At 64.1% G+C, this 55,683-nt stretch carries 52 protein-coding genes, 1 tRNA gene and 1 pseudogene (1 of these 54 only partly in view); 16 read left to right on the forward strand and 38 right to left on the reverse strand.

Features of this window, described 5'->3' with window-relative positions; all coding sequences use genetic code 11:
- Positions 1-70 precede the first annotated feature (70 nt).
- On the reverse strand, positions 71-952 hold the full coding sequence (locus ABAC460_RS30790) for an alpha/beta hydrolase (protein ID WP_023452469.1): 882 nt from the start codon (positions 950-952) through the stop codon (positions 71-73).
- Positions 953-1,032: 80 nt separating this feature from the next.
- On the opposite strand from ABAC460_RS30790, the gene ABAC460_RS30795 reads away from it, so the two are divergent.
- On the forward strand, positions 1,033-1,926 hold the full coding sequence (locus ABAC460_RS30795; RefSeq protein WP_023452470.1) for a LysR family transcriptional regulator: 894 nt from the start codon (positions 1,033-1,035) through the stop codon (positions 1,924-1,926).
- Here the strand turns inward: ABAC460_RS30795 and ABAC460_RS30800 are convergent.
- Positions 1,923-3,872: a DNA/RNA helicase domain-containing protein gene (locus tag ABAC460_RS30800; protein ID WP_023452471.1), complete on the reverse strand. Its 1,950-nt coding sequence runs from the start codon at positions 3,870-3,872 to the stop codon at positions 1,923-1,925. The genes ABAC460_RS30795 and ABAC460_RS30800 overlap by 4 nt on opposite strands.
- 87 nt (positions 3,873-3,959) lie before the next feature.
- Between ABAC460_RS30800 and ABAC460_RS48165 the strand changes: the two genes are divergently transcribed.
- On the forward strand, positions 3,960-4,844 hold the full coding sequence (locus tag ABAC460_RS48165; RefSeq protein WP_023452472.1) for a CmcJ/NvfI family oxidoreductase: 885 nt from the start codon (positions 3,960-3,962) through the stop codon (positions 4,842-4,844).
- 163 nt (positions 4,845-5,007) lie between these two features.
- The gene (locus ABAC460_RS30810; RefSeq protein WP_023452473.1) at positions 5,008-5,886 is read left to right on the forward strand and encodes a bifunctional helix-turn-helix transcriptional regulator/GNAT family N-acetyltransferase; all 879 of its coding nucleotides are present in this window, start codon (positions 5,008-5,010) and stop codon (positions 5,884-5,886) included.
- Positions 5,887-5,890: 4 nt separating this feature from the next.
- Here the strand turns inward: ABAC460_RS30810 and ABAC460_RS48170 are convergent, their stop codons facing one another.
- On the reverse strand, positions 5,891-6,478 hold the full coding sequence (locus ABAC460_RS48170; RefSeq protein WP_023452474.1) for a YfbM family protein: 588 nt from the start codon (positions 6,476-6,478) through the stop codon (positions 5,891-5,893).
- Between the two features lie 174 nt (positions 6,479-6,652).
- Here ABAC460_RS48170 and fliI point away from each other — a divergent pair, with 174 nt between their 5' ends.
- The 4 genes from fliI (at position 6,653) to ABAC460_RS0124275 (ending at position 10,269) form a co-directional block, all read left to right on the forward strand.
- The gene (gene fliI, locus ABAC460_RS30815; RefSeq protein WP_023452475.1) at positions 6,653-7,978 is read left to right on the forward strand and encodes a flagellar protein export ATPase FliI; all 1,326 of its coding nucleotides are present in this window, start codon (positions 6,653-6,655) and stop codon (positions 7,976-7,978) included.
- 65 nt (positions 7,979-8,043) lie between these two features.
- Positions 8,044-8,454, forward strand: a complete 411-nt coding sequence (locus ABAC460_RS30820) for a flagellar export protein FliJ (RefSeq protein WP_023452476.1) — start codon at positions 8,044-8,046, stop codon at positions 8,452-8,454.
- 101 nt (positions 8,455-8,555) lie between these two features.
- A complete protein-coding gene (locus ABAC460_RS30825; RefSeq protein WP_023452477.1) occupies positions 8,556-9,599 on the forward strand; it encodes an endo-1,4-beta-xylanase in 1,044 nt (347 codons plus the stop codon).
- Between the two features lie 67 nt (positions 9,600-9,666).
- A complete protein-coding gene (locus ABAC460_RS0124275) occupies positions 9,667-10,269 on the forward strand; it encodes a TlpA family protein disulfide reductase (protein ID WP_081716461.1) in 603 nt (200 codons plus the stop codon).
- A 14-nt stretch (positions 10,270-10,283) separates the two neighbouring features.
- On the opposite strand, the gene ABAC460_RS30830 is transcribed toward ABAC460_RS0124275, so the two are convergent.
- The 13 genes from ABAC460_RS30830 to ABAC460_RS30890 all read right to left on the reverse strand — a co-directional run bounded on the left by ABAC460_RS30830 (position 10,284) and on the right by ABAC460_RS30890 (position 23,805).
- Positions 10,284-10,826 (reverse strand): DUF4282 domain-containing protein, encoded by a 543-nt coding sequence (locus tag ABAC460_RS30830; RefSeq protein WP_023452479.1) that lies wholly within the window; start codon positions 10,824-10,826, stop codon positions 10,284-10,286.
- A gap of 66 nt (positions 10,827-10,892) precedes the next feature.
- Positions 10,893-12,104 (reverse strand): type II toxin-antitoxin system HipA family toxin, encoded by a 1,212-nt coding sequence (locus tag ABAC460_RS30835; RefSeq protein ID WP_023452480.1) that lies wholly within the window; start codon positions 12,102-12,104, stop codon positions 10,893-10,895.
- Entirely contained in the window at positions 12,101-12,406 is a 306-nt protein-coding gene (locus ABAC460_RS30840; RefSeq protein ID WP_023452481.1) for a helix-turn-helix domain-containing protein, read from the reverse strand. The genes ABAC460_RS30835 and ABAC460_RS30840 overlap by 4 nt, the downstream gene beginning before the upstream one ends.
- Positions 12,407-12,492: 86 nt before the next feature.
- A complete protein-coding gene (locus tag ABAC460_RS30845; RefSeq protein WP_023452482.1) occupies positions 12,493-12,744 on the reverse strand; it encodes a hypothetical protein in 252 nt (83 codons plus the stop codon).
- A 43-nt stretch (positions 12,745-12,787) separates the two neighbouring features.
- On the reverse strand, positions 12,788-14,857 hold the full coding sequence (gene flhA, locus ABAC460_RS30850) for a flagellar biosynthesis protein FlhA (protein ID WP_369794083.1): 2,070 nt from the start codon (positions 14,855-14,857) through the stop codon (positions 12,788-12,790).
- Between the two features lie 128 nt (positions 14,858-14,985).
- A complete protein-coding gene (locus ABAC460_RS30855; protein WP_023452484.1) occupies positions 14,986-15,246 on the reverse strand; it encodes a hypothetical protein in 261 nt (86 codons plus the stop codon).
- A gap of 113 nt (positions 15,247-15,359) precedes the next feature.
- Entirely contained in the window at positions 15,360-16,730 is a 1,371-nt protein-coding gene (flbD, locus tag ABAC460_RS30860; RefSeq protein WP_023452485.1) for a sigma-54-dependent transcriptional regulator FlbD, read from the reverse strand.
- Positions 16,727-17,053 carry a flagellar motor switch protein FliN gene (gene fliN, locus ABAC460_RS30865; protein ID WP_023452486.1) on the reverse strand — a complete coding sequence of 109 codons (327 nt, stop codon included), beginning with the start codon at positions 17,051-17,053 and terminating at the stop codon, positions 16,727-16,729. The genes flbD and fliN overlap by 4 nt, the downstream gene beginning before the upstream one ends.
- Positions 17,054-17,066: 13 nt before the next feature.
- Entirely contained in the window at positions 17,067-17,720 is a 654-nt protein-coding gene (locus ABAC460_RS30870; protein WP_023452487.1) for a flagellar assembly protein FliH, read from the reverse strand.
- 206 nt (positions 17,721-17,926) lie between these two features.
- A complete protein-coding gene (gene fliG / locus ABAC460_RS30875; protein ID WP_023452489.1) occupies positions 17,927-18,946 on the reverse strand; it encodes a flagellar motor switch protein FliG in 1,020 nt (339 codons plus the stop codon).
- 3 nt (positions 18,947-18,949) lie between these two features.
- Positions 18,950-20,614: a flagellar basal-body MS-ring/collar protein FliF gene (fliF, locus tag ABAC460_RS30880; protein ID WP_023452490.1), complete on the reverse strand. Its 1,665-nt coding sequence runs from the start codon at positions 20,612-20,614 to the stop codon at positions 18,950-18,952.
- A 210-nt stretch (positions 20,615-20,824) separates the two neighbouring features.
- Complete coding sequence (locus tag ABAC460_RS30885; RefSeq protein ID WP_023452491.1) at positions 20,825-21,853, reverse strand: LacI family DNA-binding transcriptional regulator; 1,029 nt, start codon at positions 21,851-21,853, stop codon at positions 20,825-20,827.
- Between the two features lie 95 nt (positions 21,854-21,948).
- Positions 21,949-23,805: a carboxylesterase/lipase family protein gene (locus ABAC460_RS30890; RefSeq protein ID WP_031236489.1), complete on the reverse strand. Its 1,857-nt coding sequence runs from the start codon at positions 23,803-23,805 to the stop codon at positions 21,949-21,951.
- A 464-nt stretch (positions 23,806-24,269) separates the two neighbouring features.
- On the opposite strand from ABAC460_RS30890, the gene ABAC460_RS30895 reads away from it, so the two are divergent.
- Entirely contained in the window at positions 24,270-26,486 is a 2,217-nt protein-coding gene (locus tag ABAC460_RS30895; protein ID WP_023452493.1) for a glycoside hydrolase family 3 protein, read from the forward strand.
- Positions 26,487-26,540: 54 nt separating this feature from the next.
- Here ABAC460_RS30895 and ABAC460_RS30900 read toward each other — a convergent pair whose 3' ends face one another.
- The 6 genes from ABAC460_RS30900 to ABAC460_RS48905 form a co-directional block, all read right to left on the reverse strand.
- Positions 26,541-27,515: a helix-turn-helix transcriptional regulator gene (locus ABAC460_RS30900; RefSeq protein ID WP_023452494.1), complete on the reverse strand. Its 975-nt coding sequence runs from the start codon at positions 27,513-27,515 to the stop codon at positions 26,541-26,543.
- Positions 27,516-27,859: 344 nt separating this feature from the next.
- The gene (gene sciP, locus ABAC460_RS30905) at positions 27,860-28,141 is read right to left on the reverse strand and encodes a CtrA inhibitor SciP (protein WP_023452495.1); all 282 of its coding nucleotides are present in this window, start codon (positions 28,139-28,141) and stop codon (positions 27,860-27,862) included.
- A gap of 188 nt (positions 28,142-28,329) precedes the next feature.
- Positions 28,330-29,763, reverse strand: a complete 1,434-nt coding sequence (locus ABAC460_RS30910) for a flagellar hook protein FlgE (protein WP_023452496.1) — start codon at positions 29,761-29,763, stop codon at positions 28,330-28,332.
- A 15-nt stretch (positions 29,764-29,778) separates the two neighbouring features.
- A complete protein-coding gene (locus ABAC460_RS30915) occupies positions 29,779-30,435 on the reverse strand; it encodes a flagellar hook assembly protein FlgD (RefSeq protein ID WP_023452497.1) in 657 nt (218 codons plus the stop codon).
- A gap of 9 nt (positions 30,436-30,444) precedes the next feature.
- Positions 30,445-32,151, reverse strand: a complete 1,707-nt coding sequence (locus ABAC460_RS30920; protein WP_023452498.1) for a flagellar hook-length control protein FliK — start codon at positions 32,149-32,151, stop codon at positions 30,445-30,447.
- 309 nt (positions 32,152-32,460) lie between these two features.
- A complete protein-coding gene (locus ABAC460_RS48905; protein WP_081716462.1) occupies positions 32,461-32,814 on the reverse strand; it encodes an endonuclease domain-containing protein in 354 nt (117 codons plus the stop codon).
- A gap of 306 nt (positions 32,815-33,120) precedes the next feature.
- Here ABAC460_RS48905 and flgK point away from each other — a divergent pair, with 306 nt between their 5' ends.
- Both flgK and ABAC460_RS30935 read left to right on the forward strand, forming a co-directional pair.
- Positions 33,121-35,262 (forward strand): flagellar hook-associated protein FlgK, encoded by a 2,142-nt coding sequence (gene flgK / locus ABAC460_RS30930; RefSeq protein ID WP_023452500.1) that lies wholly within the window; start codon positions 33,121-33,123, stop codon positions 35,260-35,262.
- An 11-nt stretch (positions 35,263-35,273) separates the two neighbouring features.
- Positions 35,274-36,194 (forward strand): flagellin, encoded by a 921-nt coding sequence (locus ABAC460_RS30935; protein ID WP_023452501.1) that lies wholly within the window; start codon positions 35,274-35,276, stop codon positions 36,192-36,194.
- A gap of 113 nt (positions 36,195-36,307) precedes the next feature.
- Here ABAC460_RS30935 and ABAC460_RS30940 read toward each other — a convergent pair whose 3' ends face one another.
- Positions 36,308-36,940, reverse strand: coding sequence for an exopolysaccharide biosynthesis protein (locus ABAC460_RS30940; RefSeq protein ID WP_023452502.1), 633 nt, complete (start codon positions 36,938-36,940; stop codon positions 36,308-36,310).
- Positions 36,941-37,051: 111 nt separating this feature from the next.
- Between ABAC460_RS30940 and ABAC460_RS30945 the strand changes: the two genes are divergently transcribed.
- Together ABAC460_RS30945 and mnmA are read left to right on the forward strand one after the other, a co-directional pair.
- Positions 37,052-38,251 (forward strand): esterase-like activity of phytase family protein, encoded by a 1,200-nt coding sequence (locus tag ABAC460_RS30945; RefSeq protein ID WP_023452503.1) that lies wholly within the window; start codon positions 37,052-37,054, stop codon positions 38,249-38,251.
- A gap of 52 nt (positions 38,252-38,303) precedes the next feature.
- Complete coding sequence (gene mnmA, locus ABAC460_RS30950; RefSeq protein ID WP_023452504.1) at positions 38,304-39,491, forward strand: tRNA 2-thiouridine(34) synthase MnmA; 1,188 nt, start codon at positions 38,304-38,306, stop codon at positions 39,489-39,491.
- Here mnmA and ABAC460_RS30955 read toward each other — a convergent pair.
- From ABAC460_RS30955 to ABAC460_RS30970, 5 genes are all read right to left on the reverse strand, one after another.
- Positions 39,488-39,985, reverse strand: coding sequence for a winged helix-turn-helix transcriptional regulator (locus tag ABAC460_RS30955; protein ID WP_031236492.1), 498 nt, complete (start codon positions 39,983-39,985; stop codon positions 39,488-39,490). The two genes, mnmA and ABAC460_RS30955, sit on opposite strands and share 4 nt — an antisense overlap.
- Positions 39,986-40,145: 160 nt before the next feature.
- Positions 40,146-40,634: a hypothetical protein gene (locus tag ABAC460_RS30960; RefSeq protein ID WP_023452506.1), complete on the reverse strand. Its 489-nt coding sequence runs from the start codon at positions 40,632-40,634 to the stop codon at positions 40,146-40,148.
- Positions 40,635-40,768: 134 nt separating this feature from the next.
- Complete coding sequence (locus ABAC460_RS49570) at positions 40,769-40,936, reverse strand: hypothetical protein (RefSeq protein WP_155914596.1); 168 nt, start codon at positions 40,934-40,936, stop codon at positions 40,769-40,771.
- A gap of 403 nt (positions 40,937-41,339) precedes the next feature.
- Positions 41,340-42,593: a YncE family protein gene (locus ABAC460_RS30965; RefSeq protein WP_023452508.1), complete on the reverse strand. Its 1,254-nt coding sequence runs from the start codon at positions 42,591-42,593 to the stop codon at positions 41,340-41,342.
- Positions 42,594-42,610: 17 nt separating this feature from the next.
- Entirely contained in the window at positions 42,611-43,138 is a 528-nt protein-coding gene (locus tag ABAC460_RS30970) for an Lrp/AsnC family transcriptional regulator (RefSeq protein ID WP_023452509.1), read from the reverse strand.
- Between the two features lie 199 nt (positions 43,139-43,337).
- Here ABAC460_RS30970 and ABAC460_RS30975 point away from each other — a divergent pair.
- Positions 43,338-43,414: transfer RNA gene (locus ABAC460_RS30975), tRNA-Met, on the forward strand.
- A 166-nt stretch (positions 43,415-43,580) separates the two neighbouring features.
- On the opposite strand, the gene ABAC460_RS30980 is transcribed toward ABAC460_RS30975, so the two are convergent.
- The 5 genes from ABAC460_RS30980 to ABAC460_RS31000 form a co-directional block, all read right to left on the reverse strand.
- Positions 43,581-46,226: a beta-mannosidase gene (locus tag ABAC460_RS30980; protein WP_023452510.1), complete on the reverse strand. Its 2,646-nt coding sequence runs from the start codon at positions 46,224-46,226 to the stop codon at positions 43,581-43,583.
- A gap of 76 nt (positions 46,227-46,302) precedes the next feature.
- Complete coding sequence (locus ABAC460_RS30985) at positions 46,303-47,511, reverse strand: MFS transporter (protein WP_023452511.1); 1,209 nt, start codon at positions 47,509-47,511, stop codon at positions 46,303-46,305.
- A gap of 61 nt (positions 47,512-47,572) precedes the next feature.
- Positions 47,573-48,349 (reverse strand): tetratricopeptide repeat protein, encoded by a 777-nt coding sequence (locus ABAC460_RS30990; RefSeq protein ID WP_023452512.1) that lies wholly within the window; start codon positions 48,347-48,349, stop codon positions 47,573-47,575.
- A 75-nt stretch (positions 48,350-48,424) separates the two neighbouring features.
- Positions 48,425-49,789: a GGDEF domain-containing protein gene (locus ABAC460_RS30995; protein ID WP_081716464.1), complete on the reverse strand. Its 1,365-nt coding sequence runs from the start codon at positions 49,787-49,789 to the stop codon at positions 48,425-48,427.
- Positions 49,790-49,862: 73 nt separating this feature from the next.
- A complete protein-coding gene (locus tag ABAC460_RS31000) occupies positions 49,863-50,342 on the reverse strand; it encodes an Lrp/AsnC family transcriptional regulator (protein WP_023452514.1) in 480 nt (159 codons plus the stop codon).
- An 85-nt stretch (positions 50,343-50,427) separates the two neighbouring features.
- Here ABAC460_RS31000 and ABAC460_RS31005 point away from each other — a divergent pair, with 85 nt between their 5' ends.
- Complete coding sequence (locus ABAC460_RS31005) at positions 50,428-51,339, forward strand: EamA family transporter (RefSeq protein WP_081716469.1); 912 nt, start codon at positions 50,428-50,430, stop codon at positions 51,337-51,339.
- Between the two features lie 4 nt (positions 51,340-51,343).
- Here the strand turns inward: ABAC460_RS31005 and ABAC460_RS31010 are convergent, their stop codons facing one another.
- The 3 genes and pseudogenes from ABAC460_RS31010 to ABAC460_RS51175 all read right to left on the reverse strand — a co-directional run.
- Positions 51,344-51,760 (reverse strand): DUF2752 domain-containing protein, encoded by a 417-nt coding sequence (locus ABAC460_RS31010; protein WP_023452516.1) that lies wholly within the window; start codon positions 51,758-51,760, stop codon positions 51,344-51,346.
- 5 nt (positions 51,761-51,765) lie between these two features.
- Entirely contained in the window at positions 51,766-52,083 is a 318-nt protein-coding gene (locus ABAC460_RS31015; RefSeq protein ID WP_023452517.1) for a CD225/dispanin family protein, read from the reverse strand.
- Between the two features lie 3 nt (positions 52,084-52,086).
- Positions 52,087-52,152, reverse strand: a pseudogene (locus tag ABAC460_RS51175) (zinc-ribbon domain-containing protein); the annotation flags it as partial.
- Between the two features lie 304 nt (positions 52,153-52,456).
- Between ABAC460_RS51175 and ABAC460_RS31020 the strand changes: the two are divergent.
- Positions 52,457-52,882: an HD domain-containing protein gene (locus tag ABAC460_RS31020; RefSeq protein ID WP_023452518.1), complete on the forward strand. Its 426-nt coding sequence runs from the start codon at positions 52,457-52,459 to the stop codon at positions 52,880-52,882.
- Here the strand turns inward: ABAC460_RS31020 and ABAC460_RS31025 are convergent.
- Entirely contained in the window at positions 52,877-53,563 is a 687-nt protein-coding gene (locus ABAC460_RS31025; RefSeq protein WP_023452519.1) for a DNA alkylation repair protein, read from the reverse strand. The two genes, ABAC460_RS31020 and ABAC460_RS31025, sit on opposite strands and share 6 nt — an antisense overlap.
- 123 nt (positions 53,564-53,686) lie before the next feature.
- Here ABAC460_RS31025 and ABAC460_RS31030 point away from each other — a divergent pair, with 123 nt between their 5' ends.
- Complete coding sequence (locus tag ABAC460_RS31030) at positions 53,687-54,460, forward strand: hypothetical protein (protein ID WP_023452520.1); 774 nt, start codon at positions 53,687-53,689, stop codon at positions 54,458-54,460.
- Here ABAC460_RS31030 and ABAC460_RS48175 read toward each other — a convergent pair.
- Positions 54,450-55,683 carry the 3' portion of a DUF885 family protein gene (locus ABAC460_RS48175; RefSeq protein WP_023452521.1) on the reverse strand. The gene runs 284 nt beyond the window's last position, so the window shows 1,234 of its 1,518 coding nt (coding positions 285-1,518); the start codon falls outside the window, past its right edge — the gene reads right to left on this strand; the stop codon is at positions 54,450-54,452. The two genes, ABAC460_RS31030 and ABAC460_RS48175, sit on opposite strands and share 11 nt — an antisense overlap.

Consider the following 55,683-nt stretch of genomic DNA (forward strand, 5'->3'; position numbering starts at 1 on the left):
TTCGTAGGGAGGAGGGAGCTTGGCACTCCCAAATGCTATAACCCTGGTACAACGGAGTGGGAGATCACAGTTAGACCCGTTTTGTACCAAAGAAGGCGTCGATGGCGTCGGTGGCCGCGTTGATCAGGCGCGGGTCGTCGTAAAAATCGATCTGGCCCTGGGACTCCAGCCACAGCTGTTGCTTGTCACAGGTCAGGCGGGCGAAGAAGGCTTCGGCCAAAGCCGGCGCCAGGGCGTTGCGCGAATGGACGATCAGGGTTGGCACCCGGATATCGGCCGCCAGGGTCTGGACGTCGAAGTCCAGGGTATAGAGCCGCGACTGGACGGCGAAAGCGTTGACATAGTTGGGCACCTTGCCGCGCGGGGTGCCGTAGTAGTCATAGGCCTCCTTCAGCGGCATGGCGACATCACCGAGGTCTTCGGCGACGGCCGGGATGGTTTCGGCCTGACCCGTGGCGTCGAAGCGGGCCTGGGCGGTCTGGGCGCGGGTCTTGGCGGCGTCATAGCTCTCCCCCATCCAGGCGCGGGTCTTGTCGCGGTCGCTGTAGACCCCGGCGACGCCGGCAAAGCCGGTGAAGCGCGGGTCGTGGGCTACGGCATGGGCCATGTAGCCGCCGCCGGCGCAGACACCGACGCCATAGACCTTTTGGCCCGCCAGTTCGGGCCGCGCCAGCAGGGCGGTGACGGCCGCGGAGACGTCTTCGGCCTTGGCATAGGGGTTTTCGAGCTGGCGCGGGACGCCGCCGCTTTCGCCGAAGGTGCGGTGGTCGAACGCCAGGGCTGTGTAGCCCCGCTCCGCCATCGCCCGGGCATAGACGCCCGCGGCCTGCTCCTTGACAGAGGTCAGGGGACCGGTGGTGACGACGATGCCTTTGGAGGCCGTGTCGGGCACATACAGGTCGCCGACCAGTTCGATATCGTGGCTGGTAAAGGTGAAACGGGTTTTCGGCATGGTCATCCTCCGGTTGAGAGCCTTATCTAGGAAACGCCCCGCCATTGCTCAAATGGATATTCGGAACTATCTCTATTCACATGGTGAATATTGCAGCCTTCGATCTGAATCTGCTCAAGGTGCTGGCAGCGGTGCTGGAGCATCGCAGCCTGTCGCGCGCGGCCACGGCCATCGGGCTCAGCCAGCCGGCCACCAGCAATGCCCTGGGCCGGTTGCGGCTGGCGCTGAAGGATCCGCTGTTGGTTCGGCGCGGCCACGTCATGTATCCGACGCCGCTGGCCGAGAGCCTGCTACCGCAGGTGCGCCGGGCGCTTGACGATATCGCGGCGGCGCTCAATCCCGAGGCCGGGTTCGATCCGGCGCGCCAGGCGCGGCGCTTCCGCATCCTGGCCAATGACTATGCCGCGACCACGGTTCTCCTTAAGCTGTTGGCGCAGGTTTCGGCCTGGCCGGTTTCGTTCGAAATCCTGCCGTTCGAGGACCGGTTCGAAGAACGGCTGAACCAGGCCGATTACGACCTGGCCATCCGTGACGACTGGGCAATGCGGACGTGGGCGTGGCGCGAGACGATCGGCGAGGATGAACTGACCGGCATCTGTCGCGTGGATCACCCGCGCATCGGCGCGGCGCCGAGCCTGGATCAGTTCCTGGCCGAGCGGCATGTGTTGATTTCACCGACCGGCGCCAGTGTCGGCATGGTCGATGCCTGGCTGCGCGACCGGGGGCTGACGCGGCACATCGACACCTACCTGCCGCAGTTCGCCGCCGCGCCGGCCCTGATCGCCGGCAGCGACCGCGTCATGTGCCTGGCCCGGTCCATCGCCGAGCATTTCGCGCCGGCCTATGCGATCCGGACCTTCGCCCTGCCCCTGCCGCCCCAGCGGTTTCACCTGGCCATGGCCTGGCATCCCCGCGCGGCGAACGATCCGGCGGGGCTGTGGCTGCGAGACCGGGTAAAGGCCGCGGCGGGTTAGCCAAGCTGCGGCAGACCGCACGCCCGCAGGAAGTCATAGGTGCCGTCATAGAAGGCCGGCGGGCGGGTCGGATCGGCTTCGTCGCCGCGCGGCACGAAGATCACCATGCCCTGGCGCGCCCGGGTCAGGATGACGCGATAGGCGTTTTTGAGATACAGGCGCCGCATCGGGTCGTTAATCTGTTGCCAGCGCGTGCCTTTGAAGCTTTGGGCGCGCCAGTCGTCGAGGTAGCGGAAATCGGCGTCCCAGCACACCGCCATCCAGTCCAGCTCCAGGCCCTGGACATCGAATTCGGTGGCGACCTCTTCGAGGTAGAAGGACGAGCGGACATCGCTGCGGTCGTTGAGGAACCACACCGGCGGGTCGATGCCGGCCTTGATGTGCAGGCCTTCCGGACGCAGGCGATGGGCGCCCGACGACGCGACCAGACCGTAGCGTTCCGAGCCGCGCGCCTGTTGCCGCAGCCAGTCGCGCGCCTGATCGAGGTCGCGGGTCAGCACGAGGGGATAGTGGTCCAGCCGGGCATGGGCGGCGCGGGCGGCCTCGGCATCGCCGTTCAGGAGGTGCGAGATAAAGTCCGACAGGGTCTCGGCGCGGAAGGAGCGCATGGAGACCCCGAGGTGCAGGTCGTCGTGGAGGGTCACCTGGTCGCCTGAGATGAAATCGCGGGCGTCGTGGTTGAGGTCGTAGTCGGGCTGGACGATCTGAGCCGAGGCATGGACCTGCCAGTGCGGGAAGCGGTCGCGGATGGCGGCCATCCATTCCGACAGGCCGGCCTCGCCGACATTGATCTCCTGGCCGCCGCCGACCAGGCAGACCACCGCGCACCAGTCGGGATGGCGGTCCATGACACCAAGCAGGAATTCGGGCTCGGACATGTCGAAATCGGCGACGGCGCGTTTGGTCTGCATGAATTTCGACGCCTGGGCGCGGGTCCAGGCGCGCTGGGCTTCGTCGAAGATGACGATGTGGTCGGACGGTGGGCCTTCGTCACGGACATATTCGTCGCGGAAGTGGTGGATGTTCTGGATAAAGGCGTGGACGTTGCGGTGAGCGTCGGACTTCCTGGCGTTGCTGCGTGAGGCGTAGTCGCGCGCCAGGGCTTCCCGCAGGACGTCGACCAGGGGACCGTTGCCCGACAGGAAGGTGGCGTGCTGGTCGTCGCGGCTGGCGCTGCGTTGGGTGGCGACGTTCAGCCCGGCCAGGGTTTTGCCGGCGCCGGGCACGCCGGTGACGAAGCAGACGGCCTTTGTGCCTTGCGCGCGGCAGGCGTCGATGACGGTGTTGAGCACGGTCTGGGTGCGACCCAGGTTGATGGCGTCGGCGTCGCTGCGGGTAATGTCAGTGACGGCGTGGGTGGCGTAGAGATGGGTTGCCGCCTGGATGATGGTCGGGGTCGGACGATAGCCGCTGCTCAGCCATTGGGCGGTGTCGACCTCGTTGTTGTGGCCGCGGCTGATCAGGCGGATGGCCTGAGCCAGGTCGGCGACGGCGATCAACAAAGGTTTCGCCACCTGGTCGAGCGCCAGTTCCAGTTGGTAGGGTTTGGACTCCGTCACCCAGGTCGGCACGAGGATCGGCACGATCGACAGGTGGTGGCTGCCGTGGTGGAAGTTCTTCAGGTCCAGGGCGTAGTCCTCGACCTGCTCGATGGCATGGCGGTCGTACTGGTCGGAACCAACCTTGAACTCGATGACGAAGACGCAGCCCCGCACGACCAGCACCACGTCGGCACGCTTGCCCATGCGCGGGATGGCGAACTCGAAATGGAGGGTGAAGTCGTCTTCGTCGAGGAGGGCGGTCTGCAAGACCCGGATTTGTTGCTGCCAGGCGCGTTTCTGTTCCAGGTCGAGCGCGAAATGATGGCCGCGCGTCAGCTCGCCCAGGATATGGTCAGGCGTGTCGGCGTAGAATTTGTCGCGATCGGCGGAGTAGTAGGCGCGCATTCTTCCCCCTGGTGGTGTTTGTTAGACCAGGTCACGCCGGCCTTGCCAAGCTGTATCGCCACCCCAATCTAGGAACAGGAGGCTGCCATGACCGTCGAAACCACCCTGAACGGCTTTATCCGCCGCGACCTGAAACCGGATGGCCCGGTGCAGATCCGCATCAAGCCGCCGTTCGATTCCATGCCGTGGGCGGAGACGCCGCCGGTGACCATCCACGATGCGCGGGTGTTGCAGGCCGGGCGGGATGAAGCGAAGTTCCTGGATGCGCAGGGGTTTGTGCTGCTGGACCATGTGTCGGCAGTCCACGACTGGGATGCCGGTGGCGCGGCGCCTTTGGAGAAGAACGAGATTGCCCGCGTCTATATGCCCGAGGTCGATAGGCTGATCCGGGAGCGGTTGATGCCGGGCCAGCGGCTGGAGGTCGAACAGGGGCCGTTTTTGATCCGGCGGGGGCCCAATACCGGGAATATCTACGCCAACGGGGTGCATCAGGACTATGGTTTGACGCCGGATGACTATCAGGAAAGTTTGGAGGCGTTTTCGTCGCCCGAGTATGCTGCGACGTGGCGTGAGCGGTTCGACCGGCCGGAGGTGGCGGGGTTCGTGGTGCTCGATTTCTGGCGGCCGGTCTATATGGAAAGGCCGCTGCGGCATATGCCGCTGGCGGTGTGCGATCCGCATTCGATCGCCATGGAGGATGTGGTGCCGGCGGCCTTGGTCGGGTTTGCCCCGTCGGGCAAGAATACCAATCAGTTGTCGCTGAAATACAGTCCGGAGCAGAGGTGGTGGTACTATCCCGGCATGACCACTGGTGAAGTGCTGGTGTTCAAACTGTTCGAATATTTCAAGGATGGCCGCCGGAGCGGGCTGCAGACCTGTTTCCATACGGCGTTCACCGATCCGGGAACGCCGGAGGACGCCGAACCACGGCAGAGCTGCGAGCATCGGGTCGGGGTGTTTGTGATGGACTAAATCTTCTTCGCGTCTTCGCGTCTTCGCGTGAAACCTTCTTTCTTCATGGTGCTCCGGACACACCGTCACGCCGGAACAGTCGCATAAAATTTCACGCGAAGACGCGAAGGAGAAAAGGAGCGCATGTCTTGCCTTCGCAAATTTACCTGACTAAAGTCAGATAATGTTAAATCAAATCGACCAGGTTCGCCGTTTCAACCGTATCGTCTCCCAGCGGGCGGGGACGCTCGACCAGAGCTATCTCGGTCAGGGGCGGCCTCTGGGTGAGGCAAGGCTGCTGTTCGAAGTCGGCCATGACGGCGGCAATGCCCGTGAGCTGCGCGATCGGCTGGGGTTGGATTCTGGGTATTTAAGCCGTTTGCTGCGGGCGCTGGAAAGCCAGGGGATGATCACAGTGACGCCTTCGGAGGCGGATCGGCGCGTGCGCGATGTCCGGTTGACCGAAGCCGGCCGGGCACAGGTCGAGACCTATGACCGGCTGTCGGACGATCTGGCGTCGTCGATCCTGGCGCCGCTGGATGAACGGCAGAAGCTGAAGCTGGTCGAGGCGATGGCGCAGGTCGAGCGCTTGTATCGCGCGGCGGCCGTGACCGTGTCGGCGGAGTCGCCGGCGACGGTGGATGCGCGGGGGTGTGTCGATCTGTATATCCGCGAACTGAACCAGAGGTTCGATACGGGCTATGATCCGGATACCGCCGGGCCTTTGGACGACAGCGAGTTTCTGCCACCGGATGGCGTGTTCGTGGTGGCGCGGCTGGACGGCAAGGCCATCGGTTGCGGTGGTTTGAAGCGATTGGATTTTGAGACGGGTGAGATCAAGCGGCTGTGGGTATCACCGGAGGCTCGCGGGTTGGGATTGGGCCGGCGGCTGCTTTGTGAGTTGGAAGGTTTGGCGCAACAAAGGGGTATGGCGAAGGTCTGCCTTGATACCAACGGGACTTTGGTTGAGGCTCAGGCACTGTATCATGCTCAGGGGTATGTCGAGGTGGCGCCGTATAACGACAATCCGTACGCACAGCATTGGTTTGAAAAGACGGTTTGATTATTCAGGTCATAGCGCAGATCATGCCCAAGCCGTGATCCGTGCATTTGCGGCAATAAGCACGAAGGCTATCGAAGACGTCGCCGAATTCCGCCTTGAGATCGTCCAGGTCTTCGTCCCAGATGTCGGGATAGATGTCATTTTCCCGCATTTTCGCCGGGATCAGACGTTCCAGAAAAGCCGCGCGGTCCAGCGCGTCGAGGAAACGGGTGAAGTCGGCCGTTTGCGACACGCTCAACGCATTGGCGGGACCATAGCCGACATCCTCCTCACCGATCGGCTCATCGCCGAGCAGGCTGGCTGCGGGCAGGTCGCCGCCATCGGGATCGCCCGACAACATGAAGTGCAGCCCGTGCCAGAGCTTGAAGGCTTTGAATTCGTCGTCGAATGGGTAGACATCAAAGGGGATTTCGACCCGCGGCGGTTCAGGCGGCAGGTCCAGTTGGCGCGCAATGGACGCCTGTTTTGCCAGGTATTCCGCGCTGCGGGCCGGGCGGCCTTTTTCCAGAAATGCATGAATAGCTGCAGGCGTTTCGTGCAGTCGTGCGATATCCGTACTCGATGCGCGCTTTAGTGTCAGATTGATGCTCATGGTCGCCCCGTTCGAAGATGGCCTTGATACACGAAAGAAAGGCGCCCAACCACCACATCTCCTCCTTCGTTTCACTCAGTCGTCGTCCGCTCCCCCTCCCCGCGCAGGCGCAGGGAGGTATAAGAAAAGGAGGCGTTAACCAATCTTAAGGCGTCGTTCACTATAATCGCCGGCATGTTGGATCTCGTTCAGATCGCCAAGACCGTCGAACCCCTGCGCGTCTATGGCCGGGTCGCCGTCGTCAATGGCCTCCTCATCGAAGCCAAGGGCGGGCTGTCCTACATGCAGGTCGGGGCGCGCTGCGAAATCATCCGCCGCAATGAACCGCCCCTCCCCGTCGAAGTCGTGGGCTTCCGCGAAGACCGCGCCCTCATGATGCCCTTCGGACCCGTCGAAGGCGTCACGCCCGGCGCCGAAATCCGTATCTCCGCCGAAGGCTCCAAGGTGTTTCCGACCACCGCCTGGCTGGGGCGGATTGTCGACAGTTTCGGCACCGCCATCGACAGCCACGGCCCCCTGCCCCAGGGTCCGGACGGCTATCTGCTGAAAGCCGCGCCGCCGGCTGCCCATACCCGCGCCCGGGTCGGGGAGCGGTTGAATCTCGGCGTGCGCGCCATGGATGTCTTCACCACCTGCTGCCGCGGCCAGCGCCTGGGCGTTTTCGCCGGCTCCGGCGTCGGCAAGTCGGTGCTGCTGTCCATGCTGGCCCGCGAAGCCACCTGTGACGCCGTCGTCGTCGGGTTGATCGGCGAACGCGGCCGTGAAGTGCGCGAATTCATCGAAGAGACCTTGGGGCCCGAGGGCTTGAAACGCGCCATCGTCGTGGTCGCCACCTCGGACGAGCCGGCGCTGAAGCGGCGCCAGGCCGCCTATATGACCTTGGCGCTGGCCGAGTTCCTGCGCGACCAGGGGCTGGAAGTTTTGTGCCTGATGGACTCGGTGACGCGCTTCGCCATGGCCCAGCGCGAGATCGGGCTGGCCACGGGTGAGCCGCCGACCACCAAGGGCTATACCCCCACCTGTTTCGCCGAGCTGCCCAAGCTTTTGGAGCGCGCCGGGCCGGGACCGGTGCTGGAGGACGGCACCCAGGCCGGGCCTATCACCGCTTTGTTCACCGTCCTGGTCGACGGTGACGATCACAACGAGCCGATCGCCGATGCCGTGCGCGGTATCCTGGATGGGCACATCGTGATGAGCCGGGGGATTGCCGAGCGCGGGCGTTTCCCCGCCATCGACGTGCTGAAGTCGATCTCGCGGACCATGCCCGACTGTCAGACCATCCCCGAACGCGAGGTCGTCCGCCAGGCGCGCAAGGTGTTGTCGGCCTATACCAACATGGAAGAGTTGATCCGCATCGGCGCCTATCGCACCGGCGCCGACCCCGATGTCGACCGGGCCATCCTGCTGAACCCGGCGGTCGAGGATTTTCTGCGCCAGGGTAAGGATGAATACACACCTCTTGACGAGTCCTTTACCCTTTTGGCGGAAATCTTAAGCTAGGCTTGATTATAGGCGCGAACCGCCTCAAGTCGGGCAGCGAACCGATTTTCGCAGGAGCGTAGACCATGACGAAGTGGGCCAAATCCCTTATCCGCCTTTCCACCTTCGAAGTCGAAACGCTGCAGAAACGCCTGGCCGAGGTGGTCACACGCCGCACCCATGTCGAGATGAAGGTCGCCACCCTGGACGCCGAATTCGAACTGGAATGCGTCAAGGCTGGCAACGATGTCGGCATGGCCTACAGCCTCAACGCCTATAAGCGCGGCCATAAGGTCCGCCGCGACGACGCGATTGCCGAGCTGGAACTGATCGCCCGTGAAGAAGACGGGGTCCGCGACCAGCTGGGCCTGGCCTTCGAAGACCTGAAGAAGTTCGAGCATGTCGCCGAGGTCACCAAGCTGCGCCGGGAAGAGGCCTTCAAGAAGGCCGAAAACGCCGCGCTGGACGAAGCCGCCTTGCGTATGAAACGTGCGTGATGCCGATGGCATCACGCATTTTTTAGCTCAAGCGCCGCATGGCTCCTCGCATAAGCTCGGACGGGCAGTCGCCCTTGCCAGGCCGCTCACGGCCTGGAAGGATGGATCGGCGCGCGCTGTTGGCGGGCGCCGGTGCCCTTGTCTTGACCACGCCGGCCTGTGCGGCCTATCCGCCCCAGGTGCCGGCGCTTAAATCCGTAGCCCCCTACCCGCTTGGCGTCGCCGCGCGCCATCTCCACCTGGCCGATCCGGACTGGGCGAAGCTCGCTGTCGCCAACTTCTCCCAGCTCACCGCCGAGTGGGAGATGAAGATGGAATATATGCTGCGCGACGACGGGTCGCTGCAATTCGACCGCGCCGATGCCCTGGCCGCGTTCGCGCGCAAATACGGCATGAAGGTCCATGGCCATACCCTGGTGTGGTATGCCCAGGACGGGCTGACGTTCCAGCGGCTGAAGGGCGATCCGGACGCGTTTCTGAATGCCTATGTCGGCTATATCCAAAAGGTGATGGGACGGTATCGCGGCATCGTCCGCGGCTGGGACGTGGTCAATGAGCCCGTGTGGAACGACGGGCGGGGGCTGCGGCCGTGCCTGTGGCGTGAGGTGCTGGGCGACGACTATATCGGGTTGGCGTTCGAGGCGGCGCGGCAGGCCGATCCGGCGGCCGTGCTGTTTTTGAACGACTATAATCTGGAGCTGACCCCGGCCAAGCGGACGACCTTTTTGCGGCTATGCGAGACGCTGCTGAAGAACGGCGCACCGCTGCAGGGCATTGGCACGCAGATGCATATCAGCGCGGACCTGGCGCCGGGCGCCGTGACGACGGCGATCCGCGACATCGCCTCACTGGGTTTGCAGGTGCATGTTTCGGAGCTGGATATCTCGCTGCGGGGCGATCCGCTCGCCAATGTGGTCGAGCCAAGGCTGAACCAGTTGAAGGTCTTCGAAGCGGTGATTGCGGCCTATAACGACGTGCCGGCGGTGCAGCGGTACGGCCTGACCGTGTGGAGCCTGCGCGACAAGGATTCGTGGCTCAATTCGGCGCGCGAACGCAAGGGGCCGATCCCCGACGAACCGGCCCTGTTCGATGATCGCGGCCGGCCGAAGGCCATGGCCGAGCGGTTCGTGGCGATGATGCGCTGATCGACGCGGGTTGACTCGCAGAGGCTTCTGGTCAGAATAGGTCCGTTGCGCCTTTGGGGAGGGAGCTATGGCTCGAGGCAGGATCGTATGGGCTGCGGCCGTCATGGCGGCCATGGTCGTGGGGGTTACCGGATGCGCGACCGCCGGTCGGGACCCGGCGCATGAAGCGGCCAGGCCACCCCAGGAAGGCCCGCTGAAGGGCTATGCGACGGGTGCCCTGTCCCATCTCGAAACCTTTGAGACGCCCCGCCCGCTGGTCGAGGTTCCGCTTTTTGACAAGGACCAGCAGCCGGTACGGCTGGACGACCTGCGCGGCGACGTCGTGGTGGTCCATATCTGGGCCACCTGGGTGGCGCCTTCGCGCTTCGAAGTGCCGAAACTGGCGCAGGTGCAGCAGCGCTACGCCGGACGGGGGTTGCGCGTCGTTCCGGTCAGTGTCGATACGCCGGACCAATCCGGTAACGCCAACGCGTTCATGCAGCAGAATCCGCCGCTGGAGGCCTGGTTCGCCCCGGACCTCAGTTCCGCAATGACCGAGTGGGGCGTCTGGGGGTTACCGGCGACGATTTTCCTCGACCGCGAAGGACGTGAAGTGGCCAGGATCGACAGTCAGGTCGACTGGAATACGCCGGAAGTCACAGCCCTGCTGGACCGGCTGGTCGCGGATTAGGTCGCCGGCAGGCGTCAGATGTCGCGGCGTTCGAAGCGCGGGCGGAAGAAGGGATCTTCGAGGATGTTGCGTTCGTCGTCCACGGTCGGCGCTTGTCCTGGCGTTGAGGCCGGAGCCGCCGCCTGTTCCGTCTGGACGTCGTACTCGGCCTCGGCCTCGGCGCGCGGTTGGGGTTGGGGCTGAGGGGCAGCCTGGGTGTTCGGCTGCTCCAGCTTTTCCTGATAGGCGCGCAGGGCGCTCAAATCCTCGGCGATGCTTAAGACCGCCAGGAAGAATTCGCACGCCGCACGCCACAGCATGATGCAGATCAGGATCGACAGCCAGCCGATGATCAGAACCGGCAGGGACAGGACCCAGCCCATGACCGAGCCGTCCTTGATCGCCTGGCCGATGGCCACGCCCAGCACGCCGCAGGCCGAGATGAGCAGCAGCCCCAGGCCGCACCAGTAGATGATATGAACGATCGGCTTGGACAGCAGGCGGTTGAAGGTGAACAGGTCCAGCCAGATGTCGCGCGGCCGTGTCGAGCCGAAGACTTGTCGGATAACCTGTTTCATGTACCTAGCCTTATACGCGAATTGGGCGAACTGTGTTCGTCTAGAAGGCGCTATGTCGCGGAAATGTCAAGGGGTTTGCAGGCGTTGGCCGATCAGATCCGCCATTGTATCCGTCACGCCCGCCGCCGCCGCGAAATCCCGCCATCGGCGAACCGCGGTGTCGACCTGTTCCAGAATCACTTCGGCGGATTTCACTCCATGCTTTTGGGCGAGTCGACGCAGATGTACCATGCCCGGTGCGCGCCCCTCCCCCATTACGGTCGTGCTCTGCTCGCCGCCCGGCCCCGCGGAGAAGGTCAGATCGTAGGCCGGCGACAGCCGCCATTCACCACCGGCGTCCATGAGAAAGGCGAAGTTCTTGCTGTGGTCATCCCGGTTGTGAGCCAGCACATTGAAACAGGCCAGGGCGAAGGCGCGCTCCATCTCACGCATGTCGCGGGTCAGGCCGGCGGTGACACGCAGGACCATATCATAGTCCAGGCTTGGGACCCGGTGATCGGCATGGAGCAATCCGCACAGGGAGTGCATGTGCACGCGCCGGCCTTCCTGGCGGTCGAAGCGTTGGATGCCGAAATAGCCCCCTTTGCCCGTCAGGAACAGATGGGTGGGCGGCATGTCCAGACCTGCTGCACGTGCCATCAGGCTGTAGGCATATTCGACGGCGCCGATGTCATCCGGGTCGCCCTGCGCGGCGAACTTGATTAGCCAGGGTTCCAGACCATCACCGGATTGGGCGGAAATCCGGTGGCGATCCGGGCTGACGCCGACGGTGATTTTCGGCCGCGCCCCCTGGGACGATCCATTCAGAGCCAGCAAAGAATCGATAACGGTTTCGGCTTCTCCCGAAAGCACCGCCCGGGCGTCATGGGCGAGACTGTCCAGATCGACGACCGAGGGCCGGTCGGCTTCACTCAGGTCGGGTTCATAGACCAGAGCGCCCATGCCATCGCCACCGACAAAAGCCAGCCGGTCCAAAGCCGTCAGGGTCCTGTGGTCGATACCCTGCGCCCGCGCGCGGCGATCCAGCAAAAGCCGGCCCCAGCCGTCGGGCAGACTGTCATTGAACAGCCCGAACAGGCCTTCGAAACCGTCATCCGCCGTCCTTATACCAAGCCCCAAAGGTAATTTGTACGGGGAAAGCTCCAGGCCAGTGGTGACGAAGTCCGGATCATATTCAAATCGGATGCGCCGGTCTCGCAAGCCCAGCCGGCCGACGCGGCGACGCTCGGGACCGCTGTCGAGAAAGACATTCAGCGCATTCGACGGCGAGAAGGTCATGTGCGCCGCCCCCGGCGGGGAGGTGGCCCCTCATCGAAATCATCAAGAGTCCGTTGCGACGGAGGCGCCAGGGTTTCGGCGAAGCGGTGAAAGTCGTCCAGACGCCCCAGCACCAGGGCCAGGCGCAGCAGACTGTCGAAATTAATCTGGCCGTTCGTTTCGAAACGTTTGAGCGATCCAAGACTTACGCCTGATCGCATAGCCAGCCCCTCCTGGGTGAGACCGGAGGCCAGACGCAAAGCTTTGAACCGTTGGCAGACTTCCGTCAGGACGTCTTGAGGCGTATAGAGAGATATAGCCAATATATTATCCCTTATAGCCTAAAACATACCATAATGGATAACATATTATCTGTTAAATGAAAAGGACCACAAGCCTTTCCAGCCGGCTATGGCTTGCGCGATGTGGCGTAGACCAGGATGCTAAATCCGAAAAACAGAGCCATCTGGCCCAAAAACCACGGTTGGGTATCACCTCCGGCCGCCTCGATACGTTTGGTGTAGACCAGAAGGCCGATAAAGGCGGCAAAAAAACAGAGGGTAAGGCCCCAGCCCACGGGACTCCACGGCCATACGCGCCCCCAATGGCGGGCAAACCAGGCCCGCTTCGGTGATTTACCGTCCAGCTTGTTCTGATCCATGCGCCCCTCCGTCACGGAAGGTTAACACAAAGCGCGGCCTTGCCTAGACCTGACCAACGGTCTTCAGGCGCACCTTCGGGTGGATTTCATTCTGGCTCATCACCACCGTGTTGGCGCGGAAGCGTTCGATGATCGAGCGCACGAACGGACGGATCTGCGGCGAGGTTAGAAGCACCGCTACCTCGCCGTTCATCGACACGCGTTCGAACACGTCGCGGACCGAGCGGATGAACTCCTGCAGGTGCGACGGCGCCATGGTCAGCTGGCGGTCCTCGCCCTGACCGACCAGCGACGCCGAGAAGGCGTTCTCCCAGTCGTGCGACAGGGTGACGATCGGCAAGGCGCCGTCGTCGCCGCGGTTCTGCCAGCATAGCTGGCGCGCCAGGCGCGAACGGACGTGTTCGACCATCTGGCTGATAGACTTGGTGTGCGAGGCGATCTCGCCCAGGGCTTCCAGGATGGCCGGCAGGTCGCGGATCGAGACGCGCTCCTTCAACAGGGCCTGCAGCACGCGTTGCACCGTCGCCGTCGAGACCACGGTCGGGACCAGGTCGTCGACCAGCTTCTTGTCGTCGCCTGGAATGTCGCGCAGCAGCTTGGTTAGCTCGGCGTAGGACAGCAGGTCGGACATGTTGTCCTTTAGGATCTCGGTCAGGTGCGTGGTGATCACCGTGGCCGGATCGACGATGGTATAGCCCAAAAAGGTCGCCTCTTCGCGCAGGGCGTTGTCGATCCAGGTCGCCGGCAGGCCGAAGGCCGGCTCCTTCATGTGTTCACCCGGCAGCTCGACCTGGCGGCCGGACGGGTCCATGGCCATCAGGGCGCCGATGCGGACTTCGCCGGCGCCGGCCTCCATCTCCTTGATGCGGACGCAGTAACCCTGATTGGCCAGGCGCATATTGTCGAGGATGCGTACCGACGGCATGATGAAGCCGTACTCCTGGGCTAGGGTACGGCGCAAAGCCTTGATCTGATCGGTCAGTTTTCGCCCGTCCAGGTCGTTGATCAGGCCCAGAAGCCCCAGGCCCAGCTCGATCTTGACGTCGTCGATGGCCAGGGCCGCCGAGATGGGTTCCTCTTCCGGCGGCAAGAGGCTTTGTTCGGTGGCGGCGATTTCCTGGGGTGTCGGCGGTTTCGGCGCCCGGCCGACCTTCCAGGCCAGCAGGCCGGTAGCGATGGCGATGGCGGCGAAGAACAGGATCGGCATCCCGGGGATGAGGCCCATGACGCCCGAAGCCGCCGAAACCATGCCCAGCGCCACCGGATTCATGGCCAGTTGCGTGACCAGGGCCTTGTCGGCGGAACCGTCGACGCCGGCCTTCGACACCAGGAAGCCGGCGGCGATCGAGATGATCAGGGCCGGGATCTGGGTGACCAGGCCGTCACCGATGGTCAGCAGCAGGTAGGTCTGGGCGGCGACGCCGGCCTCCATGCCGTGCTGCAGGATGCCGATCAGCATGCCGCCGACGACATTGACCAGGGTGATGACGATACCGGCAACGGCATCGCCGCGCACGAACTTGGAGGCACCGTCCATGGCGCCGAAGAAGCCCGATTCCTGTTCGACCTCCTTGCGGCGGCGCTTGGCTTCCTCGGTGTCGATCAGGCCCGACGACAGGTCGGCGTCGATGGCCATCTGCTTGCCTGGCATGGAGTCCAGAGTAAAGCGGGCGGCGACTTCGGCGATACGGCCGGAACCCTTGGTGATGACGACGAAATTGACCAGCACCAGGATGGCGAACAGGATGCCCCCGATGATGTAGTTGCCCTGGGTCATCATGCTGCCGAAGGCATGGATAACCGCGCCGGCTGCCTCCTCGCCTTCCTGGCCGTGGGACAGGATGATCCGCATCGAGGTGATGTTCAGCGCCAGGCGGAACAGGGTGGTGACCAGCAAAACCGTCGGGAAGGAGCTGAAATCCAGCGGCTTCTTGATGAACAGGCCGGTCATCAGGATCAGGATGGCCGAGGTGATCGACAGGGCCAGCAGGATGTCCAGGATCAGCGGCGGCATCGGCAGGATCAGGATCACGATGATCGAGATCACGCCGACGGCCATGATGATGTCGCCGCGTTTGATCCACCCGAGGATTTCGGAGAACTTGAACGGCACGGCCGCAGCGTTTGCCACTAAAGGACTCCAGACGCGTCTACGGGAAAAACGGGCGCAGCTCCGCCAAGGGCAGAGCGCTAGGCAAAATCTACCCGGTCGATGGTGAACAAGCGGTTAAGAAGCGCCGGTTATCCGTCTGTAGGCTCGGGCTTGGGCTTGGGCGGGGGCGGACGGTCGCCGGTCAGGCCATCGATCTTGAGGTAGAATTGCGGACGTTTGTAACGGACGGCGGCGTAGCGCGGCGCATCATTGCCTTCGTCCCGTCCGTGCTGGAGCGCCGGGCGCTGGTTTTCGTCCCCGGTGTGAACGGAAACATCCGCCTTGCTGGCACGGGCCGACAGGCCCTTGGCGAGGGAAACCTCCGCGGGGCCGTGAGATTTCTGTCTCATAGGCTGCCTTTTCGCTTGAAACGCGATGCGGCATGACGATCACACGGCCCACGGTCGACTACATATGGGGACGATGGCAGGGTATTGATAGCCCTGCACCGAATTACCGCCCGTTATGCCGCGCTGGCGCCCGATTGCGGGGCCGGTACAGAGATGCCCGCCGCCGAGTATTCGTTCAGCTTGTTGCGCAAGGTCCGGATCGAAATCCCCAGGATATTCGCCGCATGCGTCCGGTTGCCCAAACAATGCGTCAGCGTATCCAGGATCAGCTTCTGTTCGACCTCGGCCACCGTCGAGCCGACGAAGGTGCGCGCCGCGCTCTCCGCCGCCAGGCTGACCCGGCCGACATAGTCCGAACCCACCGGCGCCACCGGATTCAACGGCTGGCCGTCCGGCAAACGGATGGCTTCGGCATCGATCTCGGAGCCCGACGACAACAACACCGCCCGGTGCATGGCGTTTTCCAGCTCACGGACATTGCCCGGCCACGGATGGGCCTGCAGCCGGCGCCGGGCCTCCAGACCAATCGGCTTGAGGGTAATGGCGTTAGCCTCGGAATATTTCTTGGCGAAGAAGTCCGACAGGGCGACAATGTCCGCCGGGCGTTCACGCAGCGGCGGGATCGCCAGGTTGATGACGTTCAGGCGGTACAGCAGGTCCTCGCGGAAGCTGCCGTCGCGCACCGCGGCCGCCAGGTTGCGGTTGGAGGTGGCCAGGACGCGGATATTGACCGGCACCGGCTTGGCGCCGCCGACGCGGTCGATGACCCGTTCCTGAAGCGCGCGCAGCAGCTTGGCCTGGAGGCGGGCGTCCATTTCCGAGATTTCGTCCAGCAGAAGCGTGCCGCCGTCGGCCTCTTCAAACTTGCCGATGCGCCGCGCCATGGCGCCGGTGAAGGCGCCCTTTTCGTGGCCGAACAGCTCGGATTCGAGTAGGTTGTCGGGAATGGCGGCGCAGTTGACCGAGATGAAGGGCTTGGTGGCGCGGCGCGACTTTTCATGGACGTAGCGTGCCATGACTTCCTTACCGACGCCGCTTTCGCCGGTGATCAGCACCGAGGCGTCAGAGCCCGCAACCTGGTCGGCCAGTTTCAGCACCGCCTGCATCGACGGATCGTTGGTGACCAGCGGCCGCGAGTCGTCCGACACGGCGGCCAGGACGGCGGCGATCAGCTCGGCGTCGGGCGGCAGCGGAATGAATTCCTTGGCCCCGGCGGTAATGGCGAACGCCGCCTTGCGCGGGTCCGGATTGACGCCGCAGGCGATCACCGTGATGAAGATATGCTCGCGCTCATTGGCCTCGATCAGGCTTTTGATATCGAGCTCGTAATCGACCATCAGCAGGTCGGCGCCCTGGCCACGGCGCAGCGCGTCGGTGGCTTGCGTCGGGGTATCGACATGGGCGACCTTGGCGCCGGTGTCCATGGCCATCTTGACCGCGACCGACAGCTGGCCGCTCAGCTTTCCTACGACTAGCAGTCTCATGAGTTGGAGTCCTCGCTCTTGATGATTTCCGTCATGGTTACGCCCAGGCGATCGTCCACCACGACCACTTCTCCGCGCGCCACCAGGCGGTTGTTGACATAGATATCGATCGCCTCACCGACCTTGCGGTCCAGTTCCAGCACGCTGCCGGCGCCCAGTTTCAGCAACTGCGACACCGACATGTAGGATTTGCCCAGCACGGCCGAGATGTTGACCGGCACATCGAAGACGGGGGCGAGATCGGCCGCGGCCTTGTCGCCTTCGTCGTCGTGGCCACCGTGTGGACCGGTATCCTCGAAATCTTCCAGACCCAGATCGGCCATGGGGTTTTACACCTTAACTATGTGCGCCGTGGGCGCGGGATTGATGATACGCATCGGCTTCGAGCGCTTCGTGCAGCGCTTTTTCGAGCGCCTCGGTGACCTGCTGCGGATTGAACTCGGCGCGCCCTTCCGACCACAGGATCTCGAAGGCGCCCTTGGGGAAGGCGGGTTTGTCGCGGAACTGGATCTGGCCGGCGAAACCGGCATAGGCGCCGGCCTCCATGGCGGCGGCCTTCAGTTCCTCCGACGGGTTGTTGGCATGGACGATCAGGCGGGTCGTGGTTTCGATCTCCTGGCCCAGGGCTTCCAAGGTGGCGACGACCGGGGCCTGGGGGAATTGCGCCAGAGCTTCGGCGGCGATTTTCTGGGCGCAGATCAGGGCCAGGTCGACGCAGGCCTGTTTGTAGTGGTTGACGGCGTCGTTGATCGAACCAAGTCCTTGATGCGCAGCGTCGGCCAGGGCCTGGATCGCCGCAGCCTGGGCCATCTGGGCGCGGGCCAGGGCAGAAGCCTCGCCGTCGGCATAGGCCTGGGCGCGGATGGCTTCGACCTCATCGGGGGTGAAGGCTTTCTTTTCGCGTTGCTGTTCGGCCAGGACCCGGCCACCGTCGCCGAAGACGGTGCCGAATTCGAACTTCTTGTGCTGGATGGGGGCGCTAGTGGGCATGAGAAACTCCGGCGTGCTTATCCTCCCCCGTTGCACGGGGGAGGTGCTGAGCAAGCAAGCCCAAAGGGCGACGCGCGTCGAAGCGGAGGGGGAACCGGAAGCTCGGAGCTTGTAACGCCCCCTCCGTCTCGACGCGCTTCGCCTGAAGAAGGCTCGCTTGCTCGACACCTCCCCCGCAAGCAGGGGAGGATAGGAAGGTCGCGACCTTAATAGATAAGCTCATCGTCGCCTCCCTGGCCGGCCAGCATGATTTCGCCCTTGGCGGCCAGGTCCTTGGCCACCTGGACCATGGCCATCTGGGCCGCGTCGACGTCCTTCAGGCGCACAGGGCCCATCGAATCCATGTCGTCGCGCATGATCTTGGCGGCGCGTTCCGACATGTTGGACATGAACATGTCGCGCAGGCTGTCCGAGGCGCCCTTCAGCGCCAGGGCCAGCTGGTCCTTTTCGACCGCGCGCAGCAGAGTCTGGACGCCGCCCGGATCCAGCTTCGACAGGTCTTCGAAGACGAACATCAAGGCCCGGATGCGTTCGGCGGATTCGCGGTTGCGCTCTTCCAGGGCGGCGACGAAGCGGCTTTCGGTCTGGCGGTCGAAATTGTTGAAGATTTCGGCCATCAGTTCGTGGCTGTCGCGCTTCGAGGTCCGCGCCAGGTTGGACATGAACTCGACGCGCAAGGTCTGTTCGATCTTGTCGAGGATTTCGCGCTGGACCGGCTCCATCCGCAGCATGCGCTGGACGCATTCCAGCGCAAAGTCTTCCGGTAGGGACGACAGGACGCGGGCGGCGTGGTCGGCCTTGATCTTGGACAGGACCACCGCGACGGTCTGCGGGTACTCGTTCTTCAGGTAGTTGGCCAGCACCGCTTCGTTGACGTTGCCCAGCTTGTCCCACATGGTGCGGCCGGCCGGACCCCGGATTTCCTCCATCAGGGTTTCGACTTTTTCCGGCGGCAGGAACGAGCCCAGCAGGCGCTGGGTCTGTTCGAAACTGCCCATGATGGTGCCGGACGAGGACAGGCCGGCGACGAATTCGACCAGCAGTTCCTCGACCACATTGGCGGCCACCGTGCCCAGGGACGACATGGCCTGGGAGATTTCCTTGATCTCTTCTTCGTCCAGAGCCTGCCACAGGGCGACGTGATCTTCGCCCAACGCAAGCAGAACCACCGCGGCCTTTTCGACCCCGGTCAGACGCTTGCTGTCATCGATGATGGATTTTCTCATGGCTTAGCTATCATGGAGCCAGGAGCGGAGGATGGAGACCGACTCTTCCGGGTGGCGGTCGACGAACTCCGAAACCTTCTTGACCGAGGACGCCTTCACCTGGCCCTCGATGCGGGCTATGTCGATGCGCTGCTCCTGTTCCTGGGTGGGAACCAGGCCGGTGGCGGCGATATTGTCGGCCGCCTGGTAGCTGATCGAAGGACCGGTCGCGCCCGCTCCGGCCAGGGCCGCCTGGTTGCCGCCATTGGCCGCGCCCAGGAAGGTGCCGCCGGCCACGCCGCCGCCATTGATGAACTTGAGCAGCGGGCGGGCGATCAGGAAGATGACCAGCAGGGCGACGATGAACAGTACCGCGACTTCGATGGCGCGCATGATGTCGTTCTTGTCGAAGTCGAACAGGGGCGGCTTGGCGTCGGTACCGGCGGCGAAGTCGCCGCGGCTGAAGCGGATATTGCTGACGCGAACCTGGTCGCCGCGGGTCTGGTCGTAACCGACCGCCGCCTGGACCAGTTCCTGGATACGCTGCATGTCCTCAGCCGAGCGCGGCGCATAGGCCGGCGGCGCCTTGCCGTCGGCCGACGGGGTTTCGACACCGTCGACGACGACCGCCACCGACAGCTTCTTGATCTCGCCCGGGCCCTTGACCTCGGTGGTCTTGGTGGTCGAAATCTCGAAATTGGTGACTTCCGAATCCTGCTGGGAATTGTTGCCGGTGGTGGCGATGGTCGGCGCCTGCTGGCCGCCCGGCATGTTGGCCGACACGGTGGTATTGCCGGCGGAGTTGGGATCGGCGGTGGTTTCGGTCCCGGAATTGGTGCTGGTCGAACGGACGACCTGGCCGTCCGGGTTATATTCGACCTGTTCACGGGTGGTGGCCGTCTGGTCGATCTCGGCCGTGACCATGACGCGGGCGGCGCCCGGGCCGACCACACCTTCGACGATTTCCATGACGCGCTTGCGGACCGAGTCCTCGATCTCGGACTTGCGCGCCGAACCGGCGGCGCCCATGGCGGTATCGCTTTCGCCGCCGGCGGCCAGCAGGTGGTTGCGGTCGTCGACGATGGTGACGTTGTCAGACTTCAGGTTGGGTACGGCGGTGGCGACGACGTTGCGGATGGCGGCGACCGATTCGCTGCTCAGAGCGCCGCCCGACAGGCCCAGAACGACCGAGGCCGTGGGCTGGCCGGCGGCGTCTTCGAACAGTTCGCGCTTGGGCATGACCAGGTGGACGCGCGCCGAGCTGATGCCGCGCAGGGTGCGGATGGTGCGGGCCAGTTCGCCTTCCAGGGCGCGCTGGTTGTTGATGTTCTGGACGGCTTCGGTCTGGCCCAGGGCCGGGGCGTTGTCGAAGATTTCATAGCCGACGCTGGCCTGGGTCGGCAGGCCTTTGGAAGCCAGCATCATGCGGGCGTCGGCGACCTGGTCGCGGTTGACCATGATGGTCGATCCGTCGCCCCTGGCTTCATACTTGATGCCGCCCTGGCTGAGGGCGGTGGTGATCTCGGACGCTTCCTTAAGGTCGAGATTGGAATAAAGCAGGGCCTGGGGCTGGGCGCTGATGTTCAGCACGATCGCCAGAATCACGGCTGCAATACCGGCCGCTGCGCCCAGGATCGCCGTCAAGCGGCCAATACCGAACCTTTGCAAGCCGTTAAAAAAGGACTCCACGTGCAACCACCCTGATCACCAAATAAGCGGGACGTCGCTATTCGCGTCCCGCTGACTAGGCAGTAATTTCCCAGTGCTGAGTTAACAGCGGCTTAAGAGGCTGCGTTAAGGTTCAGGAAATTTCCGATATTTTTGCGCGAGTTGCGTGCACATTCTAAACCCTGGGCGGTTTCCGGGACGCTAAGGGTTAAGGTAAATACGCGCTTTGGCTTACTTTGCCAGCGGCGGTGGCGCGGTCGATTCACGGACGACAAGACTGTAGTCCAATCGCCGGGCCGTCTTGGTCCGGTCCGCCAGGTCACCGCCCAGCCCCGCGACCAGAAGATCCACCGCCGCTTCGCCGATCTCCTCGATCGGCTGGCGGATGGTGGTCAGGGGCGGCCACACACTTTCCGAGCCGGGGCTGTCGTCGAAGCCGACCAGAGACAGGTCGGACGGAATGATCAGGCGATGCTTGGCGGCCGCGGCCATGACGCCCATGGCCAGGAAGTCCGTGGCGGCGAAGATCGCGGTCGGCCGGTCCTTGCGCGTCACCAGCTCCTCACCCGCCCGGAAGGCCGTTGCGCTGGTCGTCTGCGGCAACTCCGTGCGGGGATAGGGCGGCGCCAGCCCCTTGTCGCGGAAAAATCGGGCATAGCCGGCGTAGCGCTCCGCGCTGGCGCCGGTATCGCGAAACCCGAGATAGGCGATCTGGCGATGTCCCAGGCCCCACAAATGATCCATGATATCGTATGACGCGTCCTGGTCGTTCATGAAGGCGAAGGGCGCCCGTTCCAGTTCGACCGTGGGCGAGATGCGGACATAGCCCATTTCCATGTCATCGAGGATGGCCATGATCTCCGGCATGTCGCTGACCGGCGGCGCCAGGATCAGGGCGTCGAAATGCGAGGCACGCAGGCGGCGGACAAAGGCATCCTTGCCGTCGGAGACGAAGTCCTCGATGGTTTCGAGCACCATATGATAGCCATGCCGGCGGCAGGCCCGCATGACGCCGGCGTGCAGGCCATTGAAATAGTAGTGACTGTAGATGCTGCGCGTCAGAAAACCGAGATTGTAGTTTCGTGCCCCCGGCAAGGCGCGCGCCGCGGCATTGGGTTTGAAATCGTGGGCCTTGATAATATCTGCCACGCGCGCCCGCGTCTGCGGCCCCACCCCCGCCTGATGGTTCAGAACGCGCGACACGGTTTTGATGGAGACGCCCGCTTCGCGCGCGACATCGACAATGGTGAGTTTTCGCACAGGCAGTCCGATCGATCCGAAGCGAGATACTATTCCCCGGACCGGGCATATGTAAATCCGCGTCTGCCGGTTTGGCCGGCAGACGCGGATCCGGATTACTTCCGGGCCGGCAGTTTCGCCAGGTCGTCGTCGATCCTGGCCAGGAGTTCGTCCGTCAGCGCCGGCAGATAGGCCTGCAGAGCCAACAGGGTCATGGCGCGGCCCATGCCGATATTGGGGCTGTTGATGACATCGGGAATATAGGTATTGAGGACGGCCTTGGCGGCAGCATCGTCCAGCATATCGCCCAGAGGCGTCACCTTCGATGCGTAGTGACCATCGGCCGTGCGCGTCGGCGCGGGCGGTGGCGGCGGCAGGTCGGCCGCCGCGGCGGTGACCTCCATCCGCGCCTTCCACGGATCGACCTGCGCCACCGGCACGCCTTCCGGGGTGAACACCATCAGGATGTCAGCCGCGGGGTCGTATTTCGGCCATTGCGGCAGACCCGCGCCGTTGGGATTGCCGGTCTTGGCGAAGTTGGCCCAGTAGCTGTTGGTCTGATCGGCGATTCTGGCGTCCGTGGCAGTCAGTTTGTCGCCGTACTTTTCCTTCACCGTGTCCATGACATAGGGAATTTCGGTGGCATGGGGCGTGCCCGTCTTCCACTCGGACTTCATGGACTCAGCGACGTAGCCGAAACGGAATTCGTAGGCCGGCAGCCCCTGCTTGGCCAGCGTCGCGGCAACGAAGCGCGACGGCTCGATCATCATCTTGTCCATGGCGATCTCGGCATTGATCTGCGGCAACGGCTTGGTGCCGTCCGGGTCGTAGGCCGCCTTCGCCTGGTCGGCCAGCGCGCCGAATGCGCCAAAAGCAGCCTCCTTGGTCGGGGCGAAGCCAAAGCCGATATCGGCGGTGTCGCCGCCGATCATGAAGGGCACCTTGGCCTGGCGCCCGGCCTCGTAGACCGCCTGGGGCGCTTCCGCGACGATGCGGCCATCGACCATCGGGCCGCCGTAGGTTTCACCGGCCTGCCCCATGGTCATCATGCCGAGGCCGTCATTGACCTCTTCGGCACTCAGCGCCCGCAGACTGGCCAGGGCCGCGGCATCGCTTCCCTGAACGCCCTTGCGGCGGGCGAAATTGACCCCAAGCGTCTCCGACGACGGCAGGTTGGGCTTGTCCGTGGTCAGTTCGCGATTGCCCATCAGGTTGCCACGGCCGCCGCCCGACTGGACGATGGCCTTGGCGAAGAGCCCCTGCGATTGCGTAGACGTCATCAGGGTGTGCACCGATCCGCCGCCGGCCGATTCGCCGAAAATGGTCACATTGGCGGGATCGCCGCCGAAGCCGGCGATATTGGCCTGGACCCATTTCAGCGCGGCGATCTGGTCCATATAGCCGTAGTTGCCAAGCAGGCCGTTGTCCTTGTTCTCGGCGCTGAGGGCCGGGAAGCCGAAGAAGCCGAAGCGCCCCAGCCGGTAGTTGAAGCTGACCATGATCACGCCCTTGCGCGCGAAAGCCGAGCCGTCATAGACCGGGGGGGAGGAGCCTCCGTTGACGAAGCCGCCGCCATAGATCCAGAAGATCACCGGCAATTTGGCCGTCGGGGAGACGCCGGCCGGACGCCACACATTGATGACCAGGCAGTCTTCCGCCGGTGTCGTCCCCAGCGGCGCGGCATCGCCGCCGAAAGGCGTCTGCATGCAGTCATGGCCGAACGTATCGGCCTTGCGAACACCCGACCATTTGGCGGCCGGTTGCGGGGCGCGCCAGCGCAGGTCGCCGACCGGCGGCGCGGCGAAGGGGATGCCCTTGAACGACTCGACGCCGGCGGCGGTCACGCCCTCCACCTTGCCGGACACCGTTGCGACCGGCGTAGCGGCCATGACCGGCAAGGCCAGCATGCCGGCGGCGGTTGCAGCCGCCGCAGCCACCAGATGGCGGACGGATTTCATAGATTTAAGGCTCATATTTCCCTCTCCCGGTCCAATTCTGGACGCATGCCCTGCGGCCCTGACACGGGCCACTCTTGTTCTCCTCAAGCTGCTGGATAGGGACAACGTTGTCAATGCCCTCGACGACAGATGCTTGGCGATGCCGTCAAGCGCATATCGGCGATGTGTGCGAAGTTATTGAATATATTCACTATGCCACATATCCGCTTTGGCTGAAAACTTTTTATGTCATATCAACGATTTTGCACTGCAATAAGGCGGTGGACTTCGTCACTTGGCGCGCTGTCCGTCATCGTGTGGCGGAACGTTCGCGGCATGCTTTCGGGCCGGCGGTGACGGCTCTGACGGAGATGGGCGTGTTGACTTCCGCAAAAAACGTGAGAAATTACGACAACGTTGTCTCAAATCGTGGATCACCCTGCGACGTGCGGCCTCAGGCGGTTTCAGCCGCCCAATAAACAAACCCCAGGGATTCGACCATGACATTTGGAACCTCCTTCCGTTCGGCGCTCAAGGCCGTGGCCGCCACGGCGCCGCTTCTGGCCCTTTTGAGCACACCGTCTTTCGCCCAGACCGCCCAGCCGTGGCTGAACAAGGCCTTGAGCGCCGATGAACGCGCCAGCCTTCTCGAACAGGAGCTAACCCTGGATGAGCGCATCGGCCTGGTTCATGGCCCGATGGCCTTGCCCTTCTTCTTCAAGGACGGAAAACTACCGGACGGCGCCATGGCGGCGGCGGGCTATATCCCGGGCATTCCGCGTCTCGGCATTCCGGCCCAGCGGGAAAGCGATGCGTCGCTGGGCGTCACCAACCCCATGGGCGTGCGGCCGGGCGACTTTGCCACCGCGCTGCCGTCATCCCTGGCGCTGGCGGCGACCTTCAATCCGCAGATCGCCTATGACGGCGGCGCCGTGGTCGGCCTCGAAGCCCGCGTGAAAGGCATCAATGTTCAGCTCGCCGGTGGGGTCAACCTGGCGCGCGATCCCCGCAACGGCCGCAACTTCGAATATGCCGGTGAGGATCCACTGCTGGCCGGCACGCTGGTCGGCGAATCCATCCGGGGCATTCAAAGCCAGAATGTGGTCTCGACGATCAAGCACTATGCCCTCAACGGCCAGGAGACCGGCCGCAACGTCGCCAACAGCGTTATCGGCGAACAGGCCCTGCGCGAGTCCGATCTGCTCGCCTTCCAGATCGCGATCGAAAAGGGCCAGCCCGGATCGGTAATGTGCGCCTATAACCTGGTCAACGGCGCCTATGCCTGCGGCAACGACTTCCTGCTGAACAAGGTGCTGAAGGGAGACTGGGGCTACAAGGGCTATGTCATGTCCGACTGGGGCGCGGTCAAGTCGACCGACTTCGCCGTGAAAGGGCTGGACCAGCAGTCCGGCGAGCAGTTGGACAAGGAAATCTGGTTCGGCGCGCCACTGAAGGCGGCCGTCGAAAACGGCACCGTCCCCGCCGCCCGACTGTCCGACATGACCCACCGCATCCTGCGCTCCATGTTCGCGGCGGGATTGTTCGACACCCAGGCCCCGGCCAGCTACGACGCGGCGCGCCATGCCGGGGTGGCCAAGGCCGAAGCCGACGAGGCGATCGTGCTGCTGAAAAACGACGGCCAGATCCTGCCGTTCGCCCGCACGGCGAAGTCGATTCTCATCGTGGGCGGCCATGCGGATGCCGGGGTGATCTCCGGCGGTGGATCGTCGCAGGTCACGGCGGGCCCGGATCAGCTCGTGATTTCGCCGGGCGGCGAAGGCCCGATGGCCATGTTCAACCGGGTCAACTACCATCCCTCCTCGCCGCTGAAGGCGCTGCGCGCCCGGCTGCCCGACACCCGCATCGCCTTCGACACCGGTCAGTATCCGGAAGAGGTTGCCCGCAAGGCGAAGGCCTATGACCTGGTCATCGTCTTCGCCACGCAATGGGCGGGCGAGGGCGAAGACGTTCCGTCACTGGCCCTGCCCAACGGGCAGAACGCCTTGATCGAGGCCGCGGCGGCCGCCAATCCCAAGACCATCGTCGTGCTCGAAACCGGCAATGCCGTCAGCATGCCGTGGCTGAACAAGGTACCGGCCGTGATTGAGGCCTGGTACCCCGGCCAGCAGGGCGGCGAAGCCATCGCCGACATTCTGACCGGCGCGACCAACCCGTCGGGCCACCTGCCTGTGACCTTCCCGGCGTCGATCGACCAATATCCGCGCGTCGATATTCCCGGCCTCGACCTGGGCCCGACGGAACAGTTCGATGTTGTCTATGAAGAGGGCGCCGACGTTGGTTATCGCCGCTTCGCCAAGCTGGGCATGAAGCCGTTGTTCCCGTTCGGTCACGGCCTGAGCTACACCCAGTTCTCCTACGGCAATCTCCAGGTCTCAGGCGGCAGCACGGTTTCCATGACCTTTACGGTCACCAATACCGGCAAGGTGAAGGGCAAGGATGCGCCGCAGCTCTATCTCAATGCCACGCCCGGCGGTCAGGCGAAGCGTCTGATCGGCTTCTCCAAGGTCGAGCTGGCGCCTGGCGAGAGCAAAACCATAAGCCTGGCCGCCGATCCGCGCCTTCTGGCCAATTTCGATACCGCTTCCAACAGCTGGGTGGTTGCGGGCGGCACCTATACAGTCGCCGTTGCGGAAGACGCCGGGCAGGCCGGCATCGCGGGTACGGCCACGGTGAAGGCGCAAAAGTTAAAGCCTTGACACGGCCCCGGATAACCGAAAGGCGCACTCCGGACAATCCGGAGTGCCCCAGCTCTAACCGGCCCGGGAGCGGACATCGCCCGGCGAAGCGTCGAAGCGGCGCTTGAAGGCACGGTAAAATGACGAAACATCGTTAAAGCCGCAGCGGAAGCCGATCTCCGTCGTCGGTGTCGCCGCAAACGCAGGGTCGGTCAGCAGAACCCGCGCCCGCTCGGCACGGAAATCGCCCAGTTGCCGCGAAAAACTGGTCCCTGCCTGCTGCAGCACGTGCTGGACCATGCGCTCGGAAATGCCCAAGCGCCGGCCAATGCCTTCCGCCGTCAGGCCCTCGGTCGTGCAGTCGCGCCGCATCAGCCGCCGGATGGCATGCAGCCGCGCCTCCCCTACCGCCGGGGCATGGCGCTCGGACTCCTCGTTCATGTCGATTGCGCCGAAACCGGCCCCCAGCAACAGCGCCATGTGCCGGGTCGAGGCGGCGATCAGGCCCAGGTCCTGCGCGCGAATGGACTGGAACAACCGGGCATAGGGCACCAGAAGCTGAAGCGCCGGATGGCTGACCGGGACCGTGCGGCCGGCCAGGTCCTCCGGCGGAATGCGCCACGACTCGGTCAGGTGACGCGGGACGGTAATGCCCAGAAGACCGGTGCCCTCGCCCGTGGTGAAATCGATGGCGGCATTGTGCACCCCGAACGCCGCCTCACCCGCCGCAACAGTATAGTCCCGGCCGAGATGCCCGCCGTAAATGGACGTGGTGCCCAGGTTAATGTGCACGACCAGCGCATCGTCGCCGTCATTGGCGATATGCCGTACGCCGCGGTGACAGTCGATGGCCAGTCCCGACAGGAAGGCGACAATCATTTCCGGCGTCACCGTCAGATCGAATCGGCCGTCAAGACCGGCATTTCTGGTGCTGATCATGTCGCAGATTGTCCCCACCGAATCGCGGAAACGGGCATTGATCTCGCGTTCCCGCCCGTCCTGGTCGGTCCGTGTCAGATCTTCCGTGGTGAATCCGGCAACGTGCAGCATCACGGCACGCTAACATATCCGCGATATTTGCATAGGGCGCAAAGCGGTTGCGCCATAGTCATTGAGCGCGCTTCCGTCGCCGGTCCACAATGAACGGACCCGTGGGACTTACCCGGACTGGCTTTTCTCCAAAGCCGTGCGCCGAACCAGGTCTTTCACATTTCTGCGATGTCAATGCCGGGCCAAGAAGATCCGAAGGCATGTTTCGGAACTTTCGGCATAGGCCGTACGCAACGTAGCCACGCCCCGGGCCCCGGGACGTGGCTACGATTTTTTAGCAGTTTATTTGACGCCGTCACGTTAGTCCAAAAAGTGGCAACCACTTTTTGGCGTGAGGCTTGTGATTAACGGTACTGCTGGATGCGCGTCGTGCGCAGGCCCGCCATGCCGTGGTTCTCGATGGCTTTCTGCCACGAGAGGAATTCTTCGGAAGTAATATTGTAGCGCTCGCAGGCGTCGTCGAAGGACAGCAGTCCCCCGCGCACTGCGGCCACAACCTCGGCCTTGCGGCGGATGACCCAGCGTTCCGTGCCCGGAGGCGGCAGATCGTTGAGGGTCAATTTTGCACCCGTCGGACCAATCACGTACTTTTCGCCCTTTGCGTCGCGGCGTTGCTCTTGCAGCATGGCATTTTGCCTTGTGTTACCATCACCAATTGAAGTGACTATAACGCGCCAGTTTAAAGATCAGCTTAATTGCCTTAGTAAAAATAGTCCTAAGGAAAAGCATTACTGACGTATTAACTTCATTGACAATGAACTGACGGCAAAACTCCAAGATTAACGCGAATTAACTATCTTATTTTACTTTGTGTTTACCGCTTGAGCGCCAGCAGTTCCTGCAGCATTTCGTCCGAGGTCGTGATGATCTTGGACGCCGCCGAATAGGCGCGCTGGGTGGAGATCAGGCCGGTGAACTCCTGGGCCAGGTCGACCGTCGACGCCTCCAGGGTTTCCGGCGACAGGTTGCCCGATCCGCCTTCGCCCGGCTCACGCAGGGTGAAGCCGCCCGATTGCGACGACACGGTAAAGGCGTTACCCGAGACGGGGGTCAGGCCGTTGGCATTGATGAAGGTGGCCAGGGCCACCTGGGCCAGGGGACGGGTATTGCCATTGTTGTAGATGGCGGTGACGATGCCGTCCTTGCCGATCTCGACCTTGGTCAGCAGGCCGAATTCGGTGCCGTTGGCGGTCATGCGCGTCGTCGTCGAGTCACCGGCCCGCTGGGTGATCTGGGAGGTGGCGCCGGTGCCGCTGAGAGACAGAGAGAAGGTCTGGTCGTCGGCGACAAAGCTGTCGCCCCAGCGCGGCGTCGTCGTGCCGTTGGAAGCGCCGATAGCATAGTCGGTCGTAAAGGCGACCGGGGCGCCGGTGGCATCGTTGGTTGTCGAGTTGGCGATATCCAACTGGCCATTCGAGTCGAACGCCAGGATGCCGGTGGCAATCTGGTTCGGGCCGGTGGCAGAGCCAATGATGTCGGGCGACCACACTTCATACGACCAGCGCGCGGTGTTGGTGACCGGGTCGGGGTCCATCTTCAGCAGCGACATGGTGACCGTATGCTGCTGCCCCAGCGAATCCGAGACCGTCATGGAAACGGTCGAATCGGGCTTGGTGCCGACACCGGCCGTGGCGTCATAGACCGACATGGCTTCGGTCGCGCTTTCGGGATCGTAACTTCCACCCGCAGCGGCGGCGGTCGAAACATCCGTCGACGGATCCAGGTTGGCGGCGAAGCTGACGCGCGTCGTCGATTCAGCCTGGCGGGCGATATTGGCGACATTGATCGGCCCCAGACGGGTCATGTCGGTCGAGGACGGGTTGATATTGCCGCTGCTGTCGGCCGGCCAGCCTTCCAGGTACAGGCCGGCGGCATTGCGCAGATAGCCATCGGTGTCGGTGCTGAACGAGCCGTCACGAGTGAACAACATGCTGCTGCCCTGGTTGATGGCGGCGGAGGTGTCGGAGGTGACGAAGAAGCCCTGGCCGTCGATGCCCAGGCTGTAGCCGGCGGTCGAATTGTTCAGTTCGCCGCGGCTGGTCAGGTCCTGCTGGACGGCGGCGGTGACCCCGTTGGAGGCATAGGTCGACTGCCATGACGAGCCGCTGACCAGGTTGGTGAAGTTGGTCGTGACGCGCTTGTAGCCCGTGGTGTTGGCGTTGGCGATGTTGTTGGAAATGGTCGACAGGGCCGCGGCGTTGGCGGCCAGGGCGGTGACGCCCGATTGCATGGCGCGATTGATGGTCATGGCGTTAAATTCCCCTTAGGACACTTTGGTGATGAGCGAGAGCGGCACGTAGGTGCCGCCGACTTTCAGGACGACGGCGCCGTCCCGGATTTCGGCGGCGTTGGCGACGCCGGTGAGGTTGACGGAAGCGGTGACGTCGCTGCCCGCGGCGTTCGTCGCCTTGATTTTCAGCGTGTAGTCGCCGGAGGTGACCTTGGTGCCGGTGGCGGTTTCTCCATCCCAGGCTACCGTGTGGCTGCCCTGGCCGGTCTGGTCGGAGGTGCCGGTCCACACAACCGCGCCGTTCTTGTCGACCACGGTCAGGTTGACGGTCTGGGCGTCGCCGCCCAGGGTATAGTCCCAGGCAGCCTGGCCGTTGGCGAAGGTCGCCGTGGCCGTGCCGGCGCTGACCGTCTTGCCGATATAGTTGACGGCGGTATCGATCGTGTCGCCGGCGTCCAGCGCCTTGGAGATCTTCTCCAGATAGTCATTACCCTTCAGCTGCTGCTCGACCGAGGAATACTGGACCAGCTGGTTGGTCCATTCGGTCGTATCCATCGGCGACAGCGGGTCCTGGTTACGGATCTGGGCCGTCAGCAGGCTGAGGAAGGTTTCATAGTTGGCGGCCAGGGTCTTGCTGTCCTTGGCGGCGGTGGTCTGGGTCTGGGTATTGGAGGTGACGGCGTCAACCATGGTGGGTTCCTAGACGGTGAGATCGAGCGCCAGCCGGCCGGAGCCGGGGCGTTGGCGAAGTTGAGCGAGGGCTGCGTCGAGATCGGCCTCGGCGGCGTTGGCGTCGGCGCGCTTCAGGGCACGGGTGGCCTGGCGGGGGTTGGAACGGGGCTGCTGGCCGGTGTGCGGATCGGTAAAGGCGGCGAAGGTTCCAGCCTGGGCCTGAGCGGGGGTCGTCTGGTTTTGCACGGACTCGGCCGGCCGCGACGAGAAGGTCAGGGCGTCGTCGTCGAGCTTGAGGCCCGCCGCCGTCAGTTGCTGGCGCAGTTCGCTTTCGCGCGCGGCAAAGGTGGTGGCGGTGACCGGGGTGTCGAACGCCAGGTGGGCGCTGACCTTGCCCTGGGCGGTGATGGTCAGGGCGACGTCGATGCGACCCAGGTCGACGGGCTTGAGTTCGAGCTGGAACTTGGTGGTGCCGTTGCCGAGGCGCTTCTGGATGGCGACGCTGACCTGGGTCATTTGCTCGACGGCGGCATGGGACAGGGTCGAACCCTGGGCGCCGGGTTGGGCCGGTGCCTGGGCAGGTGCCTGCTCCGGTGTCTGGTGCGTTGCGGGCATGGCGACGGTGGCCGCCGGCGTGTAGGGCGCGGCCGGGGCGTCCGGCGTTACCGGCTGCAGAGAAAAGGGCTGCGCGGTGGCGGCTGGCCGCGCGGTGTCCGCCTTTGCAGTGTCCGTCTTTACCGTTTCCGGCGCGGCAGTTTCCGGCAGGGCGGACGTCACCGTCGCCGGGAGCTTGCTCTTTATAAAGTCGACGCCCGGTGTTTTGGCAGGTTGCGGCGTGCCGGTGCGTTCCGCCGAGGTCGTGGCGTCGTGTTCCGCCGGAGCTGCCTCGTTACCCTGGGAGTCGGACGGTTCCGGGCTGGGTGCGGCCGCCTTTATCATGGCGGGGGCTTCGGGCGGGACCGTCGGGGCGGTGGTGGCGACCGCCGCCTCCGGGCTTTTCGGCGCGATGGATTGGCCAGCCATGGGCGGCGCCACGATGGCCGCAGCGGCCGCGGCTACGGTCGGATCGGGCGCGGCAGACGCCGGTTCGTCAGGCTCCGCCGGCGCCTTTGCGGGCAAATTGGCCTCAGGCCGGCGGGGGCGCGCCGGCGCCGCGGCAGCCGGTTGCGCCATGGCTTCGACAGATCGCGGCGCGGCTTCGGGTTGATCGGCTTGCTCGGTCTCGACCTGGGGGGTGACGGTCGCCGTGGCAACTGCTGCTGCGGCCGACGGTTCGACGCGTGGCCCGGCAGCGTCGATTGCCGGGGCGGTTTCCGGCGCGGCGGTCGCAGTAGCGACGACAGCGGGCTTTTCGACGCGCGGCAGCGCGACGTGGACTGCCGGGGTGGTTTCCGGCGCGACCTGAGGTGTGACGACCGGTGCAGAGACGATGGCCGCAGCCGGTGCGGGGACGGCGCGGGCGGCTTCGGTTGTGACCGGAGGTTCCGCTTCGACCTGCGGGGCGATCATCTGGGTGGTCACGGCAGCCGAAGCCAGCGGCTCGGGCGTCCTTTCGGTCTGGGCGGCCTGCGGCGCCGCAGTTGCGGTTTCGGTTTCAGTGGCAGGCGCCATCATTTGCGCCACCAGGCCGGTGAACACGGCCGCGGCATCCTCGTCCTGCGCCGGCATGGCTCCGCCGTCGGCCGAAACAATCGGCGCTGAGACGAGTTGAAGCAGGGTGGCGGCAGGGGTCATGGGACTCGCAAAAGGGTGAACGCCGCATCCAGGGACGCGGAAAATCTGGGTTCACGCATTTTGCGCAAGGGGAGAGTTCACCCTGTGCAATCCGGGGGCCAGATGTTAATTCGTTGATTTTATTGATATTAAGAAATTGGAAAGCCGGGAGAACTTGCCGTGCTGCGGTCAAATTTGCCTAACGCCCAGCCCAAACTTGCCGCCCCTTCCCTTTCTGATACCTCCCCGCGTTCTTCTCGCGGGGAGGGGGACCGCACGAACGAGCCAGGCCAAAGGCCGCCAGCGAGTGAGATGTGGTGGTGGGGCGACTTACTTATCGCTCAATCGCGTTTTGACATAAGCCCAGACACTCTCGGCGACTTCATCCGGATTGCCGAACACTTCAGCCGCATGGATGCGATAAACTTCGATTCCCTGCGTGTTCAGCCATCGATCACGGCGTTCATCCTGGTCGGAATCATGAAGAGCGCCATCGATTTCGACGCAGAGCCGTACCCTATGACAGTAAAAGTCGAGGATATATGGGCCTTTGGGATGTTGTCGACGAAAGGCAATGCCGTCACCGTCGCGACGTTTTAAGCGCTCCCACAGCAAATACTCCGGCGTCGTAAGCTGACGCCGCATTTGCTTGGCTAAAGCGAGTTTCCGAATGTCGCGCTTCATGACGGCAAGCTATGCGCTTACAGCGTTTTCGTAAAGCCGCCCCACCACCACCCTTCGCCTACGCTTTGCTTCGGCTTCGGGCGGTCCCCCTCCCCACGCAAAGAGGCGCGGGGAGGTATCAGATTGGAGGGGATCAGAAAGGGCGTGGCACGCGACTTGCGACCCTGTTTGCATATATCAGGGCGCCCCCGCCCGCGGAATCGTCAACCCTATGAAACCCTTAGGTTTTTCAAAGTCAGCCCCCTCGCCTACCCGGCAAATTTCGCCGGGCAGCGTGAATCCCTTGCCTAGGAAGGGCGCCTCCGCATGTCGCTGAACTCGATCATGAACATCGGCGTGTCCGGGCTGATGACCGCCCAGGACCAGTTGCGCGTCACGTCCGACAACATCTCGAACGTCAACACCCCGGGCTATATCCGCAAGGTCGCCCACCAGACCGCCGTCAATATCGGCGGCAAGGGCATGGGCGTCACCTCCGGCCAGGTCACCCTGGCCGCCGACCGCTACCTCCAGGCCGCATCGCTGAAGGCCACCTCGACCTCAGCCGCCGCCGACGTCACCTATGAACTGCTGGACCAGATCCAGTCCCAGTTCGGCGACATCACCGACACCTCCAACCTGTTCAACCAGGCCGCCAGCGCCCTGTCGTCCATGGCCGAAGCTGCCGAGGACCCGACCTCCAACGCCAGCCGCCAGCAGACCCTGTCCAACCTGTCCAGCTTCCTGTCGGAAGGCGGGCGTATCGCGGCGCGCATCCAGACCATCCGCGGCGACGCCGACGCGCGCCTGGGATCCGCCGTCAAGTCGGTCAACGACCTGCTGAAAAACATCAGCGACCTGAACGCCACCATCTCCGCCGCCACGGTGGCCGGCGACGACGCCACCGGCGCCCAGACCACCCAGGCCAGATATATCGACGACCTGTCCAAGATGATGGACGTCAACGTCACCCAGAACGAGAACGGCGGCGTCACCGTGCGCACCGGGTCGGGCATGTACCTGAGCGGCGACAAGTACGCCACGCTCAGCTACCAGCCGACCGCCAATGTCGACGCCACCACCAGCTTCGGCGCCATCGTGGTCACCGGCATCAACGGCGAGAAGCGCGACCTGGCCGACAACATCCAGTCCGGCGAGATCAAGGGACTGATGAACGTCCGCGACACGGCCTCGGTCGCCGTCAGCGACCAGCTCAACCAGTATATGACGCAGTTCACCGAGCAACTGAACGCCGCTCACAACCAGGGCTCATCGGTTCCGGCGCCGGCCTCGATGACCGGCAAGACGCTCAGCCTGACCCAGGAAGAAGCCGTCACCGGCTTTACCGGCCAAACCAACCTGGTGACCCTGGATTCGTCGGGCAACATCACCCACAGCGTGCTGATCGATTTCAACGCGGGCACCTGGTCGCGGGACAACGGTTCCGACTCGGGCACCTTCACCCCGGGCAGCTTCGCCAGCGACATCACCGCCGCCTTCAACGGCGACGCCACGGTCAGCTTCACCAATGGCCGGATGAGCCTGAGCGTCAGCGGCGGCAATGGCAATGACGGCATCGCGGTGGTCGATCCCGCGGCTTCGTCGACCGTGACCCCGTCGGGCAAGCAGGGCCAGGGCTTTTCGCACTATTTCGGCCTCAACGACCTGGTCACCAGCAAAGCGCCGACCAACTATCGTACCGGCCTGAACGCCACCTCGGATTCGGGCTTCTCCAGCGGCCAGGTCACCTTCCAGCTCAAGTCGCCCAACGGCGCCTCCCTGGCCAGTGTCGACTTCACGCCGGCGGCCGGCCAGAGCATGGCCGACATGGTCAATGCGCTGAACAACACCACCAGCGGCGTCGGCCGCTACGGCACCTTCTCGCTGGATGGCAATGGCCAGCTCAGCTTCCAGGGTTTCGGCAGCCCGTCCAACACCATGTCTATCAAGGCCGACTCCACGTCGCGGCTGGGGACGGGCGCGTCGTTCGGCACATTCTTCGGCGTTGGCGGCACCCCGTCCACCGTCGCCTCCGGTCTGGCCATCCGCAACGCCGTCTATAACGACCCCAGGCAAATGGCCCTGGCCAAGGTCGACCTGAACGCGACGGGCGGCCTGGGCGCCCTGGTCAGCGGTGACGGCGACAACGGACTGGACATGTCGGATATCGGGTCGAAGACCACGATCTTCGCCAAGACCGGCCTGAACAGCGGCGGCGCCTCGACGCTGGAGCGCTACGGTTCGGACCTGGCCGGCCAGGTCGGTAACCTGGCCGCAGACGCCAAGAGCCAGAAGGAGAGCAATGAAGCGCTCCTCAGCGAAGCCCAGTCGCGCCGCAGCGCCTATGAAGGCGTCAATCTCGACGAAGAACTGGTCAACCTCACCGTCTACCAGCAGGGCTACAGTGCCGCCGGCCGCCTGATCCAGGCCGCCAAGGACATGTACGACACCCTGCTGCAGATGGTTTAAGGAGTAACCCCATGCGTGTCTCCACCGCCGCTACCTGGTCCAACGCCCTGAACAACCTGATGAGGTCGCAGGAGCGCCAGAACAAGGCCAACGACCAGGTTTCCACCCAGAAGATCGCCACCGACCTGATGGGTTATGGCCGGTCATCGGAAATCATTGCCGCCTACCAGGCCTCCGCCTCACGCGTGAACAGCTATATCGCCGTCAACAAGTCGGTGGCCGAACGGCTGAATACCCAGGACCTGGCGCTGACCACGACCAGCGATGCCGCCGGCAATGCCAAGGAGTCGATCATGAACGCCCTGGCGTCCAACAGCGGCGCCTCGTTGATGGAAACCATGCAGGGGGCGTTTTCGATCGCCCTGCAGGGGCTGAACATGGAGCATCACGGCCAGTATCTGTTCGCCGGCGGCAATGACAGCCAGGACCCGGTCACGGTCTCGACCCTGTCGGAACTGGCGGCGACCAATATCGACGACGTCTTCGCCAACGGCACGGTCAAGAAATCCTCACGCATCGATGCCAGCACCACGCTTCAGACCGGTTTCCTGGCGTCGGACCTGGGACGCGACATGATGCAGCTGTTCAAGGACATCCAGGAATTCAACAGCGGTCCCGACGGCCCGTTTGGTACCCAGCTCACCGACGCTCAGAAGACATTTCTGACCGAAAAGTCGACGCAGTTTTCGGCGACCTATGACGAACTGGTCGAACAGACCTCGCTGAACGGCACCCTGCAGAAGCGCGTCGAGACCAGCCAGTCCGCCCTGGAAGGCCAGGCCAGTTCCCTGTCCGAGCTGATCGGCAACCGCACGGAGGCCGACATGGCCAAGGCCTATTCCGACCTTCAGCAGGCCCAGGTGTCGGTCCAGGCCTCGGCACAGGTCCTGGCCGACCTGCAGTCGTCGAGCCTCTTGAACCTGTTGCGGTAATTTTCCTTATACCTCCCCGCGCTCTTCGCGTGGGGAGGGGGACCGCCCGAAGCTGTAGCAAAGCGAAGGCGAAGGGGGGGGCCTCCCCGCTCGCGGGGAGGTATCAGAACGCGCTACATCATCTTCGCCAGCAGCATCTGGGCCTGGCCGCACACCCACATTACGGCTTCGACGACGTATTTGAAGAAGATCACGACCCAGGCCATCGCCCCCGCCGCCACCGGGATCGACAACAATATGAACAGACCGTCGCGCTGCAAGACACCAAGGCCCGTCAGAACCACCGCCACGCCCGGAATGATGTTGGCACCCGGCATCGGCAGGATCAGGATCAGCGCCATCACCAGGGTCTGGACGCCGGCATAGATCATGGCCGGCCGGCGGGTCATGGCGCGCATCCGCGGCTTGGCCAGGACCTCGATCTTGCGCAGGATCGCCCCGCACGCCTTCAAGGCGCCGCGCAGGTGCTCGCCCTTGAAGCTCCACTTCTTGACGAAGCCCGGCATCCAAAGAGACTTCGCGCCAAAGATCATCTGCAGCGCCGGCCCGATCAGCAACAGGCCGAAAAGGGTGGAAATGCCCGGAACGTTAGGAATGCAGATCGGCAGGGACAGGATCAGCAGGATCAGGCCCAGGGCACGGCCTTCGAGATGGCCCAGCAGGTCGCCGACGGACACACGGTCGCCGTCCAGCCGCGCCACCAGTTCGGACACGATCCTGGACGCCGGCACATCGTCCGAACGCATCATATGTTCCGTAAACCCCATGCCGCCGCATCTCCCTTTGAGCCGATTCCCCTCATAGGGTATATGAAGCGGCTATTCGACCTAATTATTCAACAGGGAACGGCAGGTGTCATGCAGGTCACACAGCTCGACTTCGAGGATGCCGCTCTGGTCCGTCTCGCCTTGCCGGGCGGCGACCTCAACCTGGTCCGCGGAATCGGCTCCGGCCTGACCCTGGCGCACGACGGCACACTGTGGGGACTGGGCGACCGCGGCCCCAACCTGAAGGTGCCTCTGGCGATCGCGCACCACGGGCCGTCCGGGCTGGAGCCCCTCGCCGGGCTCAGAGGCGCCAAGGTCATGCCCCTCCCCGCCGCGGGTCCGGCCCTGGCGCGGCTGCGGCTGGAGGGCGACCGTGTCGTCTGCGAGACGGTGCTGTATTTGCGCGACCGCAACGGACGGCCGCTGTCGGGTCTGCCGGTCGCCGCCGGCATGGGGGAGGTCGCCGTCGACCTGGACGGCCGCGAACTGGCGCCCGACCCTGGCGGCGCCGACACGGAGGGCGTGGCTGCCCTGGCCGATGGCGGATTCTGGGTCACCGAGGAGTACGGCCCTTCGTTGTTGCGGGTAGCGGCGGATGGGGAGGTGCGGGTGCGCTGGGTGCCGGCCGGGACGCAAGACCTTTATGCCGGCGCGGCCTATCCCGTGGCCGGCGTCCTGCCCGCCATCGCGGCGGCGCGCCAGTTCAACCGCGGCTTCGAAGGCATCGCCCTGTCGCCGGACGAAACCCGGATATACCTGGCTTTCCAGAGTCCGCTGGCCCATCCCGATGAAGCCACCCACAGCCAGGCCCGTCATGTCCGCCTGTGGACGCTGGACGCTTCGACCGGTGCCCTGCTGGCGCAGCACCTCTATCCGCTCGATCCGCCGGATAGCTTCCGTCGTGACCTGGCGCAGGGTCCGGTCGCGTGGTGCGACCTCAAGATCAGCGAACTGGTGACCCTGGCCTGCGACTGCCTGCTGGTCCTGGAGCGCGGTTCGGCGACGACCAAGTTCTATACCGTCCGTCTTGACGGGCCGGGGCTTGCTCCCGACCATATTGATCCGGCGACGCGGCCGACCGCCGAGCAGTTGAGCGCCGCCGGAGCGGCCGTGCCGGAACTGGCCAAGACCGTGGTGTTTTCAACCGACGATATGCCGCAGATCGGTCACGACCTGGAAGGCGTGGTGAAGTTGGGGCCGCGTAGCCTGCTTCTGGTCAATGACAACGACCTCGGGGTCGAAGGGGTCGCCACCCGGTTCTGGCGGGTCGAACTGGACGCCGATCTGTAAGGTTTTGGCGGCTCCTCTGGCAATTTGACCGGACTTCCCTTATTTACGCGGCATGAAGGCCTGTCCCATCCCGCTGATCGAATCCGCCGACCTCGACGCCGCCATTGCCGCGACGCGCGCAAGTGTCGGCCTGCCCGCCGGCGCGCGCATCGTCGCCGCCATGTCCGGCGGGGTCGATTCCACCGTGGTCGCCGCCCTGCTCGCCGCCGCCGGCTACGAGGTCATCGGCGTGACCCTGCAACTCTACGACCACGGCGCCGCGCTGAAGAAAACTGGCGCCTGCTGCGCCGGCCAGGACATTCACGACGCCCGCATGGCATCCGAAAAGATCGGCATCCCGCACTATGTGCTCGACTACGAAAGCCGGTTCCGCGACCAGGTGATCGAGGAATTCGCCGACTCGTACCTGCGCGGCGAAACCCCGGTGCCGTGCATCCGCTGCAATCAAAGCGTCAAGTTCAACGATCTGCTGCAGGTGGCCAGGGACCTGGGCGCCGAAGCCATGGCTACCGGGCATTATGTGGAGCGTTCCGATGAGGATGGCGTCGTGTCGTTGCGCCGCGCCGCCGACCAGAGCCGTGACCAGAGCTATTTCCTGTTCGCCACCACGCGCGAGCAACTCGATTACCTGCGGTTCCCGCTGGCCGGCATCCCCAAGCCCCAGGTGCGCGATATCGCCGTTCAGCTGGGGCTGAAGGTGGCGCAGAAGCCCGACAGCCAGGACATCTGTTTCGTGCCGGAAGGCAAGTACACCAACCTGATCGACCGTTTGCGGCCGCAGGGGCGCGAAAAGGGCGCCATCCGCCATATCGACGGGCGGGTTTTGGGGACGCATGACGGCATCACCGGCTATACGATCGGCCAGCGCCGCGGGCTGAATGTGGCGGTCGGTGAGCCGCTGTTCGTGGTCAAGATCGATCCCGATGCCAAGGAGATCCTGGTTGGACCGCGCGAGGCCTTATTGACGCGTGCCCTGACCTTGAAGGAGACCAACTGGCTTGGCAGCGAGGCCGATGTCGCGGCGGCGGCGGATGCGCGCAAGCCGGTGCTGGCGCGCGTCCGCTCGACCCGTCCGCCGGTGGCGGCGCGGCTGGTGGCGGGCGTATCGGGCATCGAGGTCGAGTTCGACGACGCGGAAGAAGGCGTGGCGCCGGGCCAGGCCTGCGTCCTGTACGATGTCGAAGACTCGGGCCGGGTGCTGGGCGGCGGCTTTATCGCGGCGACACGCGCGGCGGTTTAGCTTTCGGCGGCTTCGGGCGATCGCTCGTACAGTTCGCCGATCGACGGCGCGTCGGGATTGAGCTTTTCCGTCACATCGCCGCGCTTCAGGGCTTCCTGGCAGTGGGCGCAGTGCGACACCGGATGCAGCTCGTGGCCGCAGCTATGGATCAGGCCGGTTGCCGGCACTTCCTCGCCATAGACGTTACGCTTACCCCAATCCAGCATGTGCAGGATCATCGGCCGCAGCTCATGGCCCTTGTCGGTCAGGAGATATTCGTGGCGCTTCGGCCGGTCGCAATAGATGCGCATCTCGAAGATGCCATGCGCCACCAGGTGCTTCAGCCGGGCAGCCAGCACATTGCGCGCCATGCCCAGTGAGTCCTGCCATTGCTCGAAACGGGCAATGCCTTTGAAAGCATCGCGAATAATCAACAGCGTCCAGGGCTCTCCGACTATGTCGAGAGTCGCCGCTATGGCGCAATTTTGCTTACTGTAGTCTGCGGAACGCCCCATGGTCAGTCGGTACTCATCTACTTTTATGTTGTTATAAACGTCGGTTTTGCTCTTGCGGCAAACCTTATACGCCATACCAATCTAAATCCGTCGCAAGGCCACAATAAGGCCGCGATCATGACCGGTCTGCAAAATTATCCGTGGACGGAGGGGAAGGGTCTTAGGGGTTGAAGGCCAAAAGACCGGCCAGGGCGCGCACAGCCGTGGCGTCGTCGCGGCGGACGAAGTCCTGCTCGAAGCGGCCATCCTGCCAGTGGACCAGGACGCTGGTCCCGCCGTCCAGCCCCAGAATCAGGCTGTCCTGGCGGGTGACAATGGCGCCGCCGCAGTCGCTGGCATAGTCGCCGCAATCGCTGTCGAAGGCGCCCGGCGCCACGACCCGCAGGTCGGGCGCGGTATTGGCAGGGGCTTCCAGGCTGGTAATGCGCAGGTCACGCGTCCCGTTCAGACGGACGTGGACAGCGACGCGGCCGGAGTCTTCGGCCACCAGGTACAGGTCGTCGGTCTGGCCGTTGCCGTCGAAATCGCCATCGCGCAGTTGGCTTTCATGGGCGGCATGCAGGGGATTCAGATCCGGCGTAAAGGTCGCTGCCGTCGCCGAACCCGTGGCCACAGCCAAAACACACACCGCCGCGATCATCCGCAACATCCGACACCCTCACCTGTTTCCTATGCGGCGCCGGAATGTTCGTAAACGAGACATTAACGACTGCCGTGCGTGGTTGCCACGCAGGTTTGGTGCCAGCTTTGCCATAAGGCGGGGAAAGCATCAATAAGAATTTGTTAACCAGTTACATCGTTGATAATATTGTTATTTTCTACATCATCGCGGCCGGCTTCGGCCAGCGGTGGGCCAAACAGCAGCCAGGACAGGTCTGGGCCCTTCGTCTCGCGGTGGGCCGACTGAAGCAGGCTGACCAATACAGCCGGTCCGAGACTCAATAACAGCACGATACGCTCCTCATGATGCGATTGAGAATAAATCGCAATTATGAAAAGGCAAGCGCCAAACTGTCACGTGTGCGTGAAAGGATCAGCTTCGACCTAGGCCTATCCAGCTCCCGCGCGAAGCGCCTTCATGCCAAACTTCATGACGTTCTCCGCTTTAGGCGGCTACGCCCTGAATTCCGTGTTTTCCGTGTCGCCGCGCAGCGGCCTCAGTGTTTTCCGTGTTCCGACTTTTTGTCTCAGCGCGCTCCCCGCCGGCCGGCCGGCCGCCAGCATTTAAGAGGAACACGGAAAACACTGAAACGCCGCCTATGGCGGCGCGCACGGAAGTCACGGAATTCAGGACGTGGGCGAGGTCAGCGGGCAACCATCACATTGAGGGCGCTTCGCGCGGGAGGTGCCGCCCCTACTGCAGCTTCAGCGCACCGATCACGGCCGGGGCGGGTTCCGGATTGACCGCATTGCCCTGGCCGTCCAGGTTATCCCACTGGCTGCGGGCGACGAAGATGAAGTGGTCCCCCGTCACCAGGCCTTGCGTCGGCTGCGACAGTTCCTTCGACCGCAGCACCGTCTCGACCTCCACGATCTGCGACCAGTCGTCCGACATGCGCAGACGCACCACGCGGTTGGGCTCGAAGCCGTTCTGGATGGCGATGATGTCGTTGCCATGCCGCGAGATCGACGAGAAGCCCAGGGTCGAGCCATTGTCCGGCGGCAGGATCCGCATCATGCTGCCCGCCGCCAGGTCGACACGGTAAAGGCCCGACACGAAATCGGCGACGATCAGCACGCCGGCCTCTTCATTTTCGACGATCCCCATGGGCGAGTCGAGATAGCCTTCGGGGATCAGCACCTGCAATTCGCCCTGGTAGCCGTTCAGCCGCAGGATCTCGCCATGGGTGATGTCGGCGACATAGAGATCGTCGCGACCCATCAGCATGTGGCCGAAACGGCGATCGTCACCGGCCGTGAAGCTTTGCAGGATCTGGCCGTTGGCCGGATCGATCACCACCACCTTGGAGCTGATGGTCAGTTTAGGATCATAGGTTTTGGTCTGGCGCGTGGCCGCCGTGGTCGCCCACAGCCGGTTGTCGCGCAGGCCCAGTCCGTAGGCCGCCACGCCCGGGCGGAAGCTGACGACGTCGCGACTGCCGGCCGCCGTCAGGGCCGTCACCTTGCCGGAGCGGACATGGCTGAGGAACATCTGCTCGCTGGTCGGGGCATAGGCGATGGCGTCGGTCAGGGTGAAGCCCGACAAGGTCGCGGTGACATGCATCTCACCGACCCCGCTCTGGTTGCTGGCCAGCTGGTCCTCCAGGTCGGCGTCCCAGATGGCATTGAAGTCGGGATGGCGCGCCAGGTCCAGGACATAGCCCCGCCCCAGATACTCGGCCATGGTCTTCCTGGCCTCGGTCTTGCGCTTCTGTTGCAGCGACACCTGGGTCCGCAGCAACAGGACCGAGGGCGAATCCGGCATGATGACCCCGGCCTGGGCCAGGCGTTGCGACGCCGTCGCCAGGTCGCCGCCGTCCAGAGCCGTCATCCCGGCGGTGCGGCGGTCGCGGAACTGACCCAGTTCGGAATTGGGATCGACAGTTTGCGCACCGGCGCCGGTTGCCCCAAGAACTGAACATGCCGCCAAGGTCGCGGCCAGAAGCATTCTGCTCACGTGGCGTTTCATCGTCCCCCCTCCCGGGCGACCAGTTTCGGTGGATCCTTGGCGTCGGGCTGCAAGGTCAGGCGGATCGGCACGGCGGTGGTCGAACGCACGGTGCGCATGACGATGCGCGACTCGACGCCGGAGACCAGGTCCGAGGCCAGCAGCTTGTCGCGCAGGAAGTCGTCATAGGCGTGCATGTCGCTGGTCATGACGCGCAGCATATAGTCTTCGTGGCCGGTGACCGTGGCGCAGGCGACGACCTCGGGCCAGTTGGCCAGGCAGGCTTCGAAGGCTTCGAGATTGGTCCGCGACGGCAGGCTGAGCTTGACCGAGACATAGACTTCGAAGCCCAGGCCCAGCTTGTCGGCGTCCAGAACGGTGACGCGCTTCTTGATGACGCCTAAGTCTTCGAGCCGCTTGATGCGGCGCCAGCACGGCGACGGCGACAAACCGACACGTTCGGCCAGGTCGGCCACGGAAAGAGATGCGTCTTCCTGGATCAGGTCGAGAATACGCGCATCCAGTTCATCAATCAAATCGGACAAAATTTACCCCGGCAACGCGATACAATGGCACCCCACAGCACTATAGACCGCAAAATCCGGAAATTTCTACCCCGTTCAGAAAATATGCCGGGCTGTGGTGTGCAGGGTGCAAATTCCTGCGCGGGAGGGCTTGAACCCGTGGGGCTTATTGGCTATACGCGGTCCCCTTCGTACGGGCGTTCAACGCAGCACGACAGATGGTTGGGTAGCTCAGATGGTTAGAGCGGTGGATTCATAACCCACAGGTCGGCGGTTCGATCCCGCCTCCAACCACCAATTTCTGCGAAATTGGATTCTTAGTTGGCGCTCAGAGGCTTCGCCTCTTGGCGGCGCGCAGCCTGCGCTCCCGCTTGGTCGCTAGGTCGCTTCGCTCCATTCTTTGTTTGGCGCTCAGAGGCTTCATCGCCAAACGCTACGGAGGTGGTACGCGCGACTAGGCCGATCAGCCCCTCACCTGAGCCATGTCCATAAGCCGCAGATGCTGCTCCAGTTGCGCCGCCGACATCCGCGCCGCCGGCTTGAACCGCACCACCTTCGTTTCGCCCGGCAGGACGTCGAAATAGTTGTCGTCGAACCGGCCGTCGCCTTCGTCCAGGCTGAGGTACAGGTTCTTGATCAGGCTGCCCGCCGTCACCGCCACCGCCAGTTCGTCGCCTACGGCCTTGACCTGGGTCACATATTCGGGCGCGGGCAGGACCAGGTCCTTGACCGGCTTGAAGTACAGGATGTTCTGCGACAGTAACTGCCCCTCCTGCATGAGACGGACGTGCAGCAGGGCCGCTTCCGGCGCCACGCCGTTCAGCAAGGCTCCCACCGCCTCCGAGGCGACCTCCGCGCTGGTATTGGCCTTCAGGGTGATGACGTCGTTGCGTTCGAACACGATCCCGCCGACGAAATCCAGCACCTGCAGCGACAGGACCGCCTTCGTGTCCGTCAGCCGGTCGCTGACGGCCGTGACCGTCACCGTGTCGCCGTCCAGGCGCGGCGCCACCAGGACCGGCGTAAAGGCATGGCGGGCAAAGTACTGTTGGGCCTTCCAGCGGCCGTAATAGTCGATGCTGCTCCACGAGGCGACCGGCCAGCAGTCGTTGATCTGCCAGAACAGCGAGCCCATGCAGAACGGCATGCGGCTGCGGTGGGCCTCCATGGCGACCTTGATGCCCTCGGCCTGGAGGACCTGGCCGACATAGAGGAACTGGCGGAAGTCGGAGGGCACGCGATAGTCGCGTTCCATGTAGTTCTTGATCGTGCCGTTGCCGATCGAGGAGCGCTGGTGGGCCTTCATGACCTCCGAGAAGATATCGTGGTCGCCGGGTTCGGTATAGGCTTGAACCGTTTTGAATTCCGGGAAGGACTGGAAGCCGTATTCGCTCATGAAACGGCCGATAACTGTGCGGTATTCGGCAAAGGGCTTCTGGCCCCACCAGACATCCCAGTAGTGCAGGTCGCCCGACTGCACCTTGGCCAGGTGGTCGGCATGTTTCACCTTGTTCCCGCCCTCCCAGGCGGCCAGGGGCGAGGACGGCCAGTAGAAGGTCTGCGGGTCGTGGGCCGAGACCGCCGCCGGCAGGATGTCGTGGAAGATGGCGTTATAGGCGGTCGTCAGGCGGTCGCGCTGGGCTTCGCTCAGGGGCTGTTTCCAGCCCCAGCCGCCGTTGGGCACATCGGCCTGCCAGGCGCTGTCGATCTCGTTATTGCCGGACCACAGGGCGATACAGGCATGGTTGCGCAGGCGGCGGATGTTCTGGACGGCTTCCTGGCGGACATTGTCGAGGAAGGCTTCGTCACCCGGCAGCATAGAACAGGCAAACATGAAATCCTGCCAGACCAGGATGCCGTTGCGGTCGCAGAGATCGTAGAAATAGTCGTCTTCATAGACGCCGCCGCCCCACACCCGCAGCATGTTCATGTGCGTATCGACGGCCGAGGCGACCACCTTGTCATAGACGTCGTGCGTCACGCGCGGCAGGAAGCTGTCATTGGGAATATAGTTGGCGCCCTTCATGAACACCGGCACGCCGTTGAGCTCGAAATAGAAGCTGGCGCCGGCGGCGTCGGGTGTCTGGATGACCTTGATAGTGCGCAGGCCCGTCTTGACCTTGCGCGTGTCGGCGCCGCCGGCAGCGGTCAGGCGGCCTTTCAGGCTGTAGAGGAAGGCTTCGCCCAGGCCGTTGGTCCACCACAGTTTCGGTTTGGCGATGGTGAAGGGGACCGAAATCGTGTTCAGGCCGGGCTTGAGGGTGGTTTCGGTCTTGGCCGCGATGGTCTTGTCGCCGGCGCTGGAGACGTCGAGCACGGCCGTCGTTTCACGCGTGGCGGTGACTTCGAAGACGGCGGTCAACTGCGCGGCGTCGGGCGTGAGACTGTCCTGGACGATGCGCAGGTCGTCGATGCGCGCCGTGCTCCAGGCGCGGACGGTGACCGGACGCCAGATGCCCGAGGTGACGAAGCGCGGGCCCCAGTCCCAGCCGTAGTGGTAACCGGCCTTGCGGGTGAACAGGCCGACCTTCTTGTCGCCAAGCCCCCCGGTTTCGCTCTGGTCGTTGGGCGAAGGCACCGCGAAACCGAAGGCGTCCAGCGCCGCCAGGCCCTTCGCGATCGGGGAGTGGAAATAGACGCGAAGGCTGTTGGCGCCGGGACGGGCGTGCGGCTTGATGTCGACCGTCCATTCGCGGAACATGTTGTCGGCGCTCAGCACCTTGACGTCGTTGACATAGACGTCGGCGTAGGTGTCGAGACCGGCGAAATGCAGCTCGACATGGTCGTGGCTGAGGGTCTTGGCGTCCAGGGTCAGGGTGGTGCGGTATTCCCAGTCCTTCTTGTCGATCCATTGCTGGTCACGTTCGTTGACGCGATAGAAGGGATCGGCGATCTTGCCGTTGCTCAGCAGGTCGGTATGGACCGTGCCGGGCACGGTCGCCTTCAGCCAGTCGGTACCGTCGGCCTGGCGGAACTCCCAGGTCAGGGCGGGCGCGGCGTCGGCTTTCGGTTTGGCGCCGGCTATGGCGGGCGCGGCCGCCGCGGCCCCGGCAGCGGCAGCGGCAGCACTGGCGGCAATCAGCAGATGACGGCGATGGAGATGGGGCATGACGCACTCCCTATTTATTTTTTCAAATTTCTTTATTGTTTATAGGGCGGGGCGGATTTTTCAAGTCTGAAAAACCTCACCCGGCCACGGGCACGGTTTTGCCCTTCGCAAAGGGCCGGAACATCAGAGCCATCAGCACGGCCAGCATACCTACCATAGCCGAACCCGTATAGAGCCAGCTATAGCTGCCCAGCCGGTCGTAGATCAACCCGCCGACCACCGGCCCGCTGGCCATCCCCAGACTTCCGGCCATGGTGGTGGCGCCGATGATCGTCCCCAGCATTTTCAGCGGGAAGTTCTCGCGGATCAGCACGGCATATAGTGGCATGGTACCGGCATAGATGAAGCCGAATACGGCGGCGACGGCATAGAAGGCGATCAGGTCGCGCACGAAGACATAACACAGCACGCCGACCGACTGGGCCAGCAGGCCCGCGACCAGCACGCGTTTGGCGCCGAAGCGGTCGCCCATGAAGCCGAAGGCGACCCGCCCGCCCATGCCAGCCAGGCCCTCGACGCTGTAGATCGATACCGCCAGGATCATCGGAATGCCGCAGGTCACGGCATAGCTGACCGTATGGAACAGCGGACCGGAATGGGTGGCGCAGCAGAAGAAATTGGTCAGGACCAGGACGATGAACTGCGGCGTCCGCACCGCCTGGGCCACCGTCATGCCGGGTTGCGCGTCATCAGACGGCATGGCGGCCTGACCTGCCAGGGCGGGCGGTCGGCGGACCAGGAAGGTGGCCGGGATCATCACCACCGCCGCAATGCCGGCGATGATCAGCATGGCGGTGCGCCAGTCATAGACGGTCACCAGCCAGGCGGCCAGGGGCGACATGGTCATCGGCGCCATGCCCATGCCGGCCGAGACCAGCGAAACGGCCAGGCCGCGCCCGGTCTCGAACCAGCCGGTAACGCAGGCCATCATCGGCGCGAAAATGGCCGCCGCGCCGGCGCCGATCAGCAGGCCGAACACAAGCTGGAACAGGAGCAGCGACCTTACCTGGCTGGCCATGACCAGCGCCGCCACGATCAGAACCGATCCGCCCAGCACCACCGGCCGCGGCCCGATGCGGTCGGACAGGCTGCCCCAGAACAGGCTGCCGACCGACATGGCCAGAAAGCCGAAGGTCATGGCGCTGGAAATGCCGGTGACCGACCATCCGGTGGCCCTGGCGATCGGCTGCAGGAAGACCGGCAGGGCGAACATGCAGCCGACGGCGATGCAGCCCAGCAGGCCGCCCGCCACGACGATGATCCAGCGATAGGGAACTTGGCTCATGACAGACCTCCTGTCGAGGATAGAGCCTGACAGAAAAACCCGAAAGAGTCAGTACGCCGGTTTAGGGCGTGGCACGCGCCCGGGCGCGCAGCTCGGCCGCCTTTTGCGCGTCGGCGGTAACCCCCTGGCCGGACTCATACCTGTCGGCCAGCATATCAAGTGCCGCCGGCAGCCCCAGGTCGGCAGCCCTGGTCAGCCAGTACAGATCCATGACCGGGTCCATGGGCACGCCTTCACCGAATTCATAGGCGGCGCTGAGCTCGTACATGGCCTGGGCGTCGCCGGCATCGGCGGCCTGACGCATGAGTTCGACGGCTTTGACATCGTCCTCCTCGACACCGCTGCCATAGGCATAGTTCCAGGCGATTTGAAGCGTCGTGAAGCCGCCGGCCTGTTCGACGGCGGCATAGTGCTGCGCCGCCTTGATCGGATTGACGGCGGTCCCCTTGCCGGCGGAATAGAGGTTACCCAGCGCCCAGTGTGCCAGTTTGATATTGTGGCCGGCGGCCTTCTCATAGGCCTGGAGCGCATTCTCGTAGCTCTTGTCGAGGTACTGTCCGCTCAGATACTCGTTGCCGAGATAGAGATAGAGCTCCGGCCTGGTTTCCGCCGCGCGCAGGATCCAGGTGACGCCCTGGGCCTGATCGCGCTGAATGCCATGCCCGGAAATCAACAGGCGTCCGACCTCTTCCATGGCGGCGACGTCGCCGGCAACAGCCCGCTCACGCGCCAGGCTGAGTTGCTCCGCCTTGCCTTCGCGCCAGGTGGGTTGCTGGGCGTACCCCATGGCGGGCGCCAGGGCCAAAAGCCCCACGACGATGACAAACACTGCGCGCATAAGATGGCCTCCCGACACCCTTGGTCGATCGGCAGGATCAGGCCATAGCCGGCGAAACGCTACTTACAAATGGCGTTAGGCGGCTTTCGACATGGCCGGGCGGTGGGTGCGCACGCAGTTGCGCCCGCCCGCCTTGGCGGCATACAGCGCCACATCGGCCAGTTCCACCAGGTCGGCCAGGTTGGGCGCTTCGGTGTTCGACCAGTGAATGCCGAAGCTGGCTGTTACCTGGCCAGGCTTTACCTGGTTTGATTGGCCGAAGTCGAAGTTTTCGATGCAGTCGCGGATCTTTTCGGCGACGCGCTGCGAACCCCTGCGGTCGATATCGGCGCAGACCACGATGAACTCCTCGCCGCCCCACCGCGCCACCATGTCGACGACGCGGACATTGCGGCTGATCACGGTGGCGATATCCGACAGCACCCGGTCGCCATAGCTGTGGCCGAAGGTGTCGTTCAGTTTCTTGAAGTGGTCGATGTCGATCAGGATAACGCCCAGCGACACCGGTCCGCGCCTTTGCCGGACCACGTCGTCGAAACGTTCGGTCAGGCCGCGGCGGTTGAGGATGCCGGTCAGGTGATCGTGGCGCGCCGCTTCGCGCGCCTCGCTCAGGTTCAGAGCGGCCAGGACCTTGCGTTCGTGGTCGGCGCGGCGCAGGTTGCTGACGCGGTAGCCCAGATAGAGCACGATCATGATCGCCCAGATGCCGAGGATCAGCGAGTAGAACTGTGCTTCGCTGAGGATGGTGGTGCGGATTTCGATGTCGCGGACCTCGAATTCATGGTGGCCCAAAGGCGCTTCGGTACCGGTCTCAACGATCAGCGAGGTGATGTTGTCGAAAGCGACGCGGCCGAATTCCGGCGCCAGCTTGTGCTTGCGCATCCACCAGTCGGCGACGCCGAAGTCGGCGGCGATGAACTCGGTCCGTTGCAGCACACCCGGCGTGGTGTCGGCCTCGACGCGGAGATATTTCGGCGACTCATCATCGGCGCGCACGCTGTAACGCTTGTCGAAATTCTTCATGTGGAGGCGGAACGAGGTCGACTCACCGCGATACATCATGGTGATGGCGACCGAGCGCATATGGCTCAGGTTCAGGCCGTGGCTGCCCTTGTTGGCGTCGGTGAACAGCTCGTAGCCGCAATAGGGATAGGGATGGCCGGCGCGCAGGTCACAGGTCCAGGTCAGCGGTGCCGTGACATCGATCGTCGACTTGCCGCCGGCATCGCTGTCGACGAACAGGACGCGGCCGCTCTGGGCCGTGCTGGCCGGGGTGAAGTGCTGGGTGCGTTCCAGCAGCCTGTCCTTACCCACGACAGCAGCGGCCGTCAGCAGCAGCAGGACCAGCAGCGCCAGTTCGAACTTGGCATGGGCGAGCAGGCCCAGACCCGGCACCGTGAAACCTTTTCCTTTGTGTGAGCCCTCAGTACGCAAGGCCATCCAACCCTATCTTCAGGTTATTACTTCCGGGCAGGATGGCACAGAAACCTGAGAAAGCCGTGAAGGCACAGGGTTAACGCAGGTCTTCGCGCGACGGATCGAAGCCGACCACCTCGCGGATGACGATCATGGTACGGAAGTTACGGATGCCGCGTTCGGAGGCCAGTTCACGCTGGGTGAAGACCTCATAGGCCGCCATGGTCGGCACGGCCACGGTCAACAAAAAGTCCGTCTCGCCCGTCACGTCCCAGGCGCCGCGCACCTCCCTGGCCGCCGCCATGGCGCGCTTGAAGGCGTCGGTCACAGCTCTCTCCTGGCTGCGCATGATGACCAGGACATGGATCAGAATGTGCGGTTCGATCCGCGCCGGATCAACGATGGCGATGTCGCGGACAATCACGCCTTCGGCGCGCAGCCGCCGCAATCGGCGCAGCACCGCAGATTCCGACAGACCCACCGCCTCAGCCGTCGTCCGCGCCGCTTCCAGCGTGTTGCGCCGGACCCGCTCAAGTATGCGGCGGTCGAAATCGTCCAGCGCGACCAAATCCGTCATATTATTCTCAATAATGCTGTTTTCCGGCACAGATGTGACGGAAATCGCCGGGAAACGCAATCGCGAAACGTCTATGTTGCAGCGCATGATGACCCGTTTCGCCTCCCCCCGCCTCACCGCCCTGTCGCATTCCGCCGCCCCCTACCTGGCCCTGCTGGCTGGTATGGTCGCGCTGGCCTGCGGCACCTCGTTCGCCAAGAGCCTCTTCCCGGTGCTGGGCGCTGAAGGCACGTCGGCCATGCGGGTCGGCCTGGCCGCCCTGATCCTGCTGGCAATCTGGCGGCCGTGGCGGTTCGGTTTCAGCCGCCGCGACCTGACCGCCATGGTGCTGTACGGCGTGGTCACCGGCGGCATGAACCTCATGTTCTACATGTCGCTGCGAACCATTCCGCTGGGCCTGGCCCTGGCCATCGAATTTACCGGTCCCCTGACCCTGGCCTTGGTCCATGCGCGCCGGCCCATCCACTTTGTGTGGGTCGGGTGTGCCGTGGCCGGCCTGGTTATGCTGCTGCCGATCGGGCGCGGCGCCATCCAGCTCGACCCGGTCGGCGTGCTGCTGGCGGGGATGGCAGGCGTGTGTTGGGCGCTGTACATTGTCTTCGGCAAGCGCATGTCGCACCTGCCGGCCGGACCATCGGTGGCCATCGGCATGACCACGGCGGCCCTGGTCATCCTGCCGTTCGGCGTGGCGCGGGCGGGGCTCGAGCTGTTCAATCCGGCCCTGCTACTGGCCGGACTGGCGGTAGCTGTCTTTTCCAGCGCCCTGCCCTATTCGCTGGAAATGATCGCCCTGCGCCGGCTGCCCGAGCGGACCTTCGGCGTGCTGACCAGCGGCGAGCCGGCAGTCGGCGCCCTGGCCGGGCTGCTGTTCCTCAGCGAGCAATTGAGTGGGCTGCAGTGGCTGGCCATCGCCGCGATCGTGGTTGCGGCCTCGGGCTCCATCGCCACCGCCGGTTTCGGTGACCGGGCAGCCGTTACACCGGCGCCGGCGGAGTAGACCGTCAGCAACCGCCCGGCGCCAATTGGCAGAAGGGGGCCGCGGGAAGGTTGCGCAGAACCGTGTAGACCGTCACGACGACGAGGAGGGCGATCACCAGCCTATAGCCGTGCACCGCCATGACACGGCGTACGGCGGCAGGCGGCGGCAGTTCCAGGGCCGACAAGATCATCGCCGGCACCAGAAAGGGCAGGATGACGAAGCCCAGGGGGTTCTGGCGGAAGGCCGTCCACGGCTGGGCGTGGGCCAGGTAATAGAGCATGCGCGTGCTGCCGCAGCCGGGGCAATAGAGGCCCGTCAACGCATGCACCGGACAGGGCGGGAAAAATCCCGAACTGCCCGGTGTCCAGATGGAGACGGCGACGAACCCCGCAAGCAGGACGGCCAGGCCGCCCAGGCTCACGGCGCGTTCGACCGTCATAGGGATCAGTTGCCGCTGGCCGCGCCGGCCAGGATCCCCAACATCATCAGCAGGATGTAGAGGACGATACAGACAATTCCGGCCACGACCGACCCGATGACCCAGTTCTTGGCCGTGTTCGACGCCTGCATGGCGCCTTTGTAGTCGCCCCGGGTCTTGTAATTGTTGACATTGGCCGACATGACGATTGCCACAATGCCCAGCGGCAGGCAGCAGAACAGGGTCGACAGGATCGACCACACCAGATAGGTCGGCACGTTATGGATGTCCGGATGGCCGCTGCCGCCGCTGACGGTCGGACCGCCCGTTCCAAACGCCGACAAAGGCCCTCCGCATGAAGCGCAGAACTGTGCGCTGTCTTCATTCTGCGCACCACATTTTGGACAATACACTGCACCCTCCGATCAGTTGATAGCCTGGTTGGCTTGCTGGGCAGTTCCACCGTCCGCATCAAGGATCAATCCCTCCTCGATCGTGCCGGCCTTGCCCCCCGATTTGGCCCCCGGCCTGGTTCCTGAGTCAGGTGCCTGGGTCCGATTCACATAGGACGACAATGTCAGCACGAGTCAAGTCTCGGCGCAACTTCGACACGTCCGCCATTGCCTCTTTTCCCCCGCCTGCGCTTCGTGTAGTCAGACCCAACCCGGACATGAACTACACCTGACATGGGGTCAGGTCATCTGAAGGTCAGATACTATGAGCACAATCGATACAGCCATCGCCCTGGCGGCGAAGGTTCACGCCGGCCAGGTAGACAAGGCCGGCCAGCCCTACATCCTCCACCCGCTGCGCCTGATGCTGCGGATGACCGCCACGGAAGAGAAAATCGTCGCCGTCCTGCACGACGTCGTCGAAGACGGCGGGATCACGTTCGACGACCTGCGGGCCATGGGCTTCGCGGAAGCGGTCATCGCCGGCGTCGACGGCATGACCCGACGAACGGAGGAGAACTACCAGGACTTCATCGTCCGCGCCGCGGGCCATCCCCTGGCGCGCGCGGTCAAGATTCAGGATATCCGCGACAATATGGACCTGACGCGGCTGAACTCGGTCAGCGACAAGGACCTGGAGCGGGTGGCGAAATATCACCGCTCGCTGCGTTATCTCGAAGCGGCGTCATAGACATTGCGCCCGGACCTCGTCCGGCAGCAACTTCGACGCTTCGCGCAAAGTCGGGCGCGGCAAAACCTCGCGATGTCTTTGCAGAAACGCCATCAAGGCTTCCGGCGAAGTCTTGCCGGCTTCGCGGGTCCATGACGCCACCGCCTTCTGGATATATGTGTCTGGATCACCGGCCAGCAGAGCGGCGACCCGAAAAGTCCAGTCCGCATCCTTACGGCGCAGGAAGGCCCAGGTCGCCACGATCGCTGTTCGCCGGCGATGCGGATCGGGCGATCGCGCCAGGTCCAGCAGCAGGCCGCGATCACGGTTCAGCAGATATTCCCCGACCACCCACGGCGCGGCGCGGTCGACCAGGTCCCAGTTGTTGATCCGGTCATGGCGGCGCAGATACAGATCGAACAGCGCCTTGCGCCCGTCGTCGCCCATCTTCTTTTCCCGCGCCTGGAAATCCATCACCGCCATGGCAGCCATGCGGACCTCATAGCGCGCATCGTCCAGCAGAGCTTCGACCTGGTCCAGCGGCAGCCCCGCGAACCCTTTGGCGACCGGGAAGATCGCACCGATCGACACGCCCATCACACGCGTGTCCGGATCGCCACCGGCATAGAAGCGCGCGACCTGCGGAATGACCTTCGGGTCGGCCAGGGCTTCCAGTGCGGCGATGAGTTCGGCGGCGGTCATCCGCGAAGATTATGCCAACCCGGCCGACGCGGCAACGGACTCAAGATGATGCGGCTACGGTCAAAACCTTGGCGGCCATCTGCTGACCATGCTAAGCTTGTGGTGCTTTTCAGGGGGGACATCATGAAATTTCCAGCGCTGGCGTTTGGCCTGCTTCTAAGCCTCCCGGCCACATCGGCCGGCGCCGTCGAGCCACCATCTTCGATGGAAAGACTGACCATGGCGCCCGCCCAGGCCAGGGCCCAGGCGGATGCCGACCTGCAATCGCTTCTGACCCCGCCCAGCCGCTTCGTGAAGCAGGGACGCCGCTTTCGTGAGGCCGGTTTCCGGATCCAGCCCTTCGGCACCGGCTTGAAAGGCGTCTGCCGCCAGGACGGCCTCAAACTCCTCTATGCACCGGTCAAGCGTGGCGACGCCAACGGCGATTTCGGACAGAAGCCGTACACGGCCGAGATGGTCACCCGATATCATGTCAGCCACCCGGAGCAACCCACGCAGGTGCAGGCAGGTGATGAACCTCTGTGGGATCCGCATTGCCGCGGCCTCGATCCTGACGCCGCCGGCTGGTTCACGGCCGCCACTGCGGATCAGGCCGCGCAAGGCCTGCGCACGCTTTACCTGGCAGTCGCTGAGGTTCAGGCCGGCCGCCTTCCGCCGTCCGGTTGTGACAATCTGTCGGGTATGGCGATGACCTGCCGGGACACCGTGGCCACCTATGCCGTCCCGGCGCAGGTGACCTATGTCGTGACCTGTCCGGCGCCGGACGGTAGGCTGTGCTATCGGATCGAGGTGGGCGCAAATATCCAACTGACCATTACCGCCCAAGGCGACAAAACGACGCTGGAACCCGGCCCCGTCCTGTCGATGGGCATCGAACAGATCATCATCATGAATTAACGCTCAGCGCCGCCGCGAACCCGTCCGGCGATACCGGGCCATACGCCATGGCGGCGCGGTGGAAGGTCTTGAGATCGAAGCCGGAGACCTTCGCCGCCACCGCCCGCCGTTCGAGGAAGCTCAGGGTCGACAGGCCCTGGGCGGCATTGGCGCCGGGCGTCAGGCACATGCGGTCGATATCCTCGTCGATGGTGATGAAGTAGATCGGCCCGCCCTGCAACCGGGTCAGGGTCCTTACCGCTTCCTCGCGCGACCAGTCCTCGGTGTGCAGCCCGATATCGGCGACGATCCGCGCCGTGCGGAAGGCCTGCCAGTGCAGGAAGCCGATGCGCGCCTCCGGCCACAGCTCCAGGGCGCCGATCTCGGCCGCCACGGTTTCGGCATAGATCGGCCAGCCCTCGCCCCAGGCCGAGGCGCCATAGCGCCCCTGCAGCGCCGAGGCCGGCGCCGGCCTCACCGCCGGCGGCAGCATATGGCCGGGATAGAGCTCATGATGCACCACACTGGGCAGGGTCCACACCGGACGGTCGCGGGTGCGGCGCTGATCGATGATGTAGCTGGTGCCGCTACGCTTGCCCTGGACGCCGGCCAGTTCGTCGGCCGGCGACATGCGTTCGACCTGCGAGTCCGGGATGTCGACCGGATCGAAGGCGTCCGGCAGGCGTTCGAGCACGTCGTCCAGCATCCGGTTCATGTCGGCAACCATCTTGCTGCGGCCTGTGTCGGACTGGGGATAGAGGTAGCGCGGATCACGGGCGAAGCGTTGCAGCCGTTCGTGCGCCGGGCCGGATTTCAGCCCCTGACGTTTCAAAAGCTCGTCCAGCTCGTCCCAAATGGCGTCCAGCCTTTGCCGCGCCAGCTTCATGCCCGCCTTGGGATCGACGGGGCTCGACAGGGCCAGGCCCAACTGCGCAGTGTAGTAGTCTTTGCCCCCTGGCAACTGCCCGACACCCGGCCGATCGCCGGCCACAGCCAATTGCGCCGTCAGGGCGACGATCTGGCTTTCCAGCGCCGCCTGGACCTCGCCTTCGGCTTTGAACTGCGCCGTCTCGACCGCCGTCAGGGCACGCTTGAGCAGGAAATCGGGCTGGAGGATGCCGTTGGCGGTGTCGGCGGCGATGCGTGCCGTCTCATTGTCGATCTCGGCGGCCGAAGCCTTACCTGCGGTGACCTGAGTGTGCTGGCCGGAGCGGTAGGTGACCGGATAGACACTACCGCCGTCG

The sequence above is a fragment of the Asticcacaulis sp. AC460 genome (genome assembly GCF_000495795.1).
Taxonomy (GTDB): Bacteria; Pseudomonadota; Alphaproteobacteria; order Caulobacterales; family Caulobacteraceae; genus Asticcacaulis.

Excerpts from the sequence above, each read along its gene's own strand:
- ABAC460_RS30790 (WP_023452469.1), bottom strand. The coding sequence starts at position 952 with ATGCCGAAAACCCGTTTCACCTTTACCAGCCACGATATCGAACTGGTC.
- ABAC460_RS30795 (WP_023452470.1), top strand. The coding sequence starts at position 1,033 with ATGGTGAATATTGCAGCCTTCGATCTGAATCTGCTCAAGGTGCTGGCA.
- ABAC460_RS30800 (WP_023452471.1), bottom strand. The coding sequence starts at position 3,872 with ATGCGCGCCTACTACTCCGCCGATCGCGACAAATTCTACGCCGACACG.
- ABAC460_RS48165 (WP_023452472.1), top strand. The coding sequence starts at position 3,960 with ATGACCGTCGAAACCACCCTGAACGGCTTTATCCGCCGCGACCTGAAA.
- ABAC460_RS30810 (WP_023452473.1), top strand. The coding sequence starts at position 5,008 with ATGTTAAATCAAATCGACCAGGTTCGCCGTTTCAACCGTATCGTCTCC.
- ABAC460_RS48170 (WP_023452474.1), bottom strand. The coding sequence starts at position 6,478 with ATGAGCATCAATCTGACACTAAAGCGCGCATCGAGTACGGATATCGCA.
- fliI (WP_023452475.1), top strand. The coding sequence starts at position 6,653 with ATGTTGGATCTCGTTCAGATCGCCAAGACCGTCGAACCCCTGCGCGTC.
- ABAC460_RS30820 (WP_023452476.1), top strand. The coding sequence starts at position 8,044 with ATGACGAAGTGGGCCAAATCCCTTATCCGCCTTTCCACCTTCGAAGTC.
- ABAC460_RS30825 (WP_023452477.1), top strand. The coding sequence starts at position 8,556 with ATGGATCGGCGCGCGCTGTTGGCGGGCGCCGGTGCCCTTGTCTTGACC.
- ABAC460_RS0124275 (WP_081716461.1), top strand. The coding sequence starts at position 9,667 with ATGGCTCGAGGCAGGATCGTATGGGCTGCGGCCGTCATGGCGGCCATG.
- ABAC460_RS30830 (WP_023452479.1), bottom strand. The coding sequence starts at position 10,826 with ATGAAACAGGTTATCCGACAAGTCTTCGGCTCGACACGGCCGCGCGAC.
- ABAC460_RS30835 (WP_023452480.1), bottom strand. The coding sequence starts at position 12,104 with ATGACCTTCTCGCCGTCGAATGCGCTGAATGTCTTTCTCGACAGCGGT.
- ABAC460_RS30845 (WP_023452482.1), bottom strand. The coding sequence starts at position 12,744 with ATGGATCAGAACAAGCTGGACGGTAAATCACCGAAGCGGGCCTGGTTT.
- ABAC460_RS30855 (WP_023452484.1), bottom strand. The coding sequence starts at position 15,246 with ATGAGACAGAAATCTCACGGCCCCGCGGAGGTTTCCCTCGCCAAGGGC.
- flbD (WP_023452485.1), bottom strand. The coding sequence starts at position 16,730 with ATGAGACTGCTAGTCGTAGGAAAGCTGAGCGGCCAGCTGTCGGTCGCG.
- fliN (WP_023452486.1), bottom strand. The coding sequence starts at position 17,053 with ATGGCCGATCTGGGTCTGGAAGATTTCGAGGATACCGGTCCACACGGT.
- ABAC460_RS30870 (WP_023452487.1), bottom strand. The coding sequence starts at position 17,720 with ATGCCCACTAGCGCCCCCATCCAGCACAAGAAGTTCGAATTCGGCACC.
- fliG (WP_023452489.1), bottom strand. The coding sequence starts at position 18,946 with ATGAGAAAATCCATCATCGATGACAGCAAGCGTCTGACCGGGGTCGAA.
- ABAC460_RS30890 (WP_031236489.1), bottom strand. The coding sequence starts at position 23,805 with ATGAGCCTTAAATCTATGAAATCCGTCCGCCATCTGGTGGCTGCGGCG.
- ABAC460_RS30895 (WP_023452493.1), top strand. The coding sequence starts at position 24,270 with ATGACATTTGGAACCTCCTTCCGTTCGGCGCTCAAGGCCGTGGCCGCC.
- ABAC460_RS30900 (WP_023452494.1), bottom strand. The coding sequence starts at position 27,515 with ATGCTGCACGTTGCCGGATTCACCACGGAAGATCTGACACGGACCGAC.
- sciP (WP_023452495.1), bottom strand. The coding sequence starts at position 28,141 with ATGCTGCAAGAGCAACGCCGCGACGCAAAGGGCGAAAAGTACGTGATT.
- ABAC460_RS30910 (WP_023452496.1), bottom strand. The coding sequence starts at position 29,763 with ATGACCATCAATCGCGCCATGCAATCGGGCGTCACCGCCCTGGCCGCC.
- ABAC460_RS30915 (WP_023452497.1), bottom strand. The coding sequence starts at position 30,435 with ATGGTTGACGCCGTCACCTCCAATACCCAGACCCAGACCACCGCCGCC.
- ABAC460_RS30920 (WP_023452498.1), bottom strand. The coding sequence starts at position 32,151 with ATGACCCCTGCCGCCACCCTGCTTCAACTCGTCTCAGCGCCGATTGTT.
- ABAC460_RS48905 (WP_081716462.1), bottom strand. The coding sequence starts at position 32,814 with ATGAAGCGCGACATTCGGAAACTCGCTTTAGCCAAGCAAATGCGGCGT.
- flgK (WP_023452500.1), top strand. The coding sequence starts at position 33,121 with ATGTCGCTGAACTCGATCATGAACATCGGCGTGTCCGGGCTGATGACC.
- ABAC460_RS30935 (WP_023452501.1), top strand. The coding sequence starts at position 35,274 with ATGCGTGTCTCCACCGCCGCTACCTGGTCCAACGCCCTGAACAACCTG.
- ABAC460_RS30940 (WP_023452502.1), bottom strand. The coding sequence starts at position 36,940 with ATGCGTTCGGACGATGTGCCGGCGTCCAGGATCGTGTCCGAACTGGTG.
- ABAC460_RS30945 (WP_023452503.1), top strand. The coding sequence starts at position 37,052 with ATGCAGGTCACACAGCTCGACTTCGAGGATGCCGCTCTGGTCCGTCTC.
- mnmA (WP_023452504.1), top strand. The coding sequence starts at position 38,304 with ATGAAGGCCTGTCCCATCCCGCTGATCGAATCCGCCGACCTCGACGCC.
- ABAC460_RS30955 (WP_031236492.1), bottom strand. The coding sequence starts at position 39,985 with ATGGGGCGTTCCGCAGACTACAGTAAGCAAAATTGCGCCATAGCGGCG.
- ABAC460_RS30960 (WP_023452506.1), bottom strand. The coding sequence starts at position 40,634 with ATGTTGCGGATGATCGCGGCGGTGTGTGTTTTGGCTGTGGCCACGGGT.
- ABAC460_RS30965 (WP_023452508.1), bottom strand. The coding sequence starts at position 42,593 with ATGCTTCTGGCCGCGACCTTGGCGGCATGTTCAGTTCTTGGGGCAACC.
- ABAC460_RS30980 (WP_023452510.1), bottom strand. The coding sequence starts at position 46,226 with ATGCCCCATCTCCATCGCCGTCATCTGCTGATTGCCGCCAGTGCTGCC.
- ABAC460_RS30985 (WP_023452511.1), bottom strand. The coding sequence starts at position 47,511 with ATGAGCCAAGTTCCCTATCGCTGGATCATCGTCGTGGCGGGCGGCCTG.
- ABAC460_RS30990 (WP_023452512.1), bottom strand. The coding sequence starts at position 48,349 with ATGCGCGCAGTGTTTGTCATCGTCGTGGGGCTTTTGGCCCTGGCGCCC.
- ABAC460_RS30995 (WP_081716464.1), bottom strand. The coding sequence starts at position 49,789 with ATGGCCTTGCGTACTGAGGGCTCACACAAAGGAAAAGGTTTCACGGTG.
- ABAC460_RS31000 (WP_023452514.1), bottom strand. The coding sequence starts at position 50,342 with ATGACGGATTTGGTCGCGCTGGACGATTTCGACCGCCGCATACTTGAG.
- ABAC460_RS31005 (WP_081716469.1), top strand. The coding sequence starts at position 50,428 with ATGATGACCCGTTTCGCCTCCCCCCGCCTCACCGCCCTGTCGCATTCC.
- ABAC460_RS31010 (WP_023452516.1), bottom strand. The coding sequence starts at position 51,760 with ATGACGGTCGAACGCGCCGTGAGCCTGGGCGGCCTGGCCGTCCTGCTT.
- ABAC460_RS31020 (WP_023452518.1), top strand. The coding sequence starts at position 52,457 with ATGAGCACAATCGATACAGCCATCGCCCTGGCGGCGAAGGTTCACGCC.
- ABAC460_RS31025 (WP_023452519.1), bottom strand. The coding sequence starts at position 53,563 with ATGACCGCCGCCGAACTCATCGCCGCACTGGAAGCCCTGGCCGACCCG.
- ABAC460_RS31030 (WP_023452520.1), top strand. The coding sequence starts at position 53,687 with ATGAAATTTCCAGCGCTGGCGTTTGGCCTGCTTCTAAGCCTCCCGGCC.